The sequence below is a fragment of the Deferribacter autotrophicus genome (assembly GCF_008362905.1).
Taxonomy (GTDB): domain Bacteria; phylum Chrysiogenota; class Deferribacteres; order Deferribacterales; family Deferribacteraceae; genus Deferribacter; species Deferribacter autotrophicus.
In genome coordinates this window covers 1-57,671 of record NZ_VFJB01000008.1, presented here as the reverse complement: position 1 = coordinate 57,671, position 57,671 = coordinate 1, and the positions used below count along the sequence as shown (strand labels likewise).

The 57,671-nt window shown below is 29.4% G+C and carries 51 protein-coding genes and 3 tRNA genes (1 of these 54 running past the window's edge); 24 read left to right on the top strand and 30 right to left on the bottom strand.

The window, feature by feature from the left end; genetic code table 11:
• Nucleotides 1–352 carry the 5' end (the start) of a methylenetetrahydrofolate reductase [NAD(P)H] gene (gene metF / locus FHQ18_RS09825; protein WP_149267004.1) on the bottom strand. 512 nt of this gene lie to the left of the window's left edge, so only the first 352 of its 864 coding nucleotides appear in the window; it begins with the start codon at nucleotides 350–352; its stop codon lies off the left edge, out of view.
• Between the two features lie 83 nt (nucleotides 353–435).
• On the opposite strand from metF, the gene FHQ18_RS09820 reads away from it, so the two are divergent.
• Nucleotides 436–1,026, top strand: coding sequence for a lytic transglycosylase domain-containing protein (locus tag FHQ18_RS09820; protein WP_149267003.1), 591 nt, complete (start codon nucleotides 436–438; stop codon nucleotides 1,024–1,026).
• Here FHQ18_RS09820 and FHQ18_RS09815 read toward each other — a convergent pair.
• The 4 genes from FHQ18_RS09815 to FHQ18_RS12875 form a co-directional block, all read right to left on the bottom strand.
• Nucleotides 1,003–2,079 (bottom strand): iron-containing alcohol dehydrogenase family protein, encoded by a 1,077-nt coding sequence (locus tag FHQ18_RS09815; protein ID WP_149267002.1) that lies wholly within the window; start codon nucleotides 2,077–2,079, stop codon nucleotides 1,003–1,005. The genes FHQ18_RS09820 and FHQ18_RS09815 overlap by 24 nt on opposite strands.
• Before the next feature lie 354 nt (nucleotides 2,080–2,433).
• A complete protein-coding gene (locus FHQ18_RS12725; protein ID WP_149267001.1) occupies nucleotides 2,434–3,633 on the bottom strand; it encodes a DUF438 domain-containing protein in 1,200 nt (399 codons plus the stop codon).
• A gap of 18 nt (nucleotides 3,634–3,651) precedes the next feature.
• Nucleotides 3,652–4,749, bottom strand: a complete 1,098-nt coding sequence (locus FHQ18_RS09805; RefSeq protein WP_149267000.1) for an aminopeptidase — start codon at nucleotides 4,747–4,749, stop codon at nucleotides 3,652–3,654.
• Nucleotides 4,750–4,768: 19 nt separating this feature from the next.
• Nucleotides 4,769–4,903 (bottom strand): hypothetical protein, encoded by a 135-nt coding sequence (locus FHQ18_RS12875; protein WP_281285457.1) that lies wholly within the window; start codon nucleotides 4,901–4,903, stop codon nucleotides 4,769–4,771.
• Between the two features lie 89 nt (nucleotides 4,904–4,992).
• Here FHQ18_RS12875 and FHQ18_RS09800 point away from each other — a divergent pair, with 89 nt between their 5' ends.
• Genes FHQ18_RS09800 through FHQ18_RS09790 form a run of 3 tightly spaced genes read left to right on the top strand, consistent with a single transcriptional unit; the run spans nucleotide 4,993 to nucleotide 8,879 of the window.
• Nucleotides 4,993–6,381 (top strand): mannose-1-phosphate guanylyltransferase/mannose-6-phosphate isomerase, encoded by a 1,389-nt coding sequence (locus FHQ18_RS09800; protein ID WP_149266999.1) that lies wholly within the window; start codon nucleotides 4,993–4,995, stop codon nucleotides 6,379–6,381.
• A complete protein-coding gene (locus FHQ18_RS09795) occupies nucleotides 6,378–7,643 on the top strand; it encodes a glycosyltransferase family 4 protein (RefSeq protein ID WP_149266998.1) in 1,266 nt (421 codons plus the stop codon). Before FHQ18_RS09800 ends, FHQ18_RS09795 begins: the two co-directional genes overlap by 4 nt.
• On the top strand, nucleotides 7,644–8,879 hold the full coding sequence (locus FHQ18_RS09790; RefSeq protein ID WP_149266997.1) for a glycosyltransferase: 1,236 nt from the start codon (nucleotides 7,644–7,646) through the stop codon (nucleotides 8,877–8,879).
• Nucleotides 8,880–9,123: 244 nt separating this feature from the next.
• Here the strand turns inward: FHQ18_RS09790 and FHQ18_RS09785 are convergent, their stop codons facing one another.
• Nucleotides 9,124–9,939, bottom strand: a complete 816-nt coding sequence (locus FHQ18_RS09785; protein WP_149266996.1) for a mechanosensitive ion channel family protein — start codon at nucleotides 9,937–9,939, stop codon at nucleotides 9,124–9,126.
• A 45-nt stretch (nucleotides 9,940–9,984) separates the two neighbouring features.
• On the opposite strand from FHQ18_RS09785, the gene FHQ18_RS09780 reads away from it, so the two are divergent.
• Together FHQ18_RS09780 and FHQ18_RS09775 are read left to right on the top strand one after the other, a co-directional pair.
• Nucleotides 9,985–10,398 carry a ClpXP protease specificity-enhancing factor SspB gene (locus FHQ18_RS09780; RefSeq protein WP_149266995.1) on the top strand — a complete coding sequence of 138 codons (414 nt, stop codon included), beginning with the start codon at nucleotides 9,985–9,987 and terminating at the stop codon, nucleotides 10,396–10,398.
• Nucleotides 10,399–10,400: 2 nt separating this feature from the next.
• The gene (locus tag FHQ18_RS09775) at nucleotides 10,401–11,513 is read left to right on the top strand and encodes a mechanosensitive ion channel family protein (RefSeq protein WP_149266994.1); all 1,113 of its coding nucleotides are present in this window, start codon (nucleotides 10,401–10,403) and stop codon (nucleotides 11,511–11,513) included.
• Here FHQ18_RS09775 and FHQ18_RS09770 read toward each other — a convergent pair.
• The 9 genes from FHQ18_RS09770 to FHQ18_RS09730 form a co-directional block, all read right to left on the bottom strand.
• A complete protein-coding gene (locus FHQ18_RS09770) occupies nucleotides 11,500–12,288 on the bottom strand; it encodes a menaquinone biosynthetic enzyme MqnA/MqnD family protein (protein ID WP_149266993.1) in 789 nt (262 codons plus the stop codon). The two genes, FHQ18_RS09775 and FHQ18_RS09770, sit on opposite strands and share 14 nt — an antisense overlap.
• 1 nt (nucleotide 12,289) lies before the next feature.
• A complete protein-coding gene (locus FHQ18_RS09765) occupies nucleotides 12,290–12,832 on the bottom strand; it encodes a manganese efflux pump MntP (protein WP_149266992.1) in 543 nt (180 codons plus the stop codon).
• Nucleotides 12,829–14,415, bottom strand: a complete 1,587-nt coding sequence (locus tag FHQ18_RS09760; protein WP_149266991.1) for an aspartate:alanine exchanger family transporter — start codon at nucleotides 14,413–14,415, stop codon at nucleotides 12,829–12,831. Before FHQ18_RS09760 ends, FHQ18_RS09765 begins: the two co-directional genes overlap by 4 nt.
• Before the next feature lies 1 nt (nucleotide 14,416).
• Nucleotides 14,417–14,998, bottom strand: coding sequence for a fatty acid metabolism transcriptional regulator FadR (locus FHQ18_RS09755; RefSeq protein WP_149266990.1), 582 nt, complete (start codon nucleotides 14,996–14,998; stop codon nucleotides 14,417–14,419).
• Entirely contained in the window at nucleotides 14,988–15,815 is an 828-nt protein-coding gene (gene proC, locus FHQ18_RS09750) for a pyrroline-5-carboxylate reductase (protein WP_149266989.1), read from the bottom strand. The genes FHQ18_RS09755 and proC overlap by 11 nt, the downstream gene beginning before the upstream one ends.
• Nucleotides 15,816–16,652, bottom strand: a complete 837-nt coding sequence (locus FHQ18_RS09745) for an alpha/beta hydrolase (RefSeq protein ID WP_149266988.1) — start codon at nucleotides 16,650–16,652, stop codon at nucleotides 15,816–15,818.
• Between the two features lie 85 nt (nucleotides 16,653–16,737).
• Nucleotides 16,738–17,178 carry a metal-dependent transcriptional regulator gene (locus FHQ18_RS09740; protein ID WP_149266987.1) on the bottom strand — a complete coding sequence of 147 codons (441 nt, stop codon included), beginning with the start codon at nucleotides 17,176–17,178 and terminating at the stop codon, nucleotides 16,738–16,740.
• A 1,211-nt stretch (nucleotides 17,179–18,389) separates the two neighbouring features.
• A tRNA-Pro gene (locus FHQ18_RS09735) sits at nucleotides 18,390–18,466 on the bottom strand.
• 40 nt (nucleotides 18,467–18,506) lie between these two features.
• Nucleotides 18,507–19,337: a DsbA family protein gene (locus FHQ18_RS09730; protein WP_149266986.1), complete on the bottom strand. Its 831-nt coding sequence runs from the start codon at nucleotides 19,335–19,337 to the stop codon at nucleotides 18,507–18,509.
• 144 nt (nucleotides 19,338–19,481) lie between these two features.
• Between FHQ18_RS09730 and ileS the strand changes: the two genes are divergently transcribed.
• From ileS to FHQ18_RS09665, 13 genes are all read left to right on the top strand, one after another.
• Complete coding sequence (gene ileS / locus FHQ18_RS09725) at nucleotides 19,482–22,277, top strand: isoleucine--tRNA ligase (RefSeq protein WP_149266985.1); 2,796 nt, start codon at nucleotides 19,482–19,484, stop codon at nucleotides 22,275–22,277.
• Between the two features lie 43 nt (nucleotides 22,278–22,320).
• Nucleotides 22,321–22,815 carry a signal peptidase II gene (gene lspA / locus FHQ18_RS09720; protein ID WP_149266984.1) on the top strand — a complete coding sequence of 165 codons (495 nt, stop codon included), beginning with the start codon at nucleotides 22,321–22,323 and terminating at the stop codon, nucleotides 22,813–22,815.
• On the top strand, nucleotides 22,808–24,346 hold the full coding sequence (gene purH, locus FHQ18_RS09715; RefSeq protein ID WP_149267123.1) for a bifunctional phosphoribosylaminoimidazolecarboxamide formyltransferase/IMP cyclohydrolase: 1,539 nt from the start codon (nucleotides 22,808–22,810) through the stop codon (nucleotides 24,344–24,346). Before lspA ends, purH begins: the two co-directional genes overlap by 8 nt.
• Nucleotides 24,347–24,412: 66 nt before the next feature.
• Nucleotides 24,413–25,690 (top strand): phosphoribosylamine--glycine ligase, encoded by a 1,278-nt coding sequence (purD, locus tag FHQ18_RS09710; RefSeq protein ID WP_149266983.1) that lies wholly within the window; start codon nucleotides 24,413–24,415, stop codon nucleotides 25,688–25,690.
• A gap of 5 nt (nucleotides 25,691–25,695) precedes the next feature.
• Entirely contained in the window at nucleotides 25,696–26,196 is a 501-nt protein-coding gene (purE, locus tag FHQ18_RS09705) for a 5-(carboxyamino)imidazole ribonucleotide mutase (protein WP_149266982.1), read from the top strand.
• Nucleotides 26,196–26,807 carry an L-threonylcarbamoyladenylate synthase gene (locus FHQ18_RS09700; RefSeq protein WP_149266981.1) on the top strand — a complete coding sequence of 204 codons (612 nt, stop codon included), beginning with the start codon at nucleotides 26,196–26,198 and terminating at the stop codon, nucleotides 26,805–26,807. Before purE ends, FHQ18_RS09700 begins: the two co-directional genes overlap by 1 nt.
• A 64-nt stretch (nucleotides 26,808–26,871) precedes the next feature.
• Nucleotides 26,872–27,147 (top strand): integration host factor subunit alpha, encoded by a 276-nt coding sequence (locus FHQ18_RS09695; RefSeq protein WP_149266980.1) that lies wholly within the window; start codon nucleotides 26,872–26,874, stop codon nucleotides 27,145–27,147.
• On the top strand, nucleotides 27,140–27,445 hold the full coding sequence (locus FHQ18_RS09690) for a MerR family transcriptional regulator (RefSeq protein ID WP_149266979.1): 306 nt from the start codon (nucleotides 27,140–27,142) through the stop codon (nucleotides 27,443–27,445). Before FHQ18_RS09695 ends, FHQ18_RS09690 begins: the two co-directional genes overlap by 8 nt.
• A 7-nt stretch (nucleotides 27,446–27,452) precedes the next feature.
• A tRNA-Pro gene (locus FHQ18_RS09685) sits at nucleotides 27,453–27,529 on the top strand.
• A 29-nt stretch (nucleotides 27,530–27,558) separates the two neighbouring features.
• Entirely contained in the window at nucleotides 27,559–28,590 is a 1,032-nt protein-coding gene (locus FHQ18_RS09680; protein ID WP_149266978.1) for a threonine aldolase family protein, read from the top strand.
• A 53-nt stretch (nucleotides 28,591–28,643) separates the two neighbouring features.
• A tRNA-Leu gene (locus tag FHQ18_RS09675) sits at nucleotides 28,644–28,730 on the top strand.
• Between the two features lie 402 nt (nucleotides 28,731–29,132).
• Nucleotides 29,133–29,666, top strand: coding sequence for a helix-turn-helix domain-containing protein (locus FHQ18_RS09670; RefSeq protein WP_149266977.1), 534 nt, complete (start codon nucleotides 29,133–29,135; stop codon nucleotides 29,664–29,666).
• 871 nt (nucleotides 29,667–30,537) lie between these two features.
• Nucleotides 30,538–31,188, top strand: a complete 651-nt coding sequence (locus tag FHQ18_RS09665) for an NYN domain-containing protein (RefSeq protein WP_149266976.1) — start codon at nucleotides 30,538–30,540, stop codon at nucleotides 31,186–31,188.
• 616 nt (nucleotides 31,189–31,804) lie between these two features.
• Here the strand turns inward: FHQ18_RS09665 and FHQ18_RS09660 are convergent.
• The 4 genes from FHQ18_RS09660 to FHQ18_RS09645 form a co-directional block, all read right to left on the bottom strand.
• The gene (locus tag FHQ18_RS09660; protein WP_149266975.1) at nucleotides 31,805–35,062 is read right to left on the bottom strand and encodes a DEAD/DEAH box helicase; all 3,258 of its coding nucleotides are present in this window, start codon (nucleotides 35,060–35,062) and stop codon (nucleotides 31,805–31,807) included.
• Between the two features lie 537 nt (nucleotides 35,063–35,599).
• Nucleotides 35,600–36,031 carry a hypothetical protein gene (locus tag FHQ18_RS09655; protein ID WP_149266974.1) on the bottom strand — a complete coding sequence of 144 codons (432 nt, stop codon included), beginning with the start codon at nucleotides 36,029–36,031 and terminating at the stop codon, nucleotides 35,600–35,602.
• 24 nt (nucleotides 36,032–36,055) lie between these two features.
• Nucleotides 36,056–37,822: an ankyrin repeat domain-containing protein gene (locus FHQ18_RS09650; RefSeq protein ID WP_149266973.1), complete on the bottom strand. Its 1,767-nt coding sequence runs from the start codon at nucleotides 37,820–37,822 to the stop codon at nucleotides 36,056–36,058.
• A 239-nt stretch (nucleotides 37,823–38,061) separates the two neighbouring features.
• Nucleotides 38,062–38,439, bottom strand: coding sequence for a hypothetical protein (locus FHQ18_RS09645; protein WP_149266972.1), 378 nt, complete (start codon nucleotides 38,437–38,439; stop codon nucleotides 38,062–38,064).
• Between the two features lie 203 nt (nucleotides 38,440–38,642).
• Here FHQ18_RS09645 and FHQ18_RS09640 point away from each other — a divergent pair, with 203 nt between their 5' ends.
• The 4 genes from FHQ18_RS09640 to FHQ18_RS09625 are packed head-to-tail and all read left to right on the top strand — an operon-like array spanning nucleotide 38,643 to nucleotide 40,860.
• Nucleotides 38,643–39,059 (top strand): hypothetical protein, encoded by a 417-nt coding sequence (locus tag FHQ18_RS09640; protein ID WP_149266971.1) that lies wholly within the window; start codon nucleotides 38,643–38,645, stop codon nucleotides 39,057–39,059.
• A 36-nt stretch (nucleotides 39,060–39,095) separates the two neighbouring features.
• Nucleotides 39,096–39,341 carry a hypothetical protein gene (locus FHQ18_RS09635; protein WP_149266970.1) on the top strand — a complete coding sequence of 82 codons (246 nt, stop codon included), beginning with the start codon at nucleotides 39,096–39,098 and terminating at the stop codon, nucleotides 39,339–39,341.
• A gap of 6 nt (nucleotides 39,342–39,347) precedes the next feature.
• A complete protein-coding gene (locus FHQ18_RS09630; RefSeq protein ID WP_149266969.1) occupies nucleotides 39,348–39,647 on the top strand; it encodes a hypothetical protein in 300 nt (99 codons plus the stop codon).
• 1 nt (nucleotide 39,648) lies between these two features.
• Entirely contained in the window at nucleotides 39,649–40,860 is a 1,212-nt protein-coding gene (locus FHQ18_RS09625) for a tetratricopeptide repeat protein (RefSeq protein ID WP_149266968.1), read from the top strand.
• A gap of 17 nt (nucleotides 40,861–40,877) precedes the next feature.
• Here the strand turns inward: FHQ18_RS09625 and FHQ18_RS09620 are convergent, their stop codons facing one another.
• The 10 genes from FHQ18_RS09620 to FHQ18_RS09580 all read right to left on the bottom strand — a co-directional run bounded on the left by FHQ18_RS09620 (nucleotide 40,878) and on the right by FHQ18_RS09580 (nucleotide 54,655).
• Nucleotides 40,878–41,315 (bottom strand): hypothetical protein, encoded by a 438-nt coding sequence (locus FHQ18_RS09620; RefSeq protein WP_149266967.1) that lies wholly within the window; start codon nucleotides 41,313–41,315, stop codon nucleotides 40,878–40,880.
• A 221-nt stretch (nucleotides 41,316–41,536) separates the two neighbouring features.
• Nucleotides 41,537–42,091 (bottom strand): hypothetical protein, encoded by a 555-nt coding sequence (locus FHQ18_RS09615; protein ID WP_149266966.1) that lies wholly within the window; start codon nucleotides 42,089–42,091, stop codon nucleotides 41,537–41,539.
• 126 nt (nucleotides 42,092–42,217) lie between these two features.
• Nucleotides 42,218–44,758 (bottom strand): hypothetical protein, encoded by a 2,541-nt coding sequence (locus tag FHQ18_RS09610; protein ID WP_149266965.1) that lies wholly within the window; start codon nucleotides 44,756–44,758, stop codon nucleotides 42,218–42,220.
• 1 nt (nucleotide 44,759) lies between these two features.
• Nucleotides 44,760–46,190, bottom strand: a complete 1,431-nt coding sequence (locus FHQ18_RS09605; protein ID WP_149266964.1) for a DUF2357 domain-containing protein — start codon at nucleotides 46,188–46,190, stop codon at nucleotides 44,760–44,762.
• Nucleotides 46,190–49,018: a PD-(D/E)XK nuclease family protein gene (locus FHQ18_RS09600; protein WP_149266963.1), complete on the bottom strand. Its 2,829-nt coding sequence runs from the start codon at nucleotides 49,016–49,018 to the stop codon at nucleotides 46,190–46,192. Before FHQ18_RS09600 ends, FHQ18_RS09605 begins: the two co-directional genes overlap by 1 nt.
• Nucleotides 49,008–52,124, bottom strand: a complete 3,117-nt coding sequence (locus FHQ18_RS09595; RefSeq protein ID WP_149266962.1) for a UvrD-helicase domain-containing protein — start codon at nucleotides 52,122–52,124, stop codon at nucleotides 49,008–49,010. The genes FHQ18_RS09600 and FHQ18_RS09595 overlap by 11 nt, the downstream gene beginning before the upstream one ends.
• Before the next feature lie 124 nt (nucleotides 52,125–52,248).
• Nucleotides 52,249–52,380 carry a hypothetical protein gene (locus tag FHQ18_RS12870; protein ID WP_281285455.1) on the bottom strand — a complete coding sequence of 44 codons (132 nt, stop codon included), beginning with the start codon at nucleotides 52,378–52,380 and terminating at the stop codon, nucleotides 52,249–52,251.
• Between the two features lie 47 nt (nucleotides 52,381–52,427).
• Nucleotides 52,428–53,348 carry a helix-turn-helix transcriptional regulator gene (locus tag FHQ18_RS09590; RefSeq protein ID WP_149266961.1) on the bottom strand — a complete coding sequence of 307 codons (921 nt, stop codon included), beginning with the start codon at nucleotides 53,346–53,348 and terminating at the stop codon, nucleotides 52,428–52,430.
• A gap of 98 nt (nucleotides 53,349–53,446) precedes the next feature.
• On the bottom strand, nucleotides 53,447–54,097 hold the full coding sequence (locus FHQ18_RS09585; RefSeq protein ID WP_149266960.1) for a uracil-DNA glycosylase family protein: 651 nt from the start codon (nucleotides 54,095–54,097) through the stop codon (nucleotides 53,447–53,449).
• 42 nt (nucleotides 54,098–54,139) lie between these two features.
• Complete coding sequence (locus FHQ18_RS09580) at nucleotides 54,140–54,655, bottom strand: hypothetical protein (RefSeq protein ID WP_223144611.1); 516 nt, start codon at nucleotides 54,653–54,655, stop codon at nucleotides 54,140–54,142.
• A 178-nt stretch (nucleotides 54,656–54,833) separates the two neighbouring features.
• Between FHQ18_RS09580 and FHQ18_RS09575 the strand changes: the two genes are divergently transcribed.
• Nucleotides 54,834–56,414, top strand: coding sequence for an AAA family ATPase (locus tag FHQ18_RS09575; protein ID WP_149266958.1), 1,581 nt, complete (start codon nucleotides 54,834–54,836; stop codon nucleotides 56,412–56,414).
• 544 nt (nucleotides 56,415–56,958) lie between these two features.
• On the opposite strand, the gene FHQ18_RS09570 is transcribed toward FHQ18_RS09575, so the two are convergent.
• Nucleotides 56,959–57,606: a hypothetical protein gene (locus tag FHQ18_RS09570; RefSeq protein ID WP_149266957.1), complete on the bottom strand. Its 648-nt coding sequence runs from the start codon at nucleotides 57,604–57,606 to the stop codon at nucleotides 56,959–56,961.
• Between the last annotated feature and the right edge of the window lie 65 nt (nucleotides 57,607–57,671).

Below are 57,671 nucleotides of genomic sequence, written 5' to 3'. Positions count from 1 at the left end.
CTTCTACAGGAAAATCTTTAGGAATATCACCCCTTAAAGCTAAAATATTTTCAACACCCTCTGCTTTCAATATTTCAAGAATTACATCAATATCACTTTTAGATGACGCTATACATGTCAAATGCATCATAACATTTAAATTATAATCTTTTAGAATTCTAATGGTCCAGTCTACTGTTTTATCTTTTGTACTACCACCAGCACCATAAGTTACAGAGACAAAATCAGGATTATAATTTTTTAAAATATCTATAGTATCAAACAATATCTTTTCATTTTCTACCTTTTTAGGCGGAAAAAATTCAAATGATAAAGTCATTTTTTTACTTTCCAATATCTCAGATATCTTCAACCCTAACCTCCTGCTAATTGAATAACCGCTTTTATACTTATTATATCATTTGACTTCAACTATTTTTTATGAAATATTTAATTATGCTGGAAAAAATTTACAAATCAATTTTTAAACTTTTTATCCTTTATTTAGTTGTTTTAAATTTTCTTTGCTTTATTACTACATTTAATCCAAAAGCACTAATCAATCCTTTTTTTATAAAAAATCGGACTATCAGTGTTTACCTTCTACTAAAACATATAATTTTCGAATCAGGAATACCTGTAAAAATAAGAGATATGGAAAAAATTAATAAAACTGTAAATCAAGTCGCTGAAAAATATAGTGTTGATCCAAAACTCATCCATGCAATAATCAAGGTAGAGTCAAAATACAATCCATTTGCTATATCAAGAACAGGTGCTATGGGATTAATGCAGATTATGCCGATTACGTTTTTTGAAATGGGCTTTAAAGACCCGTTTAATATCGAAGAAAACATCGAAGCAGGTACAAAATACTTAAAAATACAATTAGGTTATTTTAAAAAATTAGAATTAGCACTTTCAGCCTATAATGCAGGTCCCGGTGCAATAACAAACAACAAAATCCCGGAAATTTTTGAAACAAAACATTACTTAAAAAAAATATTAATTGAATACACCAGTTTAAAATCCAAAGAAACTCATTAACTCTTTTTTGTCCATACTAAAAAGGGTATTTTCTGCATTCTTTTTATTTAATGCGTATTCACACATTTCAGACAATTCTTTTTCATTTAAAATTGAGTCAACCTTTTCTTTAAACATCCCCCTATACTTATTCAAAATATCCACCATGTTTGGAAAAATCTTTTTCAAAGCATAATATTTATCAACATTTTTATGCTCTAACATTTCAATATAGTTTGGCAAAAGGATAAAATTTGCCATACCGTGATGTATACTCTTATGATTTGTCAGGTAATATCCAAGAGCATGAAGCAAAGTTGTGCCTGTATGTAAAATAACAATTCCTGCAAGAGTGGAAGCATAAAGGAAATTTTTTAGTGAACTATCATCCAGCTTCTCTTTTTCTAAATTTTCAAGGATAATTTTTATAGACTGGGTAGCTACCATATCACTGAAAGGGTTAGCCCTTTTTGATAAATAACCTTCAAAAGCATGAGTGAAAGCATCAAATATGGTTGCATATAGGGTATTTTCATTAAGAAAGTTTAAGTATTCATGATTTAAAATGGCAAATTTTGGAAAGCACTCTTCTTTTGCAAAATTGATTTTATCTTTTTTCTCATAATCAGTTATAATGGCATAATGATTCACTTCAGAACCTGTCCCACACGTTGTAGGTATGGCAACTATAGGAATAGTCGGATTAGGAAGTCCATTCACACTTAGAAGTTCATAAAATCCCTTATTGTTTGTAGCAAAAGCGGAAATTGCCTTTGCTGCGTCAAGGCTACTACCACCACCAAAGGCTACAATCAAATCACATTTATTCTGTCTAACAAACTTCCCTCCTTTTATAACCGTATTAATAGAAGGGTTTTCTTCCACTTCATCAAAGATAAAAAGTGATTCTTTTACTGTATCTTTCAATAAATCAACAAATCCAGTTTTGTAAGCAGCGTTTTTACCACAAATTAGAGCAATATTTTTATATTTATTTAATATCTTTTCCAATTCATCTTTAAAATTATCACTCAAAATAACTTTTACTGGAGAATAAAAACTAAAATTCTTCATAGCTTACCTCATCTCTTAATCATCGAGCCTCTCGACTGAATTTTAAATTTTATAAATTTATATCAGAGCCGCAAAATCTGACAATCTCAAAAATTACTGGCGTCACCCCAAAATTTACAAAATAACATTTTCTAATACAGAGGAAAATATTTTTCGGGTTTAGGTTTCCAAAAAATCGCCATGGATGGCGATTTTTGAGAAACCTGCCTCGCAAGTGGCACCGGACGTGCCACGAGAATGAGAAAAATATTTTCCTCTGTATTTAGTGTGTAACATACTAATAATACTCATAAAATTACTGCTCTTTTACAAAAAATGGGGTGACACCAGCAAAAATTACACATAAAAGCATGATTAACTCCAGTCAAGCAGTCTTTTTTCACCTTCAATCTTTTTAATATCGGCAATATCCTGACTCACCTCTATCAAACCTTTATAATCCCCATTTTCATCCCTTATGGCAAAATACTGAATTAGTACATACTTATCACCCATTTTTATCCAGAATTTCGCCATATCCCTTTCTCCATTTTTAAATGCAGAAATAATCTCATTAACCACATGCACACTGTCGTGAGGATGGCAATTTTGAACTTTTCTACCAATCACAGATTTCGTCCTTACAAAAATTCTATCTTTTGGCGATGAAAAATATTTTATCGTATCATTTTCATCCACAAAAGTAATATCAACCGGCAGATGATCAAAAATAAGCTTTATCTGTTTAGCTGTGAGAACCCCTGTTCCCAAATTAACAACACCGCCACCAAAATCATCAGATTCACAGGATTCAGTCAAGTTGCCATTTTCAATTTTCACAAAAGGAAAACCTATTTCCAGAGCCTCATTCAAACATTCATCAAACAATCTATCAGGGATATACATTGCAGCAACAGGATATAAAATTTTATTTTCTCTAAAAATCAAAGTAAACATATCAAAATAAAGCTTACCTATCAATTTGTTGAACGTCTCAATATCAAATGACTCTTTCGATAACAACTTATTTAACTCTTTGAAATATCCTCTCACATCATCATGAATTGCCCACATAATTTGCAAGCATCTGTATTCTGAAAAGTTTTTTTCAATGATAGGAAAAAGAATATTCTCCTTGATAACATAATGTTTTTCAAAATTTACCAATTCCTGTAAAACTTCTTTCATCTGCTTTTTTATTTCATCATCCTGAGGATTCTCATTTAATCTCTTCACTATCTCTTTTGCGTTTTTCAACCTTTTTTCAAGCTCCTCATTATCTTTTTCAAGGTAATATAAAATAGACATTGGCGAATATTCAGGTTTTTTAAAAGAAACCAAAGGTTCGTAAATAATGTTCAAAACTTTACTAACGGCAGATTTAATATCCTCCATATCATAACCATCTTTTACCACTTTATCAAAAGCCACCACCGTATCCAATGGAGTAACAGTTTTCAGGATATCTTTATACCTTTCGTAATATTCTTTTTTCCCACCTTCATTTATCAAATCCAGAGTATATCGATATATCGACTCCACTCTCTCGTTATGTTTGCCGTTAAACTCAGACATTAATAAACCTCCAACCCATCAAAATATAAATTTTCCATCTTTATAGATCAATGTACCATCAAGATAAACTTCGCTGCCATTATCCATCCTTTTTATCAAATCCCAGTGAAGTCCGGATTTATTCTTGCCACCTGCTTCAGGATAGGAAGACCCCACTGCAAGATGCATAGTCTTTCCTATTTTCTCGTCAAAAAGTATATTTTTAGTCGGTTTATCAATATTATCATTCAATCCAAAAGCTATTTCTCCCACAAATCTCGCACCTTCATCGGTATCCAGCATTTTATTCAAAAATTCTTCACCTTTTTCAGCAGTAGCTTTCACAACTTTGCCTTTCTCAAAATAAAGAGTCACATTTTTTACTTCTACCCCCATAAAAGAAGTTGGTACATCGAAAAACATTACTCCTTCAGCACTGTCCTCTACAGGACTTGTAAAAACCTCACCATCAGGCATATTATGAGATCCATTACAATTGATCCACTTTCTCCCTTCAACTTTTAAAATAAGCTCAGTATTTTTGCCCAAAATTTTCAACTCTTTACCACCTGTAAGCAGTTCAACAACCTTATCCTGAAATTTGCTAACCTCTTCCCAAACTTTTACAGGATTCTCTTCATTCAATTTGCATGCACCAAATACAAAGTCTCTATACTCATCAAAAGACATTTCAGCATCCTGTGCCATTGAATAAGTAGGATAAGGTGCCAATACCCATTTAAATTCACCTTTAGCTTCTCTTTCAAACATAATATCTTTTAAAATCCTGGTTGCTTTTCTATTGATAGCTACCTTTGTCGAATCCACATTGGTTAATTGCTTTGTATTTGTTTCACTATCAATGGCAATCAATCCATTAATGGTTTTTGCAGCTGTCATACTAACTTCTGGTATAAATTCCAATTGCTCTTTCTGGGCATATTTATAAAAATAATACATCTGCTCAGGAAAACTCATTTTCACAATAGGATAAGCACCTATCTTTAACAAATATACATAACAAACTTTTATTAACGGCTCGGCACATATCTCCCCTCTGATCTCCACCACATCACCTTTTTTCACCTTCAAGCTATAATCACAAAGCAATCTTGCCAATTTCTCTTCGTAACTCATCATCTCCTCCTATCTTTGTCTATTTTTTAATACAATTTTTATTAAAATGAGATTCTTCTCCGACTGTAATTGGATCAAAATAACATCTTACAGTAGTCATTCTAAGTTCGCCACCAGTCGGACAAAGAATCTCATTTTCAAACCAAAATCGCATAATTTCTTTCTAACTTATTTTATTTATTGAAATTTTCAATTATTTTTTTTATTATAAATAAAAGTAAGATCATTTACTGGGAGGGGATTATGTACTCAATTATTTTGGCAGGGGGAAGTGGTTCAAGGTTGTGGCCTTTATCAAGAAGAAAATTTCCAAAGCAATTTCTCAAACTAACTGACGATGAAACACTCTTGCAGAAAACTGTAAAAAGAAATTTATTTTTCAGCGAAAAAGAGGATATAGTAATCGTTACAAATCAAGACCATTCATTTTTTGTCAAAAGTCAGGTTCAGACAAAGCTCGGAGAAAAAGTAAATGTCCTAGATGAACCAGTAGGGAAAAATACGGCTCCGGCAATAGCACTTGGCATCAAATATATCCAAGAAAAACTTCATGGTAAACTCAATGACCCTGTATTTATTTCACCATCTGACCATATTATAAGCCCTGCATCAGAATTTGCTGATTATGTAAAAACTGCAGAAAAGTTTGCAAAAAATGGTTACATAGTCACCTTTGGTGTTGTCCCCACAAAACCTGAAACTGGTTATGGATATATTAACAAAGGGGAAAAAATTGACGAAAACTGCTATAAAGTAAAACAGTTTGTTGAAAAACCGGATTTAGAAACAGCTAAAAAGTATCTTGAATCAGGAAATTACTTATGGAATTCTGGTATGTTTATGTTTTCTATAGAAACATTTATCGAAGAAATAGAAAAATATGAGCCTAAAATTTATGATATTTTTACAAGCAGCTTTGAAGATATGATAGAAAATTTTCATAAAATGCCTGAGATATCTATAGATTATGCAATAATGGAAAAATCTAATAAAGTGGTTGTTATACCAATAAATATAACATGGTCTGATATAGGTTCATGGGATAGTGTATATGAAGTAATGCCTAAAGATGAAAACAAAAATGTTATTCAGGGAAATGTGGTATCAAAAAACAGTAAAAATAGCCTTATAATTGGATCCAAAAGGCTACTTTGCACCGTAGGTGTGGAAGACCTGATAATTGCTGATACTGATGATGCTATACTTATTGCAAAAAAAGGGTATTCTCAGCAGGTAAAAGATATTGTAGAACTACTTCGTAAAGAGGAAAGGGAAGAAGCAGAAGTTCATAAAACCGTTTACAGACCTTGGGGTAGTTACACAGTCCTTGATGAAGGAGTAAATTACAAAGTCAAAAAAATTGTAGTAAACCCAGGCCAGAAACTGAGCTTACAGCTTCATTATCATAGAGCTGAACACTGGATAGGGCTAAAAGGAACAGCTAAAGTGCAGATTGGAGATGAATTCATTTATTTACATGAAAATGAAAAAGCTTACATACCAAAAGCCACAAAACACCGTATTGAAAATCCAGGGAAAATTCATTTTGAGATGATTGAAGTGCAAATTGGTGAATACGTGGGTGAAGATGATATTGTTAGATTTGAAGATATTTACGGTAGGGTAAAATGAAGATAAAAAATATAGGTTTTGTTTCCACAAGAATAGCTGGCACAGATGGAGTATCTCTTGAAATTGAAAAATGGGCAAGTATTCTTGAACGAAATGGATTTAACTGTTTCTATTTTGCAGGAGAGCTCGATAGGGAACCTGAAAAATCATATCTGTGTCCTATAGCACATTTTAACCATCCAGAAATTGAAGAACTCAACGAAAAGTTTTTTGGTGTAAGAGTAAGAGATCACGAGACATCACTTAAAGTCTCTGAAATCAAAGAATATTTGAAAATACAGCTTTATGATTTTGTTAAAAGATTTGATATTGATCTCTTAATACCTGAAAACGCTTTAACCATACCTATGAACATTCCACTAGGGCTTGCTCTAACAGAGTTTATAGCAGAAACTTGTTTTCCCACCATTGCCCACCATCACGATTTTTACTGGGAGCGAACCCGCTTTTTAATAAACTCAGTCAAAGATTATCTTGATAGAGCTTTCCCTCCCGACCTAAAATCAATTCAGCATGTGGTAATTAATTCTTTAGCATCAGAACAATTAAGTCTGAGAAAAGGTATATCAAATGTTGTAATACCAAATGTTTTCGATTTTTCAAATTCAGCGAAAAAAATAAATGATAAAATATGCCATCAGATTAGGGAACTTGCTGGACTTGAAAATGATGATTTATTTGTGCTCCAGCCCACAAGAATCGTACCGCGAAAATGGATTGAGAGAGCTGTAGAAATAGTTCACCTTATGAAATTGAAAAATCCAAAGCTTGTTATTTCTCACGCCAAGGGTGATGAAGGGGATGTTTATTACGTTAGAGTAAAAAACTATGCAAAGATTTTAGGTGTTGAAATAGTTGGGTTGGATGAACATATTGGAACTGAAAGATGTGTTAAAAACGGTAAATCAATCTTTACAATTAAAGATGCTTATCAATGCTGTGATATTGTGACATACCCATCAGGTTATGAAGGGTTTGGAAATGCATTCCTTGAAACAATCTACTTTAAAAAACCTATTATTGTAAACAGGTATTCAATTTTTATCACAGATATTGAGCCTTATGGATTTGATGTTTTTAAGTTTGATGGATTTGTAACAGAAGATTTCATTGAAGAGGTTTTAGAAACTTTAAATAATAAAGATAAGCTTCATGAAATGGTTGAAAAAAACTATGAAGTAGCAAAAAAATACTTTTCTTTTGACGTGTTAGAAAAAAAATTATTGCGTTTAATTGAAAATATTGAGGAGCAGTGTTTATAAATGAAATATAACGTGGCAATTTTGCACTATTCTGCACCACCTGTAATAGGCGGTGTTGAAGAGGTAATAAAACAACAAGCTTTTCTTTTTCGCAGAAATCTAATAAGCGTAAAAATAGTAGCTGGAAAAGGTGAACAATTTGATAAACTTATCCCTGTTGAAACTAATCCTTTATTGGCTTCTGATTCAGAGGAAATTGCCAAATCTGTAGAATCAGCATTAAAAGGCAATATGGAATATTTATTTAAATTAAAAGAAAATATTAAAAATTACCTGATAAATTCTGTGAAAGATTTTGACTTTCTCGTTGTTCATAACATTCTCAACATGAAATACAATCTTCCCGCAGCCATGGCAATCCATGAAATTGCTAATGAAAAAATTACTAAAGTTATCAGTTGGTGTCATGATTCATTATATTTTTATGATAACTATAACCCAATCTTTGATAAAGAACCCTTTAATATTTTAAAAAAATACAACGAAAATATAACCTATGTCGCAATATCAAAAAGTAGGCAAAAACTGTTTGCGTCCCTCTTTAATATTTCAGAAAATAAAATACATGTAATTAAAAATGGAGTTGACCCAGTTAAATTTTTTATGCTTGATACAAATACTGTAAAAATTATAAAGCAAGAAGATTTATATAACTGTGATCTTCTCCTTGTTCAACCTTCAAGATTACATCCAAGAAAAAATATTGAGCTAACTATAAAAGTTATAAAAGCACTTATTGAAAAAGGGGTAAATGCAAAAGCATTAATAACTGGAGCTTTTGATCCCCATGAAAAATCAACCATTGAATATTATGACAAACTTTGCAACTTAATAAAAGATTTAAAAGTTGAAAATAATGCAATCTTACTTGCTAAATACATTCTCCCGTCAGGAGAAGCTATTCAAAGTAACAAGATAAAAATAAAAGACATATATCATCTTGCTGATATACTCTTTCTCCCAAGCACTCAGGAAGGGTTTGGAATACCTTTACTTGAAGCAGGTATGCTGAAAATACCTGTAGTTTGCTCAAATATTCCACCATTTAAAGAAATTGCAGGTGAATATGTTACATTTTTCGATTTAAATGAGGATATAAATAGTATTGCCGACAAAATTATTAAAGTCTCAAAAACATATAAAACAAGTTTGTTTTTCAGAAAAGTATTAAAAGAATACAGCCTTGATAATATTTTTAAAGAAAAAATTAATCCTCTTCTCACTTCTTTACTTTAGTTTTCTATGAAAAAACCTTCTAAGCAAGTCTTAAAATAGCGTGTATATCAGTCATTGCGATCCACCCGTGGGTGGAGAGCAATCTCCCTTTAGCCGTCATGCAAACAAAGTGAAGCAACATCAAACAAAAGATTACTTCAGAACTTGTCGTACCTCGCAAAAACAAAAAATGGCGTCATTTTAAGTATAATAAAGAATCTATTACAGTTTTAAGCTTTAATCATTATTATTCACGTTAAGGAAACTAAAAGCTTTTACCATTTTTTAAATGAACATCCATTTGTGGATAAGGAATACTTATACCTTCTTTATCAAAACGAGTTTTTATCTTTTCAAGCAAATCACATCTTGTTTGCCAGTAATCAGAAGATTTTACCCATGGACGTACTACAAAATTTATGCTGTTATCTGCAAGCTCTGACACCCCAATAAAATATTCTGGCTCTTTTAAAATTCTTTCATCTTCATCTAATATTTTCTTTAAAACAGTCTTTACTATTTTCAAATCCTCCTTATACCCTACTCTTACAACGAGATCTATCCTCCTTATATCTCTTGCAGAATAATTTATGATTTCATTTCCTACAATTTTTGAATTCGGCATTATAATGCTTCGATTATCAGGAGTTTTCAATAAAGTATTAAAAATTGATATTTTTTCAACAATTCCAGCAACACCACCTGCTTCAACAAAATCCCCCACTTTAAAAGGTCTTGTGAATAGAATCAAAACACCAGACCCAAAATTTGAAAGATTACTCTGCAAAGATAAACCTACAGCAAGAGTTGCAGCACCAATAATGGCAACTAATGATGTGGTTTTAATCCCTATGGTATTTAATGCAATAACTATGGAAACAATAAAAAGTGCATAATAAGTCAAATCACCAATAAAGCCTGCAAGCATATCATCGGCTTTTGCTTTTTTTAACCCCTTACTTACAACAACACTAACTCTTTTGGACAAAAACTTTCCGATAAAAATTATTAAAAGACCAATTATGATTTTAATACCAAAACTGACAGCAAGTTGCTTATAAAAAAGAAATTTATCACTCATAAATTTCCCCTTTTCTTTTTTAATTTATTATGTTAACTAATTTATATGAATAATAAATTTAAGCAAGAAATACTTGAAAAGGTTTTTGACAACTTTGATAAATTTTATATTCACATAATGCCACATAATGGTCTAATTATTGGTACAAGAGGACTTCTTGATCAGGAAAAGGAAAAAGGTTTGCTCCTTGTATTTGGTCCATATTCATATAAGGACCTTCAGTGGGATGATCAAAATATTTATGTATCAATGAGATTTTCAGGAAAATGGGAAAGTTTAGTTATTCCTTATGTAGCAATTACGTCTATTTTTGATGATCCTCTTACCCCCTCATTTGTATTCAGCTTTAAAATAACAGCTACACAAGATAAAACTGAAGAAAAACAGGAAAAACCCAAAAAACCTCTTGTAGAAAAAGGCGATAAGGTAATAAAAATAAACTTTCAGTCTAAAAACTAGACATGTATGATTTTATAGATACATTGAAAGAATTTTTTAACTTTACAGTCTTAAATATTAGCATTAAAAAACTCCTAATATTTTTCTTTATCATATTTGTTTTCTTCTTTCTAAAACAGATCGTTACAAACTTTATCTTAAAAACAATTAAAAAATTAACAGGAAAAACTAAAACAGAAGTCGATGATCTATTAATTGTTGCTATAGAAAAACCTGCAAAACTGGTTATTGTATTAATCGGGTTCCATTTTGGTTTTTTATATCTTAACCTTCCGGATAAATCACAATTACTTGTAAGACATATCATCAATTCTCTCTTAATATTTGCAGTTTCCTGGTCACTTTATCGCTCTGAAACAATCATTAATAAGTCTATTGAAAAGTTTCTTAAAGACAGGCAGTTTGAACTCATTGATAGCTTTGTCCCTTTTATCAACAAATTTATCAAGATTACCATTGTTATTTTTGGGATAATATTTATCATTCAAGAATGGGGTTATAATGTAGGGGCCCTGCTTACTGGACTTGGAATTGGCGGTGTGGCCATCGCCCTTGCTGCTAAAGATACTTTGGCAAATTTTTTTGGTAGTTTAATGATTCTCCTTGATAGACCTTTTAAAGTTGGTGACTGGATTATATGTAACAATATCGAAGGGATAGTGGAAGATATAGGGTTTAGAAGCACTAGAATTAGAACATTTGCAAAAGCTCTGGTATCAGTACCAAATTCCATCATTGCCACATCTCCCATCACTAACTGGTCATTGAGGGATAGAAGAAGAATAAAAATGGTTATAGGGGTAACCTACTCAACTCCAAGAGATAAAATGGAGAAAGCTGTAAACGAAATAGAAAATATGCTCAAAAATCATCCCATGATTCATGATGAACCACTAATGGTTTACTTCACAGATTTTAACAACAGTTCATTGGATATTTTTATTTACTGCTTCACAAAAACAAGTGTGTGGGCTGAATATCTTGCCATTAGACAGGATGTCAACCTTAAGATTATGGAAATTATGGAAAAACTGAATATAGAATTTGCTTTTCCATCTATGTCTGTCTATATCGAAAAAACACCTGAACGTGAAGCAGATATTAAAAATTTATAAACTCTAATTTAGGAACTTTCTTTATTTCACCAATTTCATAAGCGTATTCATAAAAAGTTTTAAGTCCATTCAGATGGCTTGTAGTAAGATCATAATTAATCGTTTCCCAATAATCGATAATCTGATAGGAAGTTAACCCTTTAAAATAATAATGGTCAATTAAAGTGGACAAATTTTTCTTACTATTCGTTTTAATATCAACTAATTCATTATAAAAATTCTTCAAAATATCTAATTTATCCTTAGCAACTTCCCTATTAACTAACCACAAAGCATACACAAATGGAAAGCCAGTAAAATCATACCAGAGTTTACCAAGATCAAAAACATATTTAAATTCTGAATTATAAAACCGATATAATGCCTTATCACCTATGTATAAAAAGGCATCACAATCATTCTTATCAATGCTATAATTTACATTGATATTTAAAAATTTTTTTAACAAAATTTTTAAAAGAACAATGCTCGTCCCTGATTCATCCGTAAGATAAATATTTTTATTTTCAAGATACTTTATTTCATAATTACTAAAAAGACAAACACTCTTCACCTCTTTAATACTGCTAATGGACAAGTTTTTTAAAATTAAATAATTTTCAGGATGCCTTGCATATTCAATGCTACTACAGCATGATATATCTATGCCACCATCCCTCAGTGCCTTATTCAGAACAGAAGGATAAGATTTAATAAACTTATATTTGCCATTCTTTTTAAGCTCATAAAAAATTGGATACACATTTGCATATTCTATTTCACCAATTATCAGCATTTCACACCATAAAAAACTTTATTCCAATAAAAAACAAAACAATTGCACCTAAAATTTCAATTTTTTCTCCAAAAAACCTCTTTGATATACTTCCAAGATACACACCAACAAGGGAAAAAATAGCACACACAAAACCAATTAATAATGAAGCAACAAAAATATTACCTTTAAACAGAACAAAAGTAAAACCAACTCCCAAAGCATCCATACTTGTAGCAAGGGATAAAGATACAAGTGATAACCCCTTAGTTGGATCATTAATATTACATACCTCTCCTTTATTTTCCATAGCTTCCTTAATCATTTTGTAGGCAATAACGAAAAGTATGATAGCTGCGATAATATCCAAATTGTTTACAAATTTTTGCACTTTATAACCAATAAAAGCACCTATTAAGGGCATCAAAAATTGAAATAATCCAAAATGCCAACCAAGCCTGAAATAATGTCTTGGAGTGTGGTATTTACACCCTACCCCAAAAGATACACTAAAAGCATCAATACTTAAAGCTACGACAATAATAAATATTTCTACTAAGCTCATATTATTTTAAAAATCACCTCAGCAAAAATTAAGCTCACTATCAATGAAAATGGGTAAACCGCCGCATAACTGATTGATGGTAACTCGTTCTTTACCATATTATTTACAACTCCTAAAGAAGGTGTAGATGTAAAAGTTCCTGCTAGAAAACCTAAATATTGCAATCCATTCATTTTTAAAATCTTCAGCACATAAAAACTGAAACTAAAAGTTACTACTATTAATGTTACAATTGCAAACAAAACAGGATAAATGCCATGAGTGGTTATTGATTCAACCAAATATTTCCCTGCATTTGTTCCCACAGTGGCTACAAAAAGAAGCTGTCCTAACACTTTCATAAGATTGTTGGAATGAGGAGATAATTGCCAAACAATGGGACCAATTCTACCAAGCCTACCAAAGATTAAAGCACACAGAAGTATTCCCCCCACAAAACTCAACTTAAATACCCCAACAAAAGGTAATTCTATGGGAATATACCCAACAAGCATACCCAAAACTATTCCAAGGGAAATAGGAATAAAATCTGCAGAAGGGAATGCCATCAAATTATCACCTATCAATCTGATAATTTTATCTTTGTTTCTCTCTAGGCCCACGATATATAGCTTATCCCCAAGCATTAATGTTACTTCAGGCATTGGAGAAATGTCTATACCTGCTCTCCTAACTTTAGAAATTCTTCCCCCCAAAGCATAAAGCTCTTTTAACTCGTTAATCTTCTTACCTACAATATCTTTGTTACTTACAAGCAATCGATATATCTTCATATTGTCTTTAAACTGCACATCTGCTTCCGCTTCTTCTCCTGCAACAATTTTCATCCTTTTAAGCTGCTCGTCAGTACCAGTTGCTCTTATGATATCTCCATAATGGATAACAAAATCATCCACAATCTCACCTATCTCATGTTCTGAGGCAATACGCTCCACCACAGTACCAGTTAGTCTTTCCAAATCGCTTTTTCTAATCTTTTCTTTTTTAAATATTTCATTAGTTATTTTAAAATTCTTTGTTAATATTGGTGGATGTTCTTTCAAAACCCCTTCTTTATATCTTTCATATTCTTTATTGAAATCAATTTTAAAAACCATAGGTAATATTCTAAATATTAAAACCGTAACTATCAGTGCAAAAGGATAAACAACACCAAAAATTACTGAAATCGTATGATCATTTTTCATTTCAAGTGCAGATGCAAGCGCAGGAGCTGACGTAAGCACACCAGTGTAAATTCCTGCTGCAATGGAACTATTGTATCCTAAAAGATAAGAAACTCCTACTATTGAAAAAAAGATTAAAGATAATAAAGTTAAAGATAAAAGATTTAGTTTTAGTCCTTCCTTTTTTAATGAATCAAAAAAACCAGGTCCAGTCTGGAGTCCTATAGCATATATAAAAATAGCAAGTCCAAAATACTTAAAATCTTCCGGTATAACAATCCCAAAATGGCCTGCTATAAGCGATATAATTAACAATCCCGCAATATCAAGACTGAAATTCTTATAATGCAAATTCCCTAAAAGCAACCCAAGTGAAATTAACAAAAAAATGTAAAAAACTGTTGGTAAATGATCCATTCTATTTAAAAGCTTTCAATAACATATCATATATTTCATCAATATAATCATTCAAGTCTCTAGCCATCCCTGTAAATACCCAAGTTGAAACTAATTCATCAAGTGTACCAAAAAACATTTCTCTTGCAAGATAAACATTCAAGTTTTTAGATAAAATCCCTTTTTCTTTACCTTCTTCAATTACCTCTTCAATTACTTTGAAATAACTTCTTAAATTTTTTCTTATTTTACTGCGCAGCTCAATATGTGGCTGTCTCAATTCAATCTGCAACACCTTAGCTAAATCTGGATTGTCTGTCATTATCTTAATGTGATATTTTATCAATACCTTTAATTTTTCAGCAGGATCTTTAATATTTATTATTTCTCTTTTTGCATTTAATACATATTCTTCAAGCTTAATTTTAAAAATGGTTACTAAAATATCTTCTTTATTTTGAAAATAATTATAAATTGTTCCATCCGCTACATCGGCTAATTCAGCAATATCTTTTACTTTAGCACTGTGAAATCCTTTGTTACCAATAACTTTAATAGCAGCGTTGAGTATTCTTTCAAATTTATTTTCCTTACTATTTTCCATTTTTCCTCCCTAACTCAATTGATCTGTTAGTAGCAGCCTCAACTGCATTAATTAGAGTTGTCCTTAATCCTCCCTGTTCAAGGGTATGCAAACCAGCTATTGCAGTCCCCCCTGGTGAGGTTACCATATCTTTGAGTCTACCAGGATGCATACCCGTTTCTAATAAAAGTTTAGCTGAACCAAGAACAGTCTGCGCTGAAAGTTTTAATGCTACTTCTCTTGAAAGTCCCATTTTCACGCCAGCATCACTAAGCGCCTCTATAATCATAAAAATATATGCAGGACCACTACCAGACAATCCAGTAACAGCATCCAATTGAGTCTCATCTACTATAACCACCAATCCCACAGCTTTAAAGATCTCATATGCTAATTTAATATCCTCTTCCGTTGCATGAATCCCACTACATATAGCAGTAGCACCTTGAAGAACTAAAGCAGGAGTATTCGGCATACTTCTTATAACACGAAGTTCTTTACCTACTGTTCGCTCAATATAATCAGTACTTATCCCTGCTGCAATTGAAATAATAAGTTTTGATTCATCAACAGCATGGTCAATCTCTTTTAAAATCCTATCTATAATTTGAGGTTTTACAGCTAAAACAACAATATCTACATTTGAAACGAGCTTTACATTATCTTTAAAAATTGTATTTATTCCGTATTCATTTCTCAATGCATCAAGTTTTTCAATATTTATATCACTTGCATATATATCTTCAGGTGGTACAAGGCCAGATTTTAAAATACCTTTAATTAACGCAGTAGCCATATTTCCCGCACCAATAAAACCTATTTTTTTGCCGGAAAACACTTAACCCTCCCTAATCCACATTTCAATTTTTTCAAATATTTCACCCCTAAGTGGATTGTCATCTAGTGTTAAAATATGTTTTATACTTTTTTGTTTTATTAAATCAATCTTTTTTTCCTTTGTTTTAATTTTTTTATAAAATAACTTTACTTTTTTAGTATCAATAAGATTATCATATTCTGATAAAATTACATATATTGGGACACTCTCTTGATTAACACTTTTCCATGTATATTCAATAAGCAGGTAAAGTTGATAAAGTCCTTTAACTGGTCTTACTGGATAGTAATATTTTGAAAGATTTTCATCAAACTCCTCATTTATGACATATTCTTTAAAATTTTTAATTAACGGTATCAGTTTAAATCCAAAATCCTTTATTCCTAAAGCTGGTGATAACATAACAACTTTATCTGCACCATTAAGAATTGCAACATCAATGGCTAAAAGTGCACCCATAGATTGTCCAATTATAACCAACTTTTTACAATTTTTTTTCAATACAAAATAACCGTACTTTAAAGATTCATACCAGTCATTATAAGTTAAAACATTCAAGTTTTTCGGAGTACTTCCATGTCCTGCTATTCTTGCAAGATAAACACTATATCCTTTTTCATTTAGATAATCAGCTAATAATGACATCTCATAAGGTGAAGCAGTAAATCCATGAACAAGTAAAACACCAGTACCATTATTTCCAGGCAAAAATTTTGGGAAATTCTCTTTTACAGATACGCCCTCTGATTGAGCTCTTTTTTTATCAAGTGCTAAAAGTTCATAAGTATCTACAGATTTTAAATCCTTAAATGGCTTTAACCCTACTAATTTTACCATATAAAACTTTATATACAAAAAAAAGATTAAAAAAAAATAATATCCATGGAATGATAAACCACTTAACAACTTGCACTTATCTTATCTAATTTCTCCTTTTCTTTTCTTGTATAAAAAACTCATTTATATCCAAACACTCCTTATCTCCTTTTAGAAAAAAAGACAAGAATCTTTCAAACTTTTCGAAAATATCTTTATCTATCACATGTTCAATTCTACATGTATTTTCTTCAGCTCTTTCTTTCTCGACTGATAATACTTCAACTAAAAATTTAGTAAGCACAGTATGCTTGTGGAAAATTTCCTCCGCATACTTCATCCCTTCATCCGTCAGGGTAATATAACTGTATTTATCGTAATTAACCAATCCTTTTTCGGATAATAATTTTAATGCATTTGTCACTGAAGATTTTTTCACATCAAGCTTTTCTGCAATATCTTTTACTCTCGCCACTGGACTTTCTTTTAAAAGTACATAAATTGTTTCTAAATAATCTTCCATATTTCTTGATAATTTCTCATCCATAAAACACTCCACTAACAATGTTAGATTATTATATACACATTTTAGAAATATTCAAATTAAAATAATTCACTGTATTTCAAATCTATCATTAAATAAAATAATATTTATTTAAAAAAGTAATTAATACCTTTATTGATAATAAAATCAAGAGCTTATCAAAAATACTCCAAAAATCATCAGATTTTAAGTTTGAATTAAGATTTTAGAAGTTTGGGATTAGAGGACTTGACCTCCTACCCTCGCCCCTCAGTTTCTAAAACCGATTACCTCAATTTGACCTGCTTTCATTGCTATATATTCTGCAATATCGATAAGTTATACATTCATAAAAAGATAAACAAAAACTTTTAGACAAAAGTAAAAAATCAAATTGTTACCTGTATTATTAAGTTTTAATTACCCTGAAAATTGAAATGCGATGTTCTGAAATACTAAAATTTATAAATTATAAATTTTCTTTATCCCCTTTTACATAAAGCTAACTAATTAACACAATTAACTAAACTTACAAAAAAAGTGTTTTCAAACAAATTAAAGTCATATTTTTTGATTTTTTGCTTGCAATTTATTTTAAGCGGTACATATTAATAATTAAGGGGGAGGTGTGATTTTTAAATTTTCTCAGATACATTATTAATACTTTCAAAAACATAATCAGTTTTAACCAACCTAACAATCCTGATAAATAGATGAATTATCAAAATATCTTAAATACTTATAATCATCAATTTACAAACTTACATTAAAAAGACAAATCCCTTTTATAAAAATTGATGAATGACTTTAAGAATATAAAGCTCAACCTTATAACCCTAAATAAAGCTTGAAAGATTTTTGTTGAGTTGAGTATCTAGTTATCTTTAAAAGGTTTTTTTATGTCCGACCTACTCCCAGATTATCCCCCTTACAGTATGTTGAAAGATAGAGAAACAACCATATCTAAGTTTTTACAACTTCAAATTTCTGGGATAAAAGATATAAACATATATTCTTAAAAACACTCAAAGAAAATAAACCATTAACTGAAGAAGGATAGATGTTGCTTTATTTTTAATGGCGACAAAAAAGATATTTTAATGGATAAATTTTGCTCTAAAACCAACAGACTAATAAACAAAAAATATAAAAGATGTATCCACAACTAATTTTTTTTTGGAAAAAAAAGATTTTTTTTGAATTTTATGATTTATTGATAGATAAGATTTTTTAGATGGTCGGGGCGAGAGGACTTGAACCTCCGACCCTCGGTTCCCAAGACCGATGCGCTACCAAACTGCGCTACGCCCCGAACGGATGGTCTATATATTACAATTTATTTAACTTGTCAACTAATTTTTGAAAGATTTTAATCCTTTATCAATTAAAGCTTTATCAAAGCCTTCTACCTTCTTACCATCAAAAATCAACACTGGGGTGGCCCTAAAACCATATCTTTCAGCAATTTTCTTTTGTCTTTCAATCCTATCTTTAATTTCTTTAGACTTTACAAGTTCTTCAAATCTTTTTTCATCACCTGTTTTTTGTGCAAAATACTTAATAATCTCATCAGCACTTTTACTATCAAACTTTCCACTATAAAGCTCATCAGCAAAATTATGCCCCATAATCATTCCTGCTTCAAATACTTGTGAATAAATCATGGCATTTTTATGAATTGGCAAAGGAAAATTTAGCATATAAAGAGCAATGTCTTTTCTATCTTTAATTTTTGGTTCAAGATAATTATAAGCTTTTCTACAAAAAGGACACTGAAAATCGCTTATCTTTATAATAACATGTTTTGCATTTTTTGAGCCCTGCATAAGAGTCAAATCTTTTGTGGGGATATCAACAGTATCATACATAAAACTCATTTCTTTTATCAAGCTTGTTCCTGTACTAATATTTATAATATCAGGGATAAGAATTTCACCATCAGAGATCAAAAATTGGGAAACTTGCCTATTTCTCATCTTATCATTAATATTAACTTTTACAAAATAAAACCCTTTAGGATTATCAAGTTGTTTTATAATTTTTACAGAGACTTCAATACCACTTAAACCCCTTTTAGCAAAATTTTTCATTAAATTTTCTTTTAAAGTATCTTCGATACTTGAAGCAAAAGAAACGGCACTAATAAACATTATTAATAAAATTAATGATAAATATTTTTTCATAAAAACCTCCTGATTTTATCAAAAAAAATAATATACACAAAATATGATTATGTAAACTACAAAAAAGTTCATATAACACCTTGATTTAAAAAAAGTTTAGTGCTAATAATCAAGCTCCGAAAAAACTAAATAAGGCAGGTGGATATGGAATACAAAGATACCCTAAATTTACCAAAAACAGATTTTCCCATGAAAGCTAACCTAACCAAAAATGAGCCTATCAGATTGAAAAAATGGGAAGAAGAAAAGATTTATGAAAAAATATTAGCAAAAAGAAATCCTGAAAATAAATATATTTTACATGACGGTCCACCTTATGCAAACGGACATCTTCATATGGGACATGCTCTAAATAAGATTTTAAAAGATTTTATACTCAAAACCAAATCTTTAAAAGGGTATTATACCCCTTATATCCCTGGTTGGGATTGTCATGGCTTGCCTATTGAACATCAAGTTGATAAAGAACTTGGTAAGAAAAAAAATGAAATTCCAAAACATGAAAAGAGAAAGCTTTGTAGAAAATATGCAAGCAAATTCATCGATATACAAAGAGAAGAATTTAAGAGGCTTGGTGTACTGGGTGATTGGGAAAACCCATATATCACTATGGATTTTAAATATGAAGCTAACACATTGAAAGAATTGTACAAATTTTTTGATAACGGTGGTGCATATAAAGGGCTAAAACCTGTTTATTGGTGTATTTCTTGTGTTACAGCTTTGGCCGAAGCCGAAGTAGAATACCATGATCACACATCACCATCCATTTATGTAAAATTCCCTCTTAATGATGACGCAAAAAAAGCTTTAAATATAGAAGAAGAGATTTCAGCCGTTATCTGGACAACTACCCCTTGGACATTGCCTGCAAACCTTGGAATTGCTATGAATCCTGAACTTGAATACGCTGTTGTAAGAGTTTTAAAATCTGACAATAAAAATTTAAAAGAAAACGAATTGTTAATTTTAGCAAAAGAGTTGGTAGAAAAGCTTAAAGATATTTTCAAAATAGAAGAACTTAAAATTGAAAAAGTATTCAATGCCAATACACTTGAAAGAACAAATGCAAAACATCCATTTTATAATAGAAATTCACTTTTTATTCTCGGTGATCACGTAACTCTTGAACAGGGTACAGGGCTTGTTCACACAGCTCCTGGGCATGGTCAAGAAGACTATGAAATAGGTTTAACCTATGGATTAGAAATACTTAATCCTGTGGATGATTACGGAAACTTTAAAAAAGATACAGAACTATTTGGTGGAATGAATATTTTCAAAGCTAATGAAGAAATCATAAAACTGTTAGATAGTAATGGGACTTTACTAGAAACATCCAAAATAAAACACTCATATCCGCATTGTTGGCGATGCAAAAAACCAGTGGTTTTTAGAGCTACACCTCAGTGGTTTATCTCAATGGAAAAAAATGATTTGAGAAAAAAAGCTCTAAATGAAATTGATAAAGTACAATGGATTCCATCATGGGGAAGAAACAGAATCTATTCTATGATAGAAAATAGACCTGACTGGTGTATTTCAAGACAAAGAAGTTGGGGTGTTCCAATAGCGGTTTTCCTTTGCGGTGAATGCGGTGAAGTAATTATAAATAAAGATATTCAAGAAAAAGTACTCTCCGAATTTTATAAATATGGTGCCGATATCTGGTTTGAAAAAGATGTTGAATACTTCTTGGGCAAAGATTTTGAATGCCCACATTGTAAAAGTAAAAATATCAGAAAAGAAACCGATATTTTGGATGTTTGGTTTGATTCTGGTGTAAGCCATGCAGCTGTTTGTGAAGAAAGGGAAGAACTTAGATGGCCCGCAGATATGTACCTTGAAGGTAGTGACCAGCATAGAGGATGGTTTCACAGTTCTTTGTTAGAAAGTGTAGGTACAAGAGGCAAAGCACCATACAATGAAGTACTTACCCATGGTTTCGTGGTAGATGGTAAAGGGCTTAAAATGTCCAAATCTATGGGTAATGTAATAACTCCAGATGAGATAATCAACAAGTATGGTGCAGAAATTTTAAGATTATGGGTGGCTGCAGAGGATTACACTGAAGATATCAGAATTTCAAATGATATAATAAAACATCTCGTAGAATCCTACAGAAAAATAAGAAATACTCAAAGATATCTTCTTGGCAACCTTTACGACTTTTCTCCGAACAAAGATATCATTAAATTTGAGAATCTCAAAGAACTCGATAAATATATTCTAATAAGGTGGCAAAAAGTAAAAGAAAGAATTTATAAAGCATACGATAATTATCAATTCCACATTTTTTACCACACATTCTTAAATTTCTGTATCAATGACTTATCATCTTTTTATCTCGACATAATAAAAGATAGGGTCTACGCTTATAAAGCGGATTCTTTTGAAAGAAGGTCAGCTCAATCAGCAATGTTTATCCTTCTAAGAGAGATGGCCATAGTTATGTCCCCTATTCTTTCATTCACTGCTGATGAGGTTTGGGAATTTTTACCAGATTTTAAAGGAAAAGAAGAATCTGTATTCATACACACATTTCCTCCTGTAAAACAAATCGAGGATGACGAACTAATTAAGAAAATGGAATTTTTGAAGGAATTAAAATCAGTAGTTAATAAAGCTTGTGAATTAGCAAGAAGAGATAAAATCATAGGTCATTCTCTTGATGCAAAAGTAATTGTTGCTATAAAAGATTACGATGAAAAACTTTTGCAAGTTGATGAAGGAATTGAAAAAATATTTATAGTTTCTGAGTTTTATACTGAGGATTTTGACAAATTAACCGATTGTTACGTTTCTGAGGACGGTAAAATTAAGGTAAAAGTTGAAGCATCTTCCTTTGAAAAATGTGAGAGATGCTGGACGCATTCTGCATCAATCGGCAAAAGTAGCGCACACCCTACCCTGTGTGAAAGATGTGTTAGTCAACTTTAAAGGGAGCTTTACGCTCCCTATTTTTTTATTCTGGGGGGTAAAAATGAAAAACAGAATTTATATAATCTTAGCTTTTATAATTTTAATATTAGACCAATATACAAAATACCTTATTAAAAAGAGTTTTCATCTTTTTGAAATAAAACCTGTTATAAAGGGATTTTTCAATCTTACTTATATACTAAACCCAGGAGCAGCCTTTGGATTTCTTGCTAACTTAAATGAAAAATATAGACAGCTCTTTTTTGTATTTGTTACAATTATGGCAATAATTATAGTAATTTATCTCTTTACTAAAGAAAATAATTCGATTTTGCGAAAACTATCTTATTCACTTATTTTAGGCGGAGCACTTGGTAATTTTATTGACAGGCTATTTATCGGTAAGGTAGTTGATTTCCTTGATTTTTATATAAGCTCATATCATTGGCCTGCCTTTAACGTGGCAGACTCAAGCATAAGTATCGGAATATTTTTTCTTATTCTGGATATGGTAATTAATAAAAAGGAGGATTCAAATAATGAAAATAATGCCTGAAAGAGCTTTAATCAGTGTTTCAAACAAGGAAGGTATTGTTGAATTTGCCAAAAGTCTTGTTCAATATGGAATTGAAATCATCTCCACTGGTGGCACTGCAAAACTGTTAAAAGAAAATGGCATTGATATTATAGAAATATCCGACTTTACAGGATTTCCTGAAATACTTGATGGTAGGGTAAAAACACTTCATCCAAATGTTCATGCGGGTATTCTGAATGTAAGAGATAGTAAAGTCCACAGAGAAACAATGGAAAAAATGAACCTGAAAAATATAGATATGGTTGTAGTAAATCTTTATCCCTTTGAAGCCACTATTTCCAAAGAAAACTTTACTTTTGACGAAGCTATTGAAAACATTGATATTGGCGGTCCCACAATGATAAGAAGTGCCGCAAAAAATCATAAATTTGTGACAGTGGTAGTGGATAACAAAGACTTTGAGTTGATTTTAAAAGAGCTGCATGAAGGAGGTATTTCTTACGATACGAGATTAAATCTTGCAAGAAAAGCATTTACCCATACCGCTGTCTATGACAGTCTTATTTCAAACTATTTCAATCAAATTTGCAATATTGAGTTTCCTGAAGAATTAACCATTCCAATGAGAAAAGATATTGATTTACGTTATGGTGAAAATCCTCACCAGAAAGCAGCTTTTTACAAATCACCCCTCATTAAAGAGATTAGCGTATCTACATCAGAAAAGCTGCACGGCAAAGAGCTTTCATTTAACAATATTATAGATATTAATGGCGCTCTTGAATTAATCAAAGAATTTGAACAACCTGCTGCAGCAATAATCAAACATACAAACCCTTGTGGAGTGGGAATAGCAGACAACATCTTTGATGCATACAACTATGCCCTTGAATGCGACCCTATAAGCGCCTTTGGAGGAATTGTAGCGTTTAATAGAATTGTAAACAGCAAAACAGCAGAAAAATTGTCCGAAATATTTTTAGAAGTTGTAATCGCACCGGATTTTGAAGAAGAAGCTTTTAATATCTTAACAAAGAAAAAAAATCTCAGATTATTTAAAACAGGAAATCTCAACAAATATAGAGATAACGAATACGATATGAAAAAAGTTGTGGGCGGTTTTCTCCTTCAAGATAGAGATTTGAAAAATTTTGATGAAAATGTTGGTTTTAAAGTGGTTACAAAAAGAAAACCTACCAAGGAAGAACTTGAAGCACTAAAATTTGCTTGGATTGTTGTAAAGCATGTGAAATCCAATGCCATTGTTTATGCAAACAGTAATCAGACAATCGGTATTGGAGCCGGACAGATGAGTAGAGTGGATTCAAGCAAAATTGCAGCAATAAAAGCAAGAAAATCTCTTAATGACACTGTTATGGCATCTGACGCTTTCTTTCCTTTTAGAGACTCTGTGGATGAAGCTGCAAAACACGGTATTACTGCAATCATACAACCTGGCGGTTCTATAAGGGATGATGAAGTAATTCAAGCTGCAAATGAACATAATATTGCAATGATTTTTACAGGAATGAGACATTTCAAACATTAAACCCGTGATGCGAAATACGTGACGCATGATGCGTGAAAGATATAAAATTGTGTGTTGAGGTGAGTTATGAAAGTTTTGGTAATAGGTTCAGGTGGTAGAGAACACGCTTTGAGCTGGAAAATAGCTCAAAGTAGTTTGGTGGAAAAGGTTTTTGTAGCTCCAGGAAACGGTGGAACTGCTATTGAAGAAAAATGTGAAAATGTAGATATAAAAGCTGACGATTTTAACAGTCTCTTAAAATTTGCTAAAAACAACAATATAGACCTTACCGTCGTGGGACCTGAAGATCCGTTGGCAAAAGGTATTGTTGATATTTTTGAAGAAAACAATTTAAAAATCTTCGGTCCTAAAAAAGCTGCAGCAATGATTGAAGCAAGTAAAGCCTTTGCAAAAAATGTAATGATAAAAGCCGGTATTCCTACAGCATATTATGCTGAATTTAGTGATTTTGAATCTGCAAAGTTTTATGTGGAAGAAAAAGGTGCACCCATAGTGGTAAAAGCTGATGGACTTGCTGCTGGAAAAGGGGTTACTGTAGCAAAAACGATTGATGAAGCGATAAAAGCTTTAGAAGAAATTTTTATAGAAAAAGTATTTGGTGAATCAGGAAATAAAGTTGTCATTGAAGAATTTCTCGAAGGTGAAGAGGCATCATATCTTGCTTTTACTGATGGTAATGTGATCCTTCCACTTGTATCAAGTCAGGATCATAAACCAATTTATGACAATGACGAAGGTCCCAATACTGGCGGTATGGGTGCTTACTCCCCTGCCCCGGTTGTTACCAAAGATATTTTTGACTTTACCACAGAAAAGATAGCAAAACCACTCATCAATGAGTTAGCCAACAGAGGGATTAAATATAAAGGAATCATTTACGCAGGTCTTATGATAACTGAAAATGGACCTAAAGTTTTAGAATTTAACTGTAGGTTTGGTGACCCTGAGACGCAACCTGTTTTATATAAAATGAAATCCGATATCGTCCCAATAATACTTGCTGCAGTGGATGAACAACTGAAAGATGCTTCCGTAGAATGGTATGATGATGCCACCGTTTGTGTTGTATTGGCATCAGGTGGTTATCCTAAATCATACAAAAAAGGATATGAAATTACAGGTATCAATGATGCAAAAAATATTGATGGTATAAAGGTATTTCACGCAGGAACAAAATTTGAAAATGGCAAAATCATTACCAATGGTGGACGTGTACTCGGAGTTACCGGAAGAGCTAGCAACCTTCATGAGGCAATAGAAAAAACTTACTCAGCAGTAAAACAAATCCATTTTAAAGATATGCATTATAGAAATGATATAGGTCAAAAGGCACTTAGGAGGTAATATCAATGAAAATAGGAATCATCATTGGAAGTAAATCTGACTTCCCGGTAGCAAAAACCGTTTTGGATGTATTAAAAGAATTTGGCGTAGGGTACGAACTGATAGTATCAAGCGCCCACAGGACACCTGAAAGGACAAGTGAGTGGTCCAAAACAGCAGAAGAAAAAGGGATCGAAGTAATCATAGCAATTGCTGGTGCGGCAGCCCATCTTGCTGGAGTTGTGGCAAGTGAAACAACATTACCAGTTATTGCTGTACCTGTAGCAGCCACGACATTGGGCGGTATTGATGCACTATTATCAATGGTTCAGATGCCTGGCGGAATTCCTGTAGCTACAATGGCAATAGGTAATGCAGGAGCAAAAAATGCTGCTATTTTTGCCTGTCAGATTTTAGCCGTCAAATATCCAGAAATTAACGAACGCCTTAAAAAATATAGGCAGGAAATCAAGAATAAAGTTGTTAAAGACAACGAAGAAGTCCAAAAATTGGTACAGTCTGAATAATGATTATTTACAAGGCATCCACAAAACATTTTATAAAAATTTTTAAATTATCTGATAAATATTCCATTCCTTTTATCTATCCCACCGATACTATCTACGGTATCGGTGCTCCTTTTTTAAATTTTGAAGCTAACAAACATATATACCTAATAAAACAACGCGACTACAAAAAACCGTTCCTTGTTTTAATAGGAAATTTAGATCAATTATTCATGCTAATAGATGAATCATCTTTTACCGCAACACACAAAAAAATCATTAATAAACTGTGGCCAGGTGAATTTACATTAATATTTAATGCAAAAAAGACTTTACCTTCCTATCTTTTAGATAAAGGGAAAATAGCAGTTAGATTCCCGAAATACAAAGAATTAACAGAAGCTATCAAAGTAACATTCCCAATAACTTCAACAAGTGCAAATATTTCCAACACAAATATCAACCAAAACTTTAAAGATATCCTCAACCAGTTTAAAAACAAAGTTGACTATTTTATTTATAAAAAAGCGCAGTCAGACGTCCCTTCTACAATTATCGATTTATCCGATTCTAATAATCCTATTTTTATAAGAAATCCTAAAAACTACAAAATTGAAGATTTAATAAAATAATATCATCAAAACCATTGACATATAATATCTTTTTAGTTAAAATTTATATAAACGGAGGTGTCCTATGACAAAAGCTGACATCGTTGAAAAAATTTATGAAAAGCTTGGTATCACAAAAAAAGATATTGCAAATGTTGTTGACATGGTTTTCACAACAATGAGAGAAGAAATTTTAAGTGGAAATAGTGTCAAAGTTTCAGGATTTGGTAATTTTGAAGTAAAAGTAAGAGGTAGAAGGGTTGGAAGAAACCCAAAAACAGGCGATGAAGTGGTAATACCACCAAGATACGTAGTATCTTTTAAACCAAGCCACTTATTCAAAGAAGAGGTTAATGCTTAAAACTCAAAAACTGTACTACAAAATCAGTGAAGTTTGCGAAATTACCGGCTTAAAACCCTCAGTTTTAAGGTTTTGGGAAAAAGAGTTTAGACAATTAAGACCAATAAAAACAGGTAGCAAACATCGCCTATATACCCAAAAACATATAGACTTGATTTTACAGATAAAAAAAATGCTATATGATGAAAAATTGACTATTGAAGGCGCTCGTAAGCGCCTTTCTGATTCCAGAGTTAAACTTTCAAAAGAAGAAATCAAAAAAGAGTTGCAAGAAATTTTAAATCTGCTAAAAAAATAGGCTCTGTCGGGGCGTGGCGCAGCCTGGTAGCGCACACGCATGGGGCGCGTGTGGTCGCTGGTTCAAATCCAGTCGCCCCGACCATTTTTCTTAAATTCAATAATGGTGAAATCATGAAAAAATACAGCTTTAAAAATGATTATAGTGAAGGTGCTCATCCCAATTTATTAAATGCATTAAATGATACAAATTTTATTCAAACAGAAGGGTATTCTACAGATATTTTCTGCTTAGAAGCTAGCAAAATCTTAAAGAATAAAATTGGGAAAGATGATATAGATATCCATTTCGTATCTGGAGGAACTCAGGCAAATCTTATAATGATTTCTTCTGCATTAAGACCTTACGAGTCTGTAATATCAGCAACTACGGGACATATAAACATCCATGAAGCTGGAGCCATCGAATCAACAGGACATAAAATTAATTCGATTGATACCTCTGCCGGAAAGCTTACGCCGGAATTAGTAGAAGAAATCTTAAAATTCCACACTGATGAACACATGGTTAAGCCAAAACTTGTCTATATATCAAATTCAACTGAAGTTGGAACAATCTATAAAAAACATGACTTAGAGGCATTGTTTGAAATCTGTAGAAAATACGACCTATACCTCGTTATGGATGGAGCAAGACTTGGTTCAGCCCTCACCTCACCTTTTAATGATTTATCATTAAATGATATAGCTAATCTTTGCGATATGTTTTATATCGGTGGCACCAAGAATGGAGCTTTGATAGGTGAAGCTATTATTATAACAAATAGTAAATTAAAAGATGATTTCAGATATCACATTAAGCAGAAAGGCGGATTAATTGCAAAAGGAAGAATTTTTGGAATTCAATTCATTGAACTTTTCAAAGAAAACTTATATTTTGATTTAGCAAATCACTCAAACAGAATGGCTCTTAAATTAGCTGAGGGTATAAAACAGTTAGGTTTTTCTTTTTTGTATCCACCTGAAAGTAACCAAATTTTTCCAATTTTTCCTAAAAGACTTATCGATATTTTATTAGAAAGCTTCGATTTTTATATATGGAAAGTAATAGATGAAGAACATTACGCAGTAAGACTTGTAACATCTTGGGCTACAAAGGAAAACAAAATTGATGAATTTTTATCAATCATCCAATCTTTTGCTTGACAAATAATTGCTAAATGGTTATAAACTCTCCACGCACTTTAAATGTCTTGTTTGCCCGGGTGGTGGAACTTGGTAGACACACAGGACTTAAAATCCTGTGGGCCTTTCAGCCCGTGCCGGTTCGAGTCCGGCCCCGGGCATTCTTAATTATCAATAAGTTATAAAAATCATAAATTTTGCCAGATTACACCTTGGGTTACACTTTGGGTTACACTTTGGTAATAGATTGGAAATTAGGCGATTAAATCGCATTGAAGAAATATTAATTTTCCATGGACAAAAATATTATGTTCATCAGAGTATTTTGGAAAAGAATATTTTGAGTCTTTATAATACCTTGGCCTGTTCATTCTTTCAAATCCATTTAAAAAGATTATCTATTTTTGCTGTTAACACCCATCTATCATATATATGTCTGTACTTTTTAGGAGTTGGTTGAGTTATGATATAACAGATTTTAAATTCATTTTGTTTTATCAAAATGGCTAAAATCGAACGAAATAGACTCCATTGATGAAGAAAAAGAAAAAATAAATGCTTTGTTGGAACAGTTTGAAATTTTATGGGAAGTATCGGATTTAACAGATAGAAAAAGGATACTGAGTGCTTTGATTGAAAAGATTGTTGTATATGATAAACATGTTGATATTCAGTTCACTACTGGATATCGGCAAAGAATAGAAATAGAAAAACCCAAAGTTGATTATTTCAAAAGGCAGCTTGAAAAATGGGAAATTGAGGTTTTAAAGAATACACCCACAAAAAAAGCAAAAGCTTTACTTATGCTTGCTGAAGGCAGGAAAATCAGTGAAGTTGCTCATAAGCTTCAAGTTGATTTTTTAAAAATTCAGTGGCTTGTAAAAGCTTTTAACAGATCAGGGATAAAAACTTGTTTTGTTGATTTTAAACCAAACATGAAAATTGAATTTGAAGATTATGTTTTAGAGAATATAGAAAAATTAAAATATATGACTTTCGATGATCTAATGAAACATTTACAGGAAAAAGGTTACAGTGTAGCAAGTAATACACTAAAAAATTTTTGGTATAGGCATTTTATTAGTAAAAAAATTTAATGAGTTGTTGATTTCATAAAATATGTTATAATTAATGTAATGTTGTTTGACAATTGAATATTTTTTTGTGATGAGATGATTAAAATTTAGGCAAAAATTGTATAATTGGTGGATGAATAGGATAATAGGAAGCATGACAATTATATAAAGTTTTTATTTAACAAATAGTTGTGCAATTTTTTAAAGTTCTCCAATGATGTTTAGATTGAAAGTAAAAGTTTAGGATTATCAGAAAGTTATCGATGGTTTATTTATTGTGAACACGAAAATTTTTGTTATTTATTGTCAATAAGTTATAAGATAGGGTGCTTTTAAAAGATAGGTAGCGAAAAATAAAACGGAGAACTTTAAAAATAGGTTGCTAACATATTGATAATTTGGTATTTAGTAAATATACTGTTAGAATTGGTTACCCTGTTCGAAGGGATTGCGACCTTCAAGCATCATTTCCATGCTAAGTTCTAAAGCAAGTTCTGTCAGAATTGGTTACCCTATTCGAAGGGATTGCGACGTAATTACTGCAAACCATTGCTAAAAATCTTATATCTTCTATCGGTCAGAATTGGTTACCCTGTTCGAAGGGATTGCGACAGTATGCGGATCATGACCACAAAAGTCTGGTGACATTCTTGTCAGAATTTGTTACCCTATTCGAAGGGATTAGGTATGTTTGAGAGGAAAGTCTTGAAATTTGTTAAAAAAAGTACCCTGGTCAATTTTTATTGACTCTAATGAAAATTTTCGCTAAATTATAAGTAACAGATGAAAATTATAGACAAACAGTTATATACTTAAAAAGTGCCCCTTGCAACGTCCTGCTAATTAAAAGAAGCAGGGCCGACCAAGGGGCTTTACTTTTTGGAGAAAAATAATGTTTATTCGAAAAGTAGCTTTTGTAATTGATGGCTGGTTTATGTACAAAAGAATACAATCATTAAAATTATTTTATTACAATGGAGAAAACATTAGGAACTACTGTAAAAAATTATTACGAATGAATGATTATTTATATAGAATTTATTATTATGATACTTTACCTTTGAATAAAAAAGGTGAACATCCTTTAACGAAAAAAAGTATTGATTTTTCAAAAACTGAACAAGCTAAAAAACAAACAGAATTATTAGAATCAATAAAAAAGACACCACTATTTGCTCTTAGACTTGGGACCACATATTGGGAGAATAATGCTTGGACTATTCGTTATGATAGATTAAAGGAATTACTTAAAGGAAAAATCACTGTTAATGAGTTAGAAGAAAGAGATATAAAGCCTTTGATTAAACAGAAATCAGTAGATTTAAAAATTGGATTGGATATTGCTTCTTTAGCAAATAAAAGAATTGTTGATGTTATTATTGTGATAACAGGTGATTCAGATATTGTTCCTGCTTTAAAACATGCTCGGAAAGAAGGCATTCAAATAGGTTTGGATACTTTAGGGAACAAAGTTAGACCAGAATTAGAAGAGCATATTGATTTTAAGGTAACTGCAATTCACAGATATAATAACAAACAATAATTTATTACTCATCTTTGAGTTAAACAGTTATTTTCATCTGGGTGGACATAACAGTTTAATACTTGAAAGAGCAATAATTCGTCTGACTTATAACTTATTGAAATACAAAATAATTTATACACTACCTTTTAGAATGTGTTTGCCAGTGGAATTGCGTCCAAAATCAGTGATTTTGGACGGAAAACTGCTTTGGAAAGGCAAGAATGAATAGAAATATTGGGATATTTTAGATTTCAAATGAAAAAATTTTATAAAATGAAGGGATATTTTTAGAATACCATTGATGTGCAACGTCCTTAAATCATTTTATAGGCAAAAATTCGTACAAAAAACGGATCACCTTCATGAAAATTGACATCCATCTATAATGCTTACTTTTAAATCAAGCTACCACTGTTCAAGCTCACCTACTGCTATGGAAGCACCAGCGGAATAGCGACCAGGTGCAACGGTTTGTTATACTTTTTCATCTTCTTTAAAATGTAATGCACATTTATATCATATTTTTTAATACACTCAAATCAATATTTGTACTCCCTTTTGTTTTATTCGCCTCCTCTGAAATTTTAGCAATTTTTATACTCTTTTTGCATTTATGGGATTTTCTAGCAGTAATTTATTCATTTACAATTACTTTTAAATCAATACCGCCAACTTCTTTTAAGTAGTTTTCAGTAACACCCAATAAAGTCATAATATTCTCAGAAGTATTTTGTTTTGATAATCCTGGTTGAACTATAAAAATCTCAAATTCCATAGTTTTTTTATTTTTTGCTATTAACATTAATCTTTCTAAATCTTCTTCTGTCCCTTTTTCAATTCGGCTTTTTTCAAACCCTTGTTTAACTTTCGTTTTTCTGCGTAATAAGTGTTCAAAAAATTCTAACCCTTTTTTATGTTTCCAATTTACTGATTTTTGTGCTTGACCACAAACTTCATAAAAGTTATCTATACGTGTGCTAATTGTTCCGCCTTTTGCATACTTAATGTGATAAAATTGAACCTTTATTTCTTTATCATTCTCTTTAATTGCTATAACATCAGCTATTTCCCCTGAACCATCATCATCATAAATTATGTCAAAATTACTCTGTTTAAGATGTTGAATGACTTTATATTGTATTGAATCAGTTTGAATTGGATCTATACCTTGAGATTCTTTACTTAAATCTACCCCTTTCCAATTCCAAGATATCAATCTTTCATTTGGATAAGGTATGATTGTTTGTTTTAATTCAACATATTCAAACCCCGTAAGAGATGAACCGTCAGCAAACCAAACTTGGGGGGGATTTTCATTAAAATAATCAACAATATCAATTTCTCTTGAACCAATTTTTATAATAACAGAATCAGAACTTATCTTTGATATTTTATAATCAGCAAATTGATTTTCTGTCTCAGCGTCCCTATTTAAAAATAATTCTTTTTTAAATTGTACTTTAATCAATGGTGTTTCTATTTCGAAGTTTATCTCCCCATTATCAGAAGGATTTACAAGGTTTAAAGAGCAATCCGATAGATAAAATTCATTATCATTAATTAATATAAAAATTTTATGCTCAAAATAAATACTTTCGTTCCAATCAATATGAGTAGGATATTTTTTAGGAATTTCATTTACAATTTTAGGTATTAATGTCTCCTTCAAAATTTGATTAGGATTTATCGATTCATCGATAAGTTTTTTCCCTAAATTATCACACCAAGAAATAAACTCTTTTAAATTACCCCTTAAGTAACTCCATATTCTACCCTTGTATGAACAACCTAATGTTATTTTATTACCATCTTCATACCCAGAACCAAAAGTAAATGCTTTTTGCCCCCTTTGTTGTTCAGCAATAGATAGCGCTTCTTCAATATCCGTCCCCACCATCATTCTAAATCTTATTTTTCTATTTAAAAATTCTTTCAATCCAACATTTTGTAAAGAAATTCTCTTTATGTCGGAATATACTCTATAAGTATTTAAACCAGATATTAACTCAAAGCCATTTCCCAAAACCGCTTTAGCAATATTTTTATATAAGCTTGACTTATCTGAGCTATGAATAAATAATAAATTGTTGGTTGTATCATAATATAAGACCATTAATTTCCAATTTAATCCATAAATATCTTTATAGTTAACCCACTCTATTTCATTGCGTTCTGCACTAATAAAGACTAATGTTTTTGATGCTGGGTTATAATCAAAAAATTTATATTCAAGATCATCATAGTGATTTATTCCTTCTTTGAATCTTTTTAAATTAAAAGTTGAAGTATGATTTTTATAAACAACAGTACTTAATGCAAATCTTATATTCTGAAAAGGGATTTTTGAATCGTCAATATGTTGAAATCCGCGAATAAATTCGTCAAAATCAATCTGTTCATCAATTTTACCGGAACTTAAAGTTGATAATAACAAATTCCAATCAGAATCTTGTGCATATAATTCACTTAACTCATCTTCCACATTTGAGTCTGCTAAATTTGCAATAAATGTTGCGGTACCAAGTTGTTTGTCAATAGAAGTTCTTGTAAATCTACCCGCAAATTGCAATGTAACTGGTAAACTTTTTCTTATGTCATGAAAAGCAGCTATTTTTAGTTGCGGCAAATCAAAACCTTCCCCTAACATATTTACAGCAACAATTATTTTATGCTTTCCATGAATAATAGATTCTGTTATTTCTTTTTTTCCAGGAATAGAAGAGTGAATTAAAACAGGATTTAAATCACTATAATTTTTATGATAAATTTGAAATATTTCTTCCGCTCTTTTTTTGTTTTCACACCTTGCCATAAGAATGTGGTTGTATCCGTTTTCTAAATCATATCGTAATTGCTCAACTGCTTTTTCGGCAATTAACCTATCGCCTTTTATTAAATCATATTCCCTTACCGGTATGAATTTTATCTGTTTGAAATATCCTTGCTCTTGCGCTTTTTTTAAGGGAAAATTAAAAATTATTTTTCCTTCTAATTTTTTTCTGTCATTCCTAAAAGGTGTTGCAGTAAACTGCAATATTTGTTCTCTTTTGAAAGAGTCTCTTACTTTTTTCCACAAATTTGATTCGATGTGATGAGCTTCGTCAAAAAAAACATATTCAAAATCCTTTGATAACATTTGCAGAGTCTCAAGCGTGTTTTTTGAGAGGATCGCCATAGTAGTAACAACAACATTACAATTATCAATAAAATCTTTTAATTCATCGATGTCTGCAAAATTTTGCTTCCATAATCCCACTCTTGGGAATAAAGAATTGTTTGAAAGTAATTTAAACTGTTTTAATAATCCTAATGAATAGAATTTTTTAAAGGTTTGTTCTCTTAAAGCATCGAAAGGAACAACAACTAATAACTTATTAATTTTCCTTGCAACTAAAGAAGCCAACATTACTTCAGTTTTACCAGTACCTGTTGGCATTACAACAGTTCCAATATCGTTAGAAACTTTGAAATGACTTAAGATGGAATATAATGCAGCTATTTGTGGATCTCTTAATCCATTAATCCCTTCTTTCAAATTCTCTTCAATAAAATAGAAATTATTGTTCCAAGATCTAACAATTTCGTCAGTTGAATACTTTTTATCTAGTGGATGTTTTAACCATTTAATTAGCTCAATAGAACCAGAAATTAACCTTTCTTCAGTTGCTTTTTGATTAGTTTTTATAACATAATCGTAACCTTCAGGTATGTTATTCTCATTTCTTACCAAACAATATTGTGTTTCATTAGCTTCAATTATTGTAAAAGCGCGATGACTTGAAACAAAACTATAATCTACTTCTTTTTCAGAGATTATTAATTGTGAAACTATATTTTTAATCCCGTTTTTTTTCCAGTATATTTTTTCTAATTTTGGTAAAATTATTGTCATTTCCTATCTCTTATATTTTTTACAGAACGTTTAAAAAATGAAGACGTATTTATCTTTCAATTATGTATAACTTATTATTATACTGCAGCCATCTTAACGTAAAATCTATATTAATTTTATCATTAGGGGTTTACTTTGTCAATTTATGGTGCACAAAAAAATGTTAATTTTTTATGTCATGCAATATTTAATTACAATGTCAAATGTTATACTGCAGCAATAAAATGTCTAAATTTTATTCTCGGGTGCTGGACCATGATATTATTGTGATAAAATATGTTATGTTTCGATTATTTATATTAAATTTTTATATTAAATTTCTAAAAAATGCTTTAAATAAGCATCTGGCATAACAAACTTATAAGAGACATATAATTATCTCTTCAAATTCAGCTCTTTACGTATTCTTATTGCTCCCCAGTCTTCCATACTTATTACCCCTTTTACCCACAATACAGTTTGGGTTATTTTCTTGTAGGGTTGGCAATCTTTTGGATAAAATTGGGTCAATTTTACTTGAGAACTTACACAACTACACTACCATGGAATAATCTCTAATAAATTATTGCCTGCGTATATTTTGTAGCCATTTTTATTGACTACAAATGTTACAGAATATCCAGGGGGCTCGCAGTCTTCTTCAATATGAGCAGTTGTGCATTCTCTTGCTAATTGGAAATATTTTGCAAGAGATTTTTTGGAAAGAGCCAGTTTAACTCTAACCCCACCTATTGTAATTTGTTTTACAGGTTTTTCAATATTATCTCTACATTCAAACTCAAAAATTTCTAATATATAGCGATTATTACCATCGTGATAAAAAAGGTTAGCGCAACTTCCTAATGGAGTAAAATCATAATGCAACTCAAAATATCCTGAGTCTAATGAAAATTTATTTTTAGCAATCCAATTTTTTATTTTCTTTAATTCTTCTTCCGTTAAATAAAACATAGAATTTCTTTCGTCCATAAACTCCTCCTTGTTTTTAGCTTTTTACTTTTGAAACGTCCTAAATATTTCAACAATTGATGAATTGTTCTGTTTTACAGCTATTTCTAATGGTGATTCTTTCTCTGTATTTTGTATGTTTATATCAGCTCCATACTCAAGTAAAAGGTGAACAAATTCTGGTAAATTTGCTCGAACAGCTACATGTAATGGTGTATTTCCAGTTTTTTTGGGGATATTTACATTTGCCCCATTTTCAATTAATAATTTTGTAATTTTTAAATAAGTAAAATAAGTTTCATCTTTATTGTATCTTTTAGAAAGAATTAGGTATAATGTGTGTAAATGATTTTTAAAATTAATTGCTTTATACAAAGGAGTTTCGCCATCAATGTCTAATGAGTTAACATCCGCTCCATTTTCAATAAGACATTTAATTGCTTTTTCATTTTTATATTCTACAGCAATATGCAGCGGTGTTTTTTGGTCTTTATTTCTTAAATCAATATTTCCTATTTTTTCTAAAATATATTTGATTACTTTTTCATCTGCTTTCTGTACTGCTGCATGTAATATAGAATTATCATTATTATCTTTTACATGCATGTTAGCCCCTTTTGCTATTAAAAATTTTAAAATTTCCAGATTTCCAACTAAAGCAGCCGTATACAAAGGAGTTTGTCCTAAACGATTTTCAATATTTAATAAAGCATTATTTTTTATCAAGAATTTTACAGCATTTATATTATTTCTTAAAATCGCAAGGAATAATGGAGTGTTTCCATTTTCATCTCGAACATTTATATTGGCTTTATATTGTAAAAGCAGTCTAATAATTTTTTTATAATCAATATCATTTTCTTGATACAAGTTACTAACGACAATATGTAATGGTGTGATCCCTTCTTCATCAGCAATATTAGGATCAGCTCCGTGCTCAAGTAATAATTTTATTGTTTCAATGTAATTACTCTTGATCTTAGAATTTGCAGATTCAATAGTAAGATATAGGGGAGTTTTCCCTTCATCATCTTTCATATTAATATTCACATCTTTTTGAAGTATGTATTTAATGATTTGATTGTGATGATTAGCACTCGCTAATGGTAGCATCATTTCTAAATCTTTATTTGAAATATCAGTTAATTCGCTTATATAAGAAATTAGATCCATAGATCCTGTTTTTACAGCACAGTATAACAATTCATTTTTATCAATTTTTGCTCCATGTTTAACAAGCAATTTTAGTATGGATAAATGATTATTAATTACAGCTAGATAAAGAGGACTTTTTCCAATTCGATTTTTAAGATCCACATTAGCACCCTTTTCTAAAAGAAATTTTACCAATTCAATATTTCCTAAAATAATAGCCCTGTGCAATGGAGTATCTCCGTAAACATCCTGTACAGCAACATCTGCTCCGTTTTTAATAAGATATATTACAATTTCTAAACAGTTTTGCCTTGTGAATTTGTGCAACGGTCTTTGGTTGAGATTGTTTTTTACGTTAACATCTGCTCCATGATCAACTAGGTATTTCACAACTTCAAAACAATTATTTTCTACTGCATAATGTAGTGGTTTTTCTCCCTTCAAGTTTGAAACATTCAGCTTAATTCCTTGATCAATAAGAAATCTTGCAATATCTATTTTTTTATACTTTACTGCTTTATGTAAAAGAGTATCACCTTTTTCATCCTCAATGTTAATAAGATCGGAATTTTGATGAATAAGCTTTTTAACTTTTAAAGTCTCTCCTTTTTCAATAGCTTTAAAAATTTCACTGTATTGATTTTGCCTATTCTCCATTGAATTTCTCCCAATGAAATTTTATTGGTATGATATTTTTAATTTATTATAACTTGGCGACATCTTTAGACGTTCGTTTAAAGTTTGATTGTTGTATGCAAATTTTCAGATACATAGTATCAGTTTTTCATGAAAATAACTCATCTTAAAATAAAATAACTTACAAGCTCTTAGAGATGAAAGAGAGAGGAGAGTATGGAGTTGGTATATGTACTGCTAATTCAATATCTAAATTACATTTATAAACTTTTCATAAACTTATTCCCTAATTCAGCCAGTTTTTCTGCTCTATCTTCAAGAAGTTTTTTAAATAACTCTGCACGTGTTAAATTGTCATATTTAGCTTTATTAGTTATTAGTTCATTAACAATAACAGGATTAATTAAATTAGCTTCAAGAATCTCATTGAATCTACCATCAACGGCATCTTTAATATGCGATAAATAATCTTCAACAGGTATATCTTTTATTAAATTTTTGTTATCATCTGATGATATTATTACATAATTAGCAATTGAATTTATATAACCATTAAGAACTTTATCTCCAGTATTAGGCTTAGATGCTTTAGGTATTAAATGATGTTTATCAAAATTTGAAGCTAATACGGTTTGCATAGTTTGCCCTGTTATAGACTCTCTACAGCCAATTTATAATATTAAATTTATGTTCTGCCAAAATTTAACTAAATCAATTTATTTTAAATTCTTAAAATATAATGATATTTAGGTAATCAAAATTTTCTATAGATTTCTAAAAATACTTGATAATATCTAAAAATGATTTAAATTACTAAACAACATAATTGAGAGGTGGTAGATTGGGAAAAATCATTAAACTAACAAGTGAAACATATGAGCGTCTTGCTAATTTAGCTAAGCCTTTCGAAACAGAAGAAGCACTTATAAATAGGTTGATAGATTTTTATATCCAACAAAATAATAAATCGAAAGTTATACGAGGTTATAATGAAAAAGATAAAGTTAAAAAACCTTTATTAATTTTTCATCCTGACGAATTTACGTTTTTTAAGGATATATTATCTAAGAAGATTGCATATGGAATAATATACTATAAAAATGGTGATAAAGAATATATCACTTGGAAAGCCCATAAATTAAAACCAACATCGAATTTAAGAGCTAATTTATACTCTGGATATTTAAGAAACTGGCGTAAAAAAGGAATAGTTAAGTTTGAGATATCAACAAATATAGATGATTTAAATTTAAAATGAATATTTTAGTATCTAAAATATAAAAAGGAGCAAACTATGAATAACAAGTATTACCGATATCTTGAAAGTATTGGTAAAAGTTGTTTTAAAAAATATTTTGATTTATTCTCTGATGAAAAAATTCCAAATAAACTAATTATAGATGAGATGCATAATAAGGAAAAATATACTTTAAATTCGTGCAGAACTCGTACTTATAAAGCTAGATGGATAATTCGAAATATAGATAATGCACCAGAAGACATACAAGAATTTTATAATAGTTGTAGAAAAATTAGGTAAAATTACATGAAATATTGGTGTGTTGACGTTAAAATAGGTGACGATATAATGGTTAAACTAAAACCTGAAGTTGTAAACCTTTTAAAAAGTTCTCCGACAAAAAAAGCTTTGAGGTTATCTGTAGAAGTTTTAAAAGAAAAATATAGCAGAGAATGGCCTTATTTATTTTTGGATTGTCCATTCTGTTATTTTATTAAAGATTGCAGAGATTGTCTGTGGAAATATATAATTGATATTCATTTTGATGATATTCCTTGTATATCATATTTAGAAGAAAGAAATTTACTTCAACTAAAGAGGTTATAACATGTGTAAATACTTATTATCCTTTTTTCAATTTTTATTTTTATTAAATTTTTTAATTACAAATGGTTATGCTGAAACAAAAGAAATCATTTCAGAAGGTATATATAACATGGGTGATATGGAAACTCCATTCTTTGCAGAAAGAATGGCTTTGCTAAATGCCAAACGCAATGCTTTGGAAGAAGCTGGCACTTATATTGAGAGTTTTACTAAAATTGAAAATTTCAAATTAACAAAAGATGAAATAAAAATCTTATCATCAGGAATAATAAAATTGGAAGTTCTTGATAAAAAAAGATTAGTCAGTAACAATGGCATTCAATTTTGGGTAAAAATAAAAGCCGTTATAGAAACGGATGAACTTACTGATATGATTAATATAATAAGAGCTAACGAAAAAACTTTTTTAGAAAATTATAAAAAATTACTACAAGATTATAGTAAGGTGCTCAAAGAATTAGATAATCTGAAAAAACAAATGAGTAAAACGACAGATAAACAAGAAATGAAAATGATTCAAAATCAAATTAATAAAAATAGAAATCGATTATTGGCTACCCAGTATTATGATGAAGGATTCTGGTATTTTTTAAGAAATGAAAATTTTAAAGCAATTGATTCTTTATCTAAAGCAATAAATTTAGATCAAAATAACAGTACTTATTATGAATTTCGATCAAGGATTTATATGACGTTAGGACAATTTGATAATGCAATTAAAGATTTAAACAAGGTTTTGGAACTGCAACCAAATAAAAGTGAGTACTATGCAATAAGAGGAGTTCTTTATAGTATACAACATCAAAGAGAAAAGGCTTTGAGTGATTTCAACATTGCAATATTATTAGATCCTGAAAACATAGAAGCTCTTGTGCAGAGAGGTATAATCTATTCAGAAAAAAAAGAATATAGCAATGCATTATCAGATTTTAACAAGGTAATAATATTAAATCCAAATAAAGCTAATGCTTATTCATTAAGAGGGACTATTTATCAGAAATTAGGAAATTATCAACAAGCTTTGAACGATTTTAATAAAGCTGTAGAGCTAAATCCTAATGAATTATTAGTTTATGATCAGAGAGGTCTTTTGTTCTTGGAAATTAAACGGTATAATGATGCACTAAAAGATTTTCTAACAGCATGTCAATTAGGAGATTCTTATGGTTGCAAACTTTTAAAAAATTTAAACTCCAAATTGAATAAAAAATAAGTGTCCATAGTATTTATTTAAATTTGATTTATTAGTTTTTTTAGTTCGAACTCAGTAAGTAGTTTTATAGGAATTTTCAATTTATTATTTTTCTTATTATAAATATAACTAAAATCATCATAAAATTTGAAAGACCAAACTTTAAATTTAGAATTTTCCAATTTACTTTCATATAATAATATTTTTTTTAATTCTTTGAAATTCAAAAAAATATACCCTTTATTTTTTACGCGCACTATGATGATAAAATTAGAATATTTTGAATGATTATACTTTTTAATATTAGCTTCTCGTATATCAAACCAGTAATAATTACTTTTATTTTTTTGAACAGAAGGAGAAAGACAAAAAACTTCATTTTTAATAAAGATAGTGGTATTTTTATCCTGTTTAAATCCCATATCAGATAACACATTTTTTCCATATTGCATTGTTTTAATGTGATTACCACTCATACCAACATCACTTTAAAAAGTATAAAATTGTAAAAGTCAAGTAAAAATCCCCACCTTATCGTAGATGGATACAAAGATACTTACCACTTAAAAATTAATAAGGATAAGAAAAGTATGGTTGATTGTACAAAACATCACCATAATGGAAAATCATTTAAATCTGATAGAAAAAATAAGATGAGAATATAGTACAATTAAATGTTTTTTATAATTTCATAAAATTAACGAATTTGCCATAACACAAAATCTAACATCTTTACTTTAGATATATTCAAATTCAGAAATTTTCTTTGAAACTTTTCTACCAAAAATTCCCCTATTCCAGTTGATAAAAAATTATTAACAACCTGTTGCAATTGCTCATACAAGATTATTATCTTTTTTGCTCTTTCATTTGATTTATAATTTGGTAACTTAAGATTGGTATTTTTCAAAACAAATTTATCAATAACTGGCATATCAGGATTTATTGTCGCTACAAGTTTGCTAGCAAACGAGGCTTCTAACTTCCCTGTTTTTTCTTTCAAGTCAAATAAAATATCAGCAAATGAAACTTTTTTATTATGCTTATTTTGTTCAAGTATATTATAAAAATGCAACTGCCAGACCTTATTTCTTCTTACTCGATAAAAACCATTAAATTTTCTTTGAAATTCAAGATCAATTGTTACATCAGTTATCATAAGTTTTTCTTGTAAATATGTATATTTATATAATACAGTATTATCTATATTCTCAACTACTCTGTTCACATCATCTAAAGTGAGTCGAATCATTTAAATATTCTCCATAACACAAATTTAAAAATAATTTCACTATCGGTAGTGTATAAAAATTGTGAGGGTTTCTAAATATCTATCAATCTATTATACCTTTACTGTTTCTAACTTAGAAGTATCACTCTACATAAACCCTGCATATCCAGTAGTTTTTGCTCTATATAATATTTCAAGCAACTTCTTAACCGTATACTTATACGGAGTCTTGATATTTATTGTTTTTCCATCATCAAGTTCAACCTCTATTCCTTCATCCTTAATCAAAGGAATCGACTTTATCTTTCCAAAATCCATTTCTTTACTTTTTTCAGTTTCTAATACATTAATTAATTCTAATATAGGTTTTTCCAGTTGTTGCCTTGTGCCGTGAAACTTAGGTAAAATTTTCATTTTTATAGCAAGGTCAAATGCCTCATTTAAATCTTTATAGCTAAAATATTTTGAGTTTTTACAATTATATAAAAACATTATTATTTCATCAAAAACACGATACCCAAAATGCAAATTATATTTCCTTAGTAAATTATTGATTTCTTCTAGTTTAGAAGTATATTTTTTATTTTCTGTACAAAATTCTTTTATTTTTCCTTTATCAATAACAGCAAATTCTCCATTGTTTATAAAATCTTCTTTAAATTTTTCTTTTAGTTCAGTGTCAATTTCACTATAATTATTTGTAAAATCTTCTTTTTCCACTTTTGCTACGGTATTATTTTTACTATTTTTAATATTATCTTTTATGTATTCATTAAAACTTCCAACATCAAACTCAATAGTGAAAGCTCTATCCAAAACTTTTGGTGAAAACATATGAGTTGTTTCATCTATATTTACAGTTCCAACAAAATAAAGATTTGGAGGTAAAAAAAGCTCTTGGGGAATATCATTTATTTCTTTATTATGAAGTTTAATACTTTGAGATGTAAATTTATAATTATTTTCACTGAGTTTTTCTTCAGCAAAACCTATTTTTTCTAAAAATTTAACAAAAGATTTGTTTTCTTTAGATTCATTTATATCTTTAAATCTTCTACACTCCAAAACACTCAAAAAATCAGCAAAATAATACTCTACTCTTGCTAAGTTCATTTCATCAAATAGGATAAAAAATGGATCTGCTTTCTTCCCATTCATTGTATAGTTTTTAACAGCATTTATTATAAACTCTAAAAGTTTAGTTTTTTCATAACTTTTAGTCAAAGGATTGTAATACCCGAGTAATGATTTACTATCTCTAAAATCCGGACGAATAGATATAAAAATATGATTTAATATTGAAAACAAATCATCAAGATTAAAACAATTCTTAAATTTACCTTTTTCCCATAACTCTTTAACTAATGGTTCGTAAATAAAATTAGTAAATATTAAGTCATGAACTTCTTTTAAATATTTGTTTTTTTCATTCTTCAATTTCTTTTGACAGTCTGTAAACTCCTTACACTCTAAACAGAAAAATTTTGCAATATTAATAAGATCTTCCAATCTAAAAATATTCAAAATTAAACTTGGATTCCATAAATATGCTAATTTCCATTTAACTACATGTTTAGGAAAAGGTAGTTTTTCAATTTCCTCAATTTTTGAATTCAAAGCTAAATCTCTTAGTTTTATTAAATATTTTTTCAAATTATTAAAAGCTTCCTGTAATGAATCTCCTAATTCTGGATCATAACAATATCCGTTTTCATTCTTAAATTTTTTAGTACAATTACTACTTGTAGATTTATATATTGAAAATTTATGTGCACTTCCTCCGGCAATACCTCCCAAATCTTTGAATTTACCATGTTCTAAGTCATATACCAACCCCTGCCTAGTATCATGCCAATCCACAATCTTCATATTTTTTAAATAGTCTTCTGTATATTTTTCTTGAAATTCTTTAATTGTTTTTTCAAAATAAGGTATGTTTTTCGCAATTTTTTTCATAACTTCTTTAAAGATACGTTGTAGCATTGAAGACTTTGTATCGAAACATTTAACAAACTCTTCAAAGATTTTTGTTTTTCCTGTTCCAGAAAGCCCAGCAAGAATAACAAAACCTTTAGTTTTGAGTGCATTGTAAAAGGAATTTATAACATATTCTTCTAATTTTAATGAATTAAAATGACAAGTTTTTCCCATCACATTTATATATTCACTATTCATCTTACTTGTATCCTCTTCATATAATGGATCTCCATTCATTTTATCTATATCCTCCTTATATAATGGATGAATGTGGGCTCTTACCCCCTTTAAATTTATAGGCTTGTTTATTATTTCTGCTTGTGAGACTTTAAACAAAATTTTTGGCTTTCCTTTTTTCTCTCCATCATCTTCTATAAATTTTTCTAACATCTTTTTTCTTTTTTCTTTATCAAACCATTCGCTGGCTTTATCACAATCTTTCCAATCTTCCGGTAAATCATCACTAAATGGGTCTTTTAAAATTAAAAATCCTTCAATTTTATATCTTGCATATAGAGTTTTGTTTTTTATAGCATATATATAAAAGTATCCTTGTTTATTTAACAAATCTTCTAAATTTTTAATTATTTCCTCTCTACCTGCAGGTAATTGATGCCACCAAAAAATACTACATTTAGAGTCAATCATCTTTCGCGTATATTCTTCTAACTGCTGGTTGTCTACAAAATACAACCCTATTAAGTTTTTCATTTTAACTCCTTATCTCTAATTTTAAATCTATATATCCAATTCCATTTAAAGCTTTTTCTAAACAATCTATAAAACTATTTAATTCTTCAGGTTTTTTATCATTCTCATTGATTTGCCAAAATTTTCCTTTATTTTTATTCCCCAAACACACAGCGGTAGCTGAATTTAATTTTAATCCATCTTTGTAATAATGCATATTTTGGAGAATATCTTTTTTATTATTTTCAAAAATTCTAAATTTTGCATCAAACACTACTTTTTTGTTTTTATCCTTAAACTCTATTAAAAAATCAGGTCTAAATGGTAACCCTGAATATGAATATTTTGTAGACTGGAAATTTAAGATTAAACCATTTTCAAATTTAAATTTAGCTTCTTCGTATATTGTTTTTCCTTGATTTTTTTCCACAAAATCCAATTTAACTTTATACTCTCCAAATTCTTTTTTTAACTCTTTTAACAATTCAACCAAAACATAATATTCCCAGAGAGTCGCCATATCTTTTAAAGAAAAAGCCATATCTAAATCTTTAAAAAACTCTGGGACAAAAGAAAGATGCAACAATCTATATATTTGGAATAACTCTCTATAACCTGACTTTTTCTGTAATACCTGAGAATAGGATGGAAATATATTTAATTCACCAATTTCTGAAAATATATATGAGTTTAAAGCTTTTTCTATTTCATTGTTCATATCTTCTAACTCTTTCAGTAAAAATTTGCTATACAAATCTTTTAGGATGGCAGATAATTCTTTAAGGAATTTTTTTACAAATCTGTTTTCCAATGTATCAAAACTTTCTTCATTTGAGTATTGTAATACTGTTGTAGGTGAATACTTTTTGTTGTTTATTTCTAAAATACCTTCATCTGTCTCTATATAGCATTGAGGATTCTGAGTTATATTTATTAATATGTTGGCATCTATGTTACTAACCTCTGATAACGGTTTATACTCTTCATATTCTGTGAGTTTTCTATGAGGGTTTGATAAGATTAATTGAACTGATGATAATAGCTGATCTCTCTTATTCAATAAAACCGATAGTTTTAAAATATCACTATTAATAGGTTCACTTTCATTGACACTAAAATCTGCCAAAGACAGAGTGTATATTATATCTCCTTTAGAAATTTCCCGTAAAATATAATTTAAAAATTTAGAAAAAAACTCATCGTAAGATTTCTTAATGTCATCAGAATTATTCAATTCTTCCTTTATTAAGAGATTTTTGATTTTTCTAGGGATTATCAATATACTTTCTGTCAAATAACCACAAAAATTATTAACTATCAAAACATCCTTATTATATGAGATTTTTTCTTCAACATTTAAATATTCAAATAAGTGATTATTAACTACTTCACTTAATTGTTTATCATCTTTTAAGCTAATAATTTCATTGTCGATTATTTTAACTTCACTCATTAAACATACCTGCAAAAATGACTATAATCACAATACTCACAATGTTTATCAGGTAAAGCATATATATATTCAGAATTTTTCATATGATTTAGGATATATTCTATAAGTTTTTTATAATCTTCGATATGTTCGTCTGATAATTTTTCAATTATTTCATGCCTCTTAGATGCTCCAATATGATGTATTTCAGCTAAAACTTCAGCATTGAATTTTTCCTTTGCCATTAGAATATAGCAAGGCATTTGAACAGAATTTATACACTTTCTTACCTCACACAACACTTTATCATCATAATTATTTAAAATATCAGAGTTGTTTTCTATTAAATTAGCTACCTTATTTTTGTATGGCATAAGTTTACTTGAGCCTGTTTTATAATCTATTACTCTTATCTTACCATTTTCAATTTCATCTATTCTATCAGCAAATCCATGCAGTTTTAATAAATCAGATTTAAGTTCTTTTTCTAATGCTAATAGCGTAAAATCACTTTGATTATAGAGAATATTTTCAAAGTAAGTTTCTATTCTATATTTTAATATGAGTCTTAACGCTTTTATTTTAAAATTATCTAATTTTTTTAAAAATCTTTTAACGCTTCCATCTTTATCAACATATTTATAGTCAGGCAAATTATCTATTTCTCGCTTTATAGATTCACAAATATGTTCTAAGTCTTCTTTTGTTACTCTTTTACCCAAATAATTTTTAAAATTTTCCTCAAAAAATTTATGAACTATTGTTCCAAGTTTATCTGCTTCAAAATCTTCATCTAACTTTATTTTACCTTTAACTCCCTTTATATATTTTAAATAATAGGCATAAGGACACTGCATATAATAATTTATTCTAGAAGGTGAAATATTACCTTCTTTAAATAACTTTTTAAAATGCTCTTTAATTTCTCCATCCTTTACAATTTTATTGTCAATATTTTCAAACTTGGATAATGCTAACTCATGGGTATATATTTGAAACTCTTTTTTAGTTTTTAATTCATTCAATAAAATTAACTGCTCTACGAATCTGCTTTTTATATACTTATCTACACCGGTAGCACCCGATTTATACATCACATAAACATTTTTAGCAGAATAAACCAACCTGAAAAAATTATATCTCATCAACATCTCTTTTTCTTTAAATGAAGTAAGCCCAAGCTCAACTTTTATTTGTTCAGGAAGTAAAGGATCTATCTTATCTCCGGCAGGAAGAATCCCCTCATTTACATCTGCTATAATTATATTTTCAAAGGATAATAAACGAGCTTCAAGCATCCCCATTATCTGAATACCTTCAAGAGGATGCCCTTCAAACGGTATTGTCATATCATTAACTATTTCTTTGATTAAATGATAAGAAAAAAGCACATCAACTTTTCTTTCGGAATTCAATAAATTTAGATTTTCAACTACTTCATTATAAAAATACTGCAATATCTGTGTTGTAAACTTGTATTTGTCTTTTTGTAAGATATTATTATCAAACTGATTAAATAAGTTTAAAAAAGACCTTCGTAATGTGTAAATGTCTTTAACTTCTATAAATTTCATTAATAATAATCTGAAAAAATCTTCACTTTCTTCAAACTTGTAAGTTGAAGATTGTTCCTCAAATAGCTGTTCTTTTAATTTGTTTGCACTACTTACAATCTCATTTTTAAATAAAGTGAGAATATTTGAATTTAATAACCTAAGCAGCAGTTTTGAGTCCACAATATAACTGCTTGTAGTTTTATGTTTTCTATCCATATCAATGAGCACATGGAATAAAGAATCTAAAAACATCCCCACATCTGTATTACCAAAGGGATATCCCATTGATATATTTATATGCAAATCATCCTTTTTATCAAAATAAGCCAACAATGGAAAAAGTGTCCTTGCATCAGGCAAAATCACTGCTAATTTTTCAGGTGATTTTTTATCATTAAAAGCTCTATATTTATCTCTAACTATCTTAAATATTTCAGCTGCCTCAGAATGAGTATCAGGAAACTGATAAAAATAAAATTCAGTCTCTACTGTATTTTTATCATCTTTAATTTCTTCAATATCACTCTTAACATATTTGTTTAATTTTATTATGAGATTATCTACTATTTTAAACGTATCAAAACCAAGTGTTTCATCTTCCCTTTCTTGCAAATCTGTTTGGATATAAAAGTGAATATCGGCAGTTTCAGAAATATTTTTCATCATTTTTAACTCAGAATTTGATAAATAAATCAGCCCGCTAAAAATAAACAAAGTATCTCTGAATTCATCATGAAACTTATCTGTAGAAGTTAAATCTGATGCTCTTTTAAAAATATTACCATTGTATGTAAAATTACTATAATCTTCTTCATATTTGCTATATAAACTTTTTAAATTTTCTAATATCTCTTTAGCCTCATCCAATGCCTCCACATAGTAGAAATCTTTTAGTTTATCACCTAATAGTTGTTTATCAATTTCATCAAACAACTTTGATAACCTCTTAGCCCATGGAAAAACTTTTACATCATTTCCACCCAGCTTTTCGTAAAGTGCAGGAATTTTCTGTATCAACTCTAAAAAATATATTTCCCTTTCCAGTTTACTATGTATGGTAGGTATTTCATCAGAATAATTGATTACAATATCTTTAACAAAATCTTCTATTGTATAAAAATCAACATTAAGAGCAGCATTCAAATCTATCGATTTTTCAATAAATCTAATAGGACGCCTATTTGCTGAAATAAAAATTATTTTTCTATATTCGTTCTTTAATTTAACTAATTGTAATGCAATATAATGAACAAAATTAAAACCTATATCAATTTTATATACTTTAACTGACACTTACAATCTCTCCTGTTTCTGTATAATAAATAACACCTTTAGCATTATTAAAAAACTTCATATAATCTTTTAGCTGTGATTCATGCTTATGTTCTTTTTCTCCTGTTTTAAAATCAATTATGTAATAACAATCACCTTTTTTTACTAACCTATCGAGTCTGAAAATTCTCCCTTGTCTATCAACAAGTTCTTTTTCATTCCAATAATCATCTATTTCATAATAATAATTCCTTAAATCAACTAATGTTCTTTTCATTAAATCTATCACAATCTCATCCTTATATTTAAGAATTTTAGATGCTTTGTCACAAGCGTTTTTTATTATACTATCTAAATCATCATTTTCTTCTATCTTTCCAATATATGACATAGCCATGTGATATAACTCACCCAATAATTTCTCAGTAGGAGTAAGATTTAAAAAGTAATTTTCTGGATAAACTTTTAAAAATTCCCTAAAAGTAGAATTTATTTTCAATTTATAGTTATGATGAACTTCTTTTGACTTATCTTGTTGACATTCACTTTTCAAATCTCCAATTATGTAAGGATATTCAAGGTTATCACTCTCTTTTATTTTATTTAAAATCATATGTAATAAATTTGCCGCAGTAATTGTTTTACCGTATTTACCTTCTTTTGTAAGTTTGTAAGCGCCTAGTATAAATAAATTCTCTTTTGCTCTTGTGTTGGCGACATACATAAGATTAAGAGACTCTATAAATTTTGTCTTTACGTGCTCAAAATATTTTTCCTTAGCATCCGGTAAAATATCTTTTAAATCACCGCTGATTTTAACAAACACATATTCGTCATTTTGTGTCAAAGACGAAATGTTTACACTATCATAAATTGTTATATTTTTAGTATCGTATAGACTCCAGTCATAAAAGGGAATAATTACTGTATGACTTTCAAGTCCTTTTGCTTTATGGATTGTCATTATCTTTAAGGCATCCAAATCCTCGCTAATAGTAATTGTTATATCTTTATTATTATAAAAATACTCTAATATATCTTCCAAACTCTTTTGGGACTCGGTCAATTTCAAAACTTCTTCTAATAACCTATCAAAATACAATCTATTGTTATCTACATCAAAAATATCCAAACTCATTAATTTACAAAAAACTTCATATGGTGATAATAGTTTTACATCTTCCTCTATTTCACTAACAATAGCTGGTTCTATGCCTACTATCTTCAAAGCAGATTTGTAACTATCATCATTTGAATAAATAACGGCTGACAATAACAAAAGAATTTTTTTAATTTCAAAATTATTTAATAGCACAAGAGAATCTTCTGTAATAAACGGAATCTCTGGAAAATCCTTTCTTACCCACTCTACCACTTTATCAATATTCTTCTTACTTCTTAATAAAATCATTATATCAGATGGTTTAATTTTTTTGTCGTAAAGTAGCTTGCTTAGAATATTTTTAAATTCATGATGATAAAAATCTTCTTCAATAGATTCACTGCTGTCATCATTCATTTCTCTTAAATTAATTTCTACATACCCCTCTGAATCAATATAGTTGTTTTGAGATGATTTTTTGTAAATATCTTCGATGGCTTGTTTTAACTTATCAGCCAAAAGATTCTTATATTGGTTATCTAATACATCGTTAAAATCATTGTTAAAGATATTGTTAACATCAAAAATCTTATTATTAACTTCAACTACATTTTTAGAAGAACGGTAATTCGTGTTGATATAATCTTGTGCTATTCTCAAGTTGTTTTTCCCAAGTACTTCATCAAATATTGTATAATCTCCGCCTCTCCACGCATATATTGCCTGCTTTTTATCACCAACTATAAATAATGAACCACCTTCTGCAACGGCATTTTCAATTAGGTGGTATATAGCATCAAACTGTTCCTTCGATGTATCCTGAAACTCGTCAATCAAATAATGTGATATCCTTTCCCCTAACCTACAAAAAGCATAACTGACACCTGAATCCTTTAGTAAAATATCACTTACATCTTTAGCTATCCTACTCCCATCAACAATATTTAAAAATGACTTAATCTCTGTTTCTTTCTGCCTAAACTTTCTTAACTGAACAGCTACAGAGTTAGTTTCATACACATGTTTTAGTAAAATATATTTCTCAACAGCTGAAACACATACTTTTAATTTTGAAATAAATTCACTTTCTTTTAAACTATCTAAAGATTTCCCTTTACGATATAATGTTATTAAAGAATCAGCCTCGACAATAGCTTTAAAATCACTATACTTCTCAATCAATTTATCAAAACTTAAGTTCCTAAATTTTCTTATTTTATTCCCATGAAAGATACCGACATTATGTTCAATAACACGTTCAAAGTAAGAAATGTGACTTAATATACTATTTTCTATCTCAGTTTTTATTTTTCTCAAATTTTTAGAAGTTACTTGAAATTTGTCACATAAATCATCAAAAGTTAATAAACCGGCAGGAATATCTAAATCTCTAAACTTCTCGATTCCTTGCCTAATGATATATTCTGCATTCATACCCTTATATTCCAAAAATAAAAGACTATTAAGAAAATTGAGTAAATCGTTAAAATTACTTGGATCTGTAATAAGATCATCTATTGCAAGTTGAAAAATTTCATCCCTATCAAATGTAATTTCGTAATCGGGATAAATCTTTAAATCGATTGCAAATGCTTTTAAAATTCTATTCATAAATGAATCAATTGTAGTGATATTAAAATCACTATGATTTTTTATTATATCTACTAACAATGCTAAAGCATCTCTTTCTTCAACATTAAAATTAGTCTTATCAAATTTACTATCTTTATAAATACCTGCTAATTTTTTTAAAAACAGTATTACTCTTTCTTTCATCTCAGCTGCCGCTTTATTAGTAAATGTGATCGCAACAATAGAGCCAATTGAATCAGGATATAAAAATTCATCATCTATTCCTGGATTAGATACTTCACAGGTTTTCCTGCTAACATTTGATTTTTTAGATAGTAAGTATAATGTTAGTAAATGAATAAATCTTTTAGCAAGCTGATAAGTCTTGCCTGATCCTGCCGAAGCTTCAATACATAAGCTATTAATAAATTGATTTGATTCTTTATCACTCATGTTTAACCCTCTTTACATCCCCCTTAACAAAAGTTACCCACCCTCATTGCCCCACCAAAAATAATTATAGCATAATTTCATCTATTAGTTTAAAATAACGTATGCTGTTTTAATAAATTTCATTTTAAATTCTAATTGCAACTTGCTTCACTACCTCTACTAATTTTCTATTAGAAAAACCATACAACTCTTTAATAGCTAAAATTAAGGATAACCAAAGCGATGTGCCCTTTAAATAAGGTAAATCATGCTTCATGAATACCTCTAATGTCAGTTTTATAATTATTATAATCCCAATAAGCGTCAGTTTCTGTCGTCTGATATTTTTCTAAGTGAATTTATTAAATATTCTCTCAGGACTTCTTTATATTTCTTTGGTGAAATAACTTCTATGTACGGTGCCCAGCGAATTATTTGATAAATAAAATCAGAATCATTAAAAACAGTAAATCTTACTACAAGTCCATCTCCTAAATCAGATTCTATAATCTGTCCTGTTAAACATTTTTTCCTTCTAAAATAATCAGCAACAATTTTATCAACTTTTATAACAACATCATCTTTTTCATCTTCCGAAAACCAAATATTATTTGCTGAATTTAAAAGCTTATCAACATCCATTTTTGGTACGAAAAAACTATCCAATAAATTAAGCTTCTCAATCTGATCAACTAAAAACTTCTTTAAAACATCATCATGTTCACCTACTAAATACCAAAACCCTTCTGATAAAACTATTTTATAGGGATTCACTGTATAATCCCTATTATATCTTTTATAAAAAAACTTAATCCTTTGTTTGTCCTTAATTGCCTGTTCTAATTTAGATAAAACTGGTGATATCTTATCAAACTCTACATTATCCACATATAAAAAACTCACTGGTGATGTAAGACTATTTAAGTGAAATATTTTCTTTTTCAGATTCTCAATATATTTAGCAGAAACTTCATTAAGATCTCTGCTTATAAAATCAAATAAAGCGTTAATATAATACAGTTCTGTCTGGGATAAAATTGTCCCTTCAAATCTATAATTTTCTAATAACTTATATGATTTATCATTTTCATCATATGTAATACCAGGTAATACTTGTAACTCTTGTAAGTATCTTTGAGCAGTTCGAATGCTCACCTCTAATTCTTCAGCCACAATTTTGGAATTTATCTTTTTCCGTTCATTCAATAATCTTATTAATCTAAGTGCTGTATAAAGTTTGTTCATACCACTATATAAATTAATAACTTTTTAAATTTAGTTTTTAACGCTCTATTTCTATAAACTTAATTAATAATGTGCAGTATTGCCAATTTCCTTTAAAATTATAACTCCATTTTTAAATAATTTTCTACTTCCCATATAATGTGTGAAGGATGTATAATACCTAATACTTTAATGTTATCAAAAGAACATTTACATAATATTCTTTTATTATTAACTTTTTTACATTCTACTTTGCAGCTTTTATGGAATCTTTCAGAAATTATCTTATCAATAAATAAATCAAAAGTTTTGATCCCCTCTATTAAAAGGATTCTGGGTTTTAATTTTTCTATTATTTCTTTCACTTTATTAAAGCAGTACTCTTCTATCTCAATCCGAATTTTTTTATTGATTTCTTTCCATTTAGCGATGTTTTTTGTTCTAAAAAAGATCATATTTAATTTTATACTGTTTTCTAAAAGCTGAGTTTTATTAAGTCTTTTAAACAATTCATACATGTTCTTTGCAGCTTTATAGTCTTTATCATCTTTATACGTAATATACTCATGTTTTTCTGGAATACTCATAGCTTCTTCTTTATTAAAATCTTTTTCATCTCCCCCAGGATTGTAACCAATTATCATTAGTTCTGGGTTTAATCTTATTGGAGAGTAAAAAACTGCAAATCCATATTCTTGATTAAATTCCTTGAAATTCTCATAAAAAGTACTGACATCTTTTAGAAGATTTTCAGCCCACGTTTTACACATATATCCCCCCCTTAATAATTATACTAAAATTATATCACAAAACTATTCCACTTCAATAATGTTTAATTTATCATACCTAAATATTTCTTTTAACTCACTCAAGGTTCGTAATTTTACATTATTAACCTTTAAGAATCTCATGAACGAATCGAATTCAGTTTCAGTTTTAAATGATTTTAAAATATCTAAATAAAATTCAGGAAAGAATTCAGTTTCATAAAAAAATTCACACTCCTTCAAATGCCCTTTTTCATCAGTATGAAAAATAAATATCCCTATATTTGAACTGAACAGGAAATAATCATCTGCAGGAAAAATTCCGTCTTCATTTGACATAGAAGATAGGTAGAAAGAACCACAACATGTTCCGTAGCATTTGTCATTTTCATCAGATATACAGTTACAAATCCCTGTAATTACATAATTTCTGAGTTCTTTAGTTATCCTATTTTTGGAAATTTCATGACAGCTCTTTGTTAACAAAAATACTATAAAATCATACATCTGCCTAAATTTAGTGATCTCTATCGATTTCGCCACAATAACCTCCTTTATCATAGATTCTTTTCAATATACACAGATAATACGACAATTTCTGTCACATACGATAAAAATTAACAAAAAATATTGTTACGTTTTCTAACACTGGAAATAAAACTTTAAATCTCATTGCATGACAAAATCTGTCGCTTGCTTAGTGTAGCAATAAAAACACAAAACTTACAAGGGGGATAATATGGCTCAATTGATAATGAAAATTTTAAAAGTTTATAATGATGAAAAGATATTGGGCAAATTAAACAGTTCCACTGAACTCACAAAAGTTTTACAAGATTATTTTCATATAAATAATGATGAGGCAAATTTATTAGGATTTTTAATTGCTAAAACTATAGATGATATCAAAGGGGTTGATATTAAACACTTTTGCGATAAAATAAATATGCCCAAAAAAGAATATTTAAGCCTTCTAAAACTGATTATTGCCTTAGAAGATAAAACCTTTATTACAACTAAACCGAATGAATTACATATTTTTGATACCCAAGAAACAATATTGAATCCCAAAATAAAGGTAGAAGCAACTGTCTTAAAAAAATTGATAAGCGAAGAACCTATAATTTCATCAGAAAAACTGAAAGACAATAATACTGTTTTAGAAGCCTTAACGAACCCGTTAAAAGAGAGAATATCAGGAAATATATCTGCTTCACTATTACTATCATCTATCAATGATATAATGCAAAAAATAGACAGGTCTTTATATATTTATCAGTTATTATCAAAATATTCTCAAGAAGAGCAGATATTTTTTCTTTATATTTTATCCACTCATTTCGAAGCTTATCATTATCCAGAACCAATGATCGAGAATTTTGCAGAAATAATGAATTTTTCAATACACAAAAAGCTAAAATTCCTTTACGCAATATTAAAAAAAGAACTGCCAATAGTGAGAGATAGTATTATTCAGATTGATTCAGAATATCCTTATTTAAACCCATTTGATGTAAAATTTAAAATAAATGAGCTTGTGATAACAAAACTTTTGTCTCAAAAAGATATGCTTTTCTTATCAGATATTATCACCTTTAAAAGTAAAGAAATTATAATTGAAAATGTTTTTTTCAATAATGAAATACAGAAACATTTAGATTTAGTAAAAACAATTTTAGAAAAGGTTGACTCAAAAATTGCAAAAGAAAATTGTTCTCCAACTGCAATCAAAATAATTTTTTATGGTGAAAGTGGAACTGGTAAAACAACTACTGCTTATTATTTAGCAAAGGTTACAAACAAAGAAATCTTAGAAATCAATAACAAAGCATTTGATGGAATTGATTTGAATTATAATTATCAAATTTTAAACGAGATTTTTACTTTTTACAAAACGGTTAATAAAGATTTAGAGAATTTACCTATTTTATTTTTTGATAACATAGATGTCATTTTTCATAAAATACCAGAAATTAAAGCTTTTGGACATCTAAAACACATTAGATTTTTAAATAATTTCATAAAACTACTGGATAATTTTAGGGGGATTTTCATAGCTACTACAGAAAAATTGGAATCCTTACCAGAATCTTTAAAGAATAGATTCAATATTAAAATACAATTACAATTTCCTGATGAAAATACCAGAAAAAATATGCTGGCAAAGTTATTACCAGCGATAGAAGAAATCGAAATTAATCGAATTGCAAAGTATCCATTGACTTATTTTCAGCTAAAGAATCTCTCTCGTTTGTTTCATTTATTAAAAACAGCATATCCAGATTTTGTCTTAAATAAGATTTTTGATATAATTAAATAAAAAACAATTAGTAAACTGAGGTGTTTAATGGCTTATTTAGCTGAAAAATTAATATCTTATATAGGAAAAGAATTAGGTGATTACATGAATAAAAACGGAGATTTGATATATAGCTCATGGAATACTTGAAAAAAGGTGGAATATACCTATTAGCTATTAGGATTTAACCCTGGCGGAAAAAAAGAGAATCACTTAAAAAACATATTGACTACAAAAAAAGAATCCTACTTATAATACATATCTTGATGATAAATCGTACAGATAATTCTTTCTCTTCATAGCTGGATACTGTTTTGGAACAATAACCATTGCGTAAATTATCTGCCTTATTAGATGATTTATCATAACGAGAAATCAAATAACTCTGTAAGTTTATCTTCATAAATAGCTTATACAACATCTTTAATGATTTCAGAAAAAATTGATGGCAAATCTTCATGGAAAGTTAATTTCTTTTCTTTTATGAGTCTTTTAATCTCTTCTCTGTTGAGAAGATAAAATTTTCCTCTCTATCATTATTAAGTTAAAATATTTCGAGAAAAATTTACACACTTTGCGTTACAGAACCTTTTATTTTATTTATAAAATTATAATACTTAGAATTACCAAAGAGATTTATTATTTCGCATTTTTTCATATCTGGAGAATAACTAAACATAAGTTTTATTGAGTCAAGGTTATTAAAGTTTTCATTAGCTAAACACATACCTAATTCTGATTTAAAGTCAGTTTCAAAAAATCCTTCATCTGTATATATTAGCAATATTTTTAAAAAATATAATTTACTTATTTTTTCCATTTTTTTATCTTTTCTGTAAGATAATTCAGTGAGTTTTCTTATAAATTCTTCTTCAGTCCATAATCTAAAATATTCATTATTGTCTTCCTTTATACTTTTTTTAATACTATCTCCATCAACAAGTTCAGTTAACTCAAATCCTAGGCTATACTTTTGTATTTTAGCTACTATATCCGGCGGATCTTTATCATTTAATTTCCATTCTAAATCAAAATTAAATTCATCTGAACAAGAGAGAAACACTTGAAATGTAAATCTCTCATTAAATCTCTTATTAAAACACTGTTTGTCCTTTAATATATCATCATGTGTCTTTTTATCTATTAATTTTGATTCGTGTAGTAAATTAGGTGAAATGCAAAAATAGTTACATATAGGCCTATCCTTTTTCATAGCTCTATCTTGTTGTTAAATAATCTTTTCAAATTTTCTTATTTGTATATAAAGTATGATTATCC

Bases quoted from the DNA above. Each gene is read 5' to 3' on its own strand.
- FHQ18_RS09615 (WP_149266966.1), bottom strand. From the start codon at position 42,091: ATGATTCGACTCACTTTAGATGATGTGAACAGAGTAGTTGAGAATATA.
- FHQ18_RS09780 (WP_149266995.1), top strand. From the start codon at position 9,985: ATGAATAATAAATTTAAGCAAGAAATACTTGAAAAGGTTTTTGACAAC.
- FHQ18_RS09730 (WP_149266986.1), bottom strand. From the start codon at position 19,337: ATGAAAAAATATTTATCATTAATTTTATTAATAATGTTTATTAGTGCC.
- ileS (WP_149266985.1), top strand. From the start codon at position 19,482: ATGGAATACAAAGATACCCTAAATTTACCAAAAACAGATTTTCCCATG.
- FHQ18_RS09660 (WP_149266975.1), bottom strand. From the start codon at position 35,062: ATGACAATAATTTTACCAAAATTAGAAAAAATATACTGGAAAAAAAAC.
- FHQ18_RS09695 (WP_149266980.1), top strand. From the start codon at position 26,872: ATGACAAAAGCTGACATCGTTGAAAAAATTTATGAAAAGCTTGGTATC.
- FHQ18_RS09650 (WP_149266973.1), bottom strand. From the start codon at position 37,822: ATGGAGAATAGGCAAAATCAATACAGTGAAATTTTTAAAGCTATTGAA.
- FHQ18_RS09635 (WP_149266970.1), top strand. From the start codon at position 39,096: ATGAATAACAAGTATTACCGATATCTTGAAAGTATTGGTAAAAGTTGT.
- FHQ18_RS09795 (WP_149266998.1), top strand. From the start codon at position 6,378: ATGAAGATAAAAAATATAGGTTTTGTTTCCACAAGAATAGCTGGCACA.
- FHQ18_RS09620 (WP_149266967.1), bottom strand. From the start codon at position 41,315: ATGAGTGGTAATCACATTAAAACAATGCAATATGGAAAAAATGTGTTA.
- FHQ18_RS09605 (WP_149266964.1), bottom strand. From the start codon at position 46,190: ATGAGTGAAGTTAAAATAATCGACAATGAAATTATTAGCTTAAAAGAT.
- FHQ18_RS09740 (WP_149266987.1), bottom strand. From the start codon at position 17,178: ATGGATGAGAAATTATCAAGAAATATGGAAGATTATTTAGAAACAATT.
- FHQ18_RS09820 (WP_149267003.1), top strand. From the start codon at position 436: ATGCTGGAAAAAATTTACAAATCAATTTTTAAACTTTTTATCCTTTAT.
- FHQ18_RS09655 (WP_149266974.1), bottom strand. From the start codon at position 36,031: ATGGACGAAAGAAATTCTATGTTTTATTTAACGGAAGAAGAATTAAAG.
- FHQ18_RS09755 (WP_149266990.1), bottom strand. From the start codon at position 14,998: ATGGAAAATAGTAAGGAAAATAAATTTGAAAGAATACTCAACGCTGCT.
- FHQ18_RS09700 (WP_149266981.1), top strand. From the start codon at position 26,196: ATGATTATTTACAAGGCATCCACAAAACATTTTATAAAAATTTTTAAA.
- lspA (WP_149266984.1), top strand. From the start codon at position 22,321: ATGAAAAACAGAATTTATATAATCTTAGCTTTTATAATTTTAATATTA.
- FHQ18_RS09790 (WP_149266997.1), top strand. From the start codon at position 7,644: ATGAAATATAACGTGGCAATTTTGCACTATTCTGCACCACCTGTAATA.
- FHQ18_RS09770 (WP_149266993.1), bottom strand. From the start codon at position 12,288: ATGCTGATAATTGGTGAAATAGAATATGCAAATGTGTATCCAATTTTT.
- FHQ18_RS12725 (WP_149267001.1), bottom strand. From the start codon at position 3,633: ATGTCTGAGTTTAACGGCAAACATAACGAGAGAGTGGAGTCGATATAT.
- FHQ18_RS09745 (WP_149266988.1), bottom strand. From the start codon at position 16,652: ATGGTAAAATTAGTAGGGTTAAAGCCATTTAAGGATTTAAAATCTGTA.
- FHQ18_RS09570 (WP_149266957.1), bottom strand. From the start codon at position 57,606: ATGAAAAAGGATAGGCCTATATGTAACTATTTTTGCATTTCACCTAAT.
- FHQ18_RS09765 (WP_149266992.1), bottom strand. From the start codon at position 12,832: ATGAGCTTAGTAGAAATATTTATTATTGTCGTAGCTTTAAGTATTGAT.
- FHQ18_RS12870 (WP_281285455.1), bottom strand. From the start codon at position 52,380: ATGAAGCATGATTTACCTTATTTAAAGGGCACATCGCTTTGGTTATCC.
- FHQ18_RS09775 (WP_149266994.1), top strand. From the start codon at position 10,401: ATGTATGATTTTATAGATACATTGAAAGAATTTTTTAACTTTACAGTC.
- FHQ18_RS09800 (WP_149266999.1), top strand. From the start codon at position 4,993: ATGTACTCAATTATTTTGGCAGGGGGAAGTGGTTCAAGGTTGTGGCCT.
- FHQ18_RS09610 (WP_149266965.1), bottom strand. From the start codon at position 44,758: ATGAAAAACTTAATAGGGTTGTATTTTGTAGACAACCAGCAGTTAGAA.
- FHQ18_RS09590 (WP_149266961.1), bottom strand. From the start codon at position 53,348: ATGAACAAACTTTATACAGCACTTAGATTAATAAGATTATTGAATGAA.
- FHQ18_RS09785 (WP_149266996.1), bottom strand. From the start codon at position 9,939: ATGAGTGATAAATTTCTTTTTTATAAGCAACTTGCTGTCAGTTTTGGT.
- purH (WP_149267123.1), top strand. From the start codon at position 22,808: ATGCCTGAAAGAGCTTTAATCAGTGTTTCAAACAAGGAAGGTATTGTT.
- FHQ18_RS09690 (WP_149266979.1), top strand. From the start codon at position 27,140: ATGCTTAAAACTCAAAAACTGTACTACAAAATCAGTGAAGTTTGCGAA.
- purE (WP_149266982.1), top strand. From the start codon at position 25,696: ATGAAAATAGGAATCATCATTGGAAGTAAATCTGACTTCCCGGTAGCA.
- FHQ18_RS09680 (WP_149266978.1), top strand. From the start codon at position 27,559: ATGAAAAAATACAGCTTTAAAAATGATTATAGTGAAGGTGCTCATCCC.
- FHQ18_RS09645 (WP_149266972.1), bottom strand. From the start codon at position 38,439: ATGCAAACCGTATTAGCTTCAAATTTTGATAAACATCATTTAATACCT.
- FHQ18_RS09575 (WP_149266958.1), top strand. From the start codon at position 54,834: ATGGCTCAATTGATAATGAAAATTTTAAAAGTTTATAATGATGAAAAG.
- FHQ18_RS09805 (WP_149267000.1), bottom strand. From the start codon at position 4,749: ATGAGTTACGAAGAGAAATTGGCAAGATTGCTTTGTGATTATAGCTTG.
- purD (WP_149266983.1), top strand. From the start codon at position 24,413: ATGAAAGTTTTGGTAATAGGTTCAGGTGGTAGAGAACACGCTTTGAGC.
- FHQ18_RS09580 (WP_223144611.1), bottom strand. From the start codon at position 54,655: ATGATAAAGGAGGTTATTGTGGCGAAATCGATAGAGATCACTAAATTT.
- FHQ18_RS09760 (WP_149266991.1), bottom strand. From the start codon at position 14,415: ATGGATCATTTACCAACAGTTTTTTACATTTTTTTGTTAATTTCACTT.
- FHQ18_RS09665 (WP_149266976.1), top strand. From the start codon at position 30,538: ATGTTTATTCGAAAAGTAGCTTTTGTAATTGATGGCTGGTTTATGTAC.
- FHQ18_RS12875 (WP_281285457.1), bottom strand. From the start codon at position 4,903: ATGCGATTTTGGTTTGAAAATGAGATTCTTTGTCCGACTGGTGGCGAA.
- FHQ18_RS09815 (WP_149267002.1), bottom strand. From the start codon at position 2,079: ATGAAGAATTTTAGTTTTTATTCTCCAGTAAAAGTTATTTTGAGTGAT.
- FHQ18_RS09595 (WP_149266962.1), bottom strand. From the start codon at position 52,124: ATGAGTGATAAAGAATCAAATCAATTTATTAATAGCTTATGTATTGAA.
- FHQ18_RS09630 (WP_149266969.1), top strand. From the start codon at position 39,348: ATGAAATATTGGTGTGTTGACGTTAAAATAGGTGACGATATAATGGTT.
- FHQ18_RS09585 (WP_149266960.1), bottom strand. From the start codon at position 54,097: ATGTGTAAAACGTGGGCTGAAAATCTTCTAAAAGATGTCAGTACTTTT.
- FHQ18_RS09625 (WP_149266968.1), top strand. From the start codon at position 39,649: ATGTGTAAATACTTATTATCCTTTTTTCAATTTTTATTTTTATTAAAT.